Consider the following 57671-nt stretch of genomic DNA (forward strand, 5'->3'; position numbering starts at 1 on the left):
TCGGTCAGCCCCGCCACCGCGTCGGCCAGGGCCCGGGGGACGGGAGCCACCGGAAGGCCCGTCACCAGCTCGGGGTCCGGCAGGGACGCCGTGCGGACGACGCGGGCGCAGCCGGTCGAGCGCAGCCGGCGCAGCCGGGGGACCAGGATGTCGATCTGCTCCAGGGAGGGGAGCGGGGGAGCCGAGGTGAAGCCGTGCAGGGTGAGGGCGGCCAGCCCGGTGATCATCGCCTCCTGGTACGTCGGGCGGTGCGGTCCGTCGGCGTCCGGCTGGGCCGGCACCCCGTTCGACGGCGTCACCTCGCGGGCCGCGTACAGCAGCACCGCGTGCAGCCGCTCCTCGCTGGTGGGCGGTCCCGGGTGGAGCACGTACACGCCCGGCAGGAGCTGCTGCCAGGGGCCGCCGGGGCGGCACTGGTCGGCGGTCTCGGCCGGGGAGACGCCGTGCGAGCGGAGCTGGGCCGCGGTCAGGACACGGTGGCGGCTGTCGTGGGAGAGGTGGCGCAGCGGGCGGGGGGAGGCCGGGGGGAGCGGCGTGTTGTGGTTCATGCAACGGGGATTCCGCGCCCGATCCACCCTTTAACCGCTGTTACACGCCTGTCGACAAACCAGGACAAGCTCGTCCTAAAGGACGGGTGTTCGGATGCCGAGTAGGCGTCGAAACCCCTGGTCCCGTCGGGCGGGGCCAGGGGTTACGGGTCTGATTGCCTGAATTCCGTAACGGTCACCTCCGGCAGAATCCATGGCCATGGCTACCCGGTGGCATCCCCGCGGACGGTGATCTCCGTCTTCATCCCCAGTTCCTTGTGGTTGCCCACGGGGCAGTACAGCTCGTAGCCGCCGTCCTTCAGCGTGACGTGGAGCCGCGCCGACTGCCCCGGCCGGAGGTCACGGGGCAGCCGGACCTCGGAGCCCTTGCCCTCGATCTCCAGCGAGTGGACGGTGTGCCCCTCGTTCCTGGCCACGATCGTGTGGTCACCGGCCGTGAACGTCCTGGTCGACAGGGCCAGCCTGTAGTCGGTCATCGTCACGATCACTGTTGTCCCTGCCGCCTTGCGGCCGTTCTCGGGGGTGGACAGGGACGCCGTGCCCCCGCCGCCCGATCCTCCGCACGCCGCGAGAACCCCGGCGGCCAGCGCCATCGCACAGGCCGCCGCCGCTCCACTCCGACTCGGCTTTCCCGTCATGGCCCGACCCTCCTCGCCGTTTTCGCTCTGCACCGGATACGGCGGGGCGCGCGCGAGGGATTGCGGTTCCCGCCGGGTCCTGCCCGCGAAGCGGTGACGATCAAGAACCATTTGCCGGCCCGTGACGTACACCTCACAGGTCTGGATAGATCCGGCCGCCGAAGTCACTCACCAGGAGGCCCGAATGTCTTCCGATGTCACTGAGTCGTCTGTCACCGAGTCGTCACTTCGATGGGCGGGCGCCGCGGCCGCTCTCCTCAGTGCCGTGGTTCATCTCCTGCTCGTCCCCGAGCACCTCGATGAAGTGCCTTACATGGGAACCCTGTTCCTCGTCGGCGGTGTCGCGCTGGTCCTCGCCGCCTGGGGCCTGGCGCTGCCGAATCCCGTATTCGCGTGGTGGGGCGGCGCGCTGGTCAGCGCCGGCATGATCCTCGGCTTCGCACTGTCCCGCACCGTCGGACTGCCGGACTACCACGAAGAGGGCTGGGATCCCCCTTACGGGACCCTGTCCATGATCGCCGAGGTGGCGTTCCTCGCCGCCTTCGCCGCCTGGTACGCCGTTCGCAGGGCCCCGGCGCCCACCGCTCCCGAACGCGCCCGCGTGCCTGCGGGCAGGTAGCGGAACGGGGAGACAATGGGAGCGTGGGCTTCCGTGGCCGCCAGGCAATCTCCTGGCCGGGACGGACCGTATATACGGGTATGCGAAGGTTCCGCTTCCCGGCAGGCCGTCTCCCGGACGAGGCGCTGCTGTCCGGGCTGGCCACGGGCGACCCCGAGCTCGCCGTCACGTTCGTACGCCGGTTCCAGCACACGGTCTTCGGCGTCGCCATCGCCGTCCTGGGTGATCCGCAACTCGCCGAGGACGTGGCGCAGCAGACCTTCGAGCGAGCGTGGCGGCACGCCCAGATCTACGACTCCCGTCGCGGATCGGTGACGACATGGCTGACCACCATCGCGCACAACCTCGCCATCGACGCCGTCCGCGCGCGCCGGTCGGAGCCGGTGGCCCCCGCGGACATCGAGGCACTCCTCGATGTCGTCACCGACACCCCCGAGGACCACGCCCTGGCCGACGAGGCGTCGGCGGGCTTGCGGGCCGCCGTGGCGCGGCTGCCGCGTGCACAGGCCCGCGCCCTGGTGATGGCGGGTGTCTACGGGATGACGGCACAGCAGATCGCCGACCTGGAGCAGATCCCGCTGGGCACGGCGAAGACACGGATCCGGACGGCCATGGGAAGGCTGCGCGACACGCTCAGACACCCCGCGTCTCCCCCGCCTTCGAAGCGAGGCGACCATGCGTAACGACATGACCTGCGGGCAGCTGCAGGAGATCGGCGCCGAACTGGCTCTCGGCATTCTGTCAGGCCGGGAGCGGGCCGACGCGATCGCGCATCTGGACCACTGCGCGGACTGCCGGGAGCATGTCGCGGACCTTTCCCTCCTCGGCGACGGGCTGCTCGGTCTGCTGCCCGGCAGTGAGCCTCCCGTCGGATTCGAAACCCGGGCGTCGCAGCGGCTGAGCCAAGCCGCGGCAGCGGCGGCGGCACATGACGAACGCGCGCACAGGACCGGTCTCAAGCTGTCGCGCAAGGGACTGCGCGGACGGGTCCGGCTCAGGGCGGCCGCCGCCGCGGCCCTCCTCGCGCTCGGCTTCGGGTTCGGGGGCTGGGCCCTCGGCACGTCCTTCGAGAGCGCGACGACCGCCCCCTCGCAGCCTGCCGAAGCGGAGATGCTGCTCGCCGATCTCACCACAGCCGGGCACGAACCGGTCGGCGAGATCTACGCCCACGCCGGTGCCCCCGGCTGGATCTACATGACCGTCGACCTCGCCCACGCCGGAACCGCCTACCACGGCCGGGCCACCTGCCTGCTGGAACGCAAGGACGGCAGCACGGTCCGTATCGGCACGTTCGCGCTGCGCGACGGCAAGGGCTCCTGGGGAGCCCCGGCTCCGGTGGACCCCGCCACCCTCACCGGCGCCCGTCTCACCTCCACCGACGGCACCGTCCTCGCCACCGCGCGCTTCACGGCGTGAGCGACAGGACGCCTCCTAGTGGTGCTCCTCGGCCCTCGCGTCGCACGCCTGTCCGCGCAGGCCCCGTGCCAGGTCGTCCCAGGCCTCCAGAACCAGCCGGCGCAGGGCCGGGGGCGCCGAGTCGTGCGCGGCCAGCCAGACGTCCGTCTCCACCAGCGTCTGGGGGGAGTCCTGGAGGGAGGGGAACAGGCCCTTGACGACGGTCATCGCGATCTGGATGGACCGCTCGGACCACACACGCTCGATCGACGCGAAGTACTTCTGCGCGTACGGCGCCAGCAGCTCCCGCTGCGAGGGCTGGTTGAAGCCGGCGATCGTCGCCTCCACCAGGGCGTTGGAGAGGGCCTCCGACTCCACCACCTGGGCCCAGGCCTGCGCCTTGACCGCCGCCGAGGGGCGGGCGGCGAGGCAGCGGACCTGGTGGCGCTTGCCGGACGCGGTGTCGTCACGGGCGAGCTCCGCCTCCAGCGCCTTCTCGTCGGCGTACCCGTGTGCGACCAGCGGCTCCAGGAACGTCCACCGCAGCTCCTGGTCGACCTCCAGCCCCTCGATGGCCGAGGTGCCGTCCAGCAAGCCCTGCAGCAGCTCGAAGCCCGCCGGGTCCTCGGCCGTCTGCGCGAAGAACCGCGCCCACGCCAGCTGGTGCTCACTGCCCGGCGCGGCCGCGTACAGCTCGCGCTCGGCGCCCTCCGCCAGCAGCCGCGCACCCGTGCCGCGCAGCGGCGGCGCCACGTAGTGCACCAGCGCCGACTCCGCCCACGCGTGCAGCATCTGCAGCACCCCGATGTCCGACTCGCGCCCCGCGAACCGCAGCACCAGGGCGATGAAGTCCCGCGCGGGCAGCAGCGCGTCCCGGGTCATGTTCCACAGCGCCGACCAGCACAGGGCGCGGGCCAGCGGATCGGTGATGTCGCCCAGGTGCGACCGCAGGGTGTCCAGCGAGGTCTCGTCGAAGCGGATCTTGCAGTACGTCAGGTCCTCGTCGTTGACCAGGACCAGCTCCGGGGCCGCCTCGCCCACCAGGTCCGCCACGACCGTACGCGGGCCGTCGACGTCCGCCTCGGTGCGCGCGTACCGCACCAGACGGCCCTCCTCCCGGCGGTACAGGCCGATCGCCACCCGGTGCGGCCGCAGCTCGGGGTGCGACTCCGGGGCCTCCTGCACCACGGCGAGCTCGGCGATCCGGCCCTCCGGATCCAGCAGCACCTGCGGAGTCAGCGAGTTCACGCCGGCCGTCTGCAGCCAGGACCGCGCCCACGTCCCCATGTCCCGGCCGCTGGTCTCCGCGAGCACCGACAGCAGATCGCCCAGGCGCGTGTTGCCGTACGCGTGCCGCTTGAAGTAGCGGCGGGCGCCCTCCAGGAACGCGTCCTGGCCCACGTACGCCACCAGCTGCTTGAGCACGCTGGCGCCCTTGGCGTAGGTGATGCCGTCGAAGTTGAGCTTGGCGTCCTGCAGGTCGCGGATGTCGGCGGTGATCGGGTGGGTGGAGGGCAGCTGGTCGGCGCGGTACGCCCAGGCCTTGCGGCGGTTGGCGAAGGTGATCCAGCCCTCGGTGAAGCGGGTGGCGTTGACCAGCGAGAAGGAGCCCATGAAGTCCGCGAAGGACTCCTTCAGCCACAGGTCGTCCCACCACTCCATGGTGACCAGGTCGCCGAACCACATGTGGGCCATCTCGTGCAGGATGACGTTCGCCCGGCTCTCGTACGACAGCCGCGTCACCTTCCCCCGGAAGATGTACTCCTCCCGGAAGGTCACCAGACCCGGGTTCTCCATCGCCCCCAGGTTGTACTCGGGGACGAACGCCTGGTCGTACTTCCCGAACGGGTACGGGTAGTCGAAGTGGTCGTGGAAGAAGTCCAGGCCCTGCTTGGTGATCAGGAAGACGTCGTCGGCGTCGAAGTACGGCGCGAGGCCCTTGCGGCACAGGGCGCCGAGGGGGATCTCCAGGGTCGTACCGTCCCCGAGGTCACGGGTGTAGGAGTCCGTGACGTAGTGGTACGGGCCGGCGACGACACAGGTGATGTACGTCGAGATCGGCTTCGTCTCCGCGAACCGCCACACCCCGTCGGCGCGCTCGCCGGCGCCGTTGCTCCACACCGTCCACTCCTCGGGCGCCCGCACCTCGAAGCGGAACGGGGCCTTGAGGTCCGGCTGCTCGAAGTTCGCGAAGACCCGCCGGGAGTCGGCCGGCTCGTACTGCGTATAGAGGTAGACCTCGCCGTCCTCGGGGTCGACGAAGCGGTGCAGGCCCTCACCGGTGCGGGAGTAGGCGCACTGGGCGTCGACGACCAGCTCGTTCTCGGCGGCCAGGTCCTCCAGCAGGATCCGGGAGCCGTCGAAGACCTCGCCGGGGTCCAGATCCCGGCCGTTGAGGGAGACGGAGGTCACACTCGGCGCGATCAGGTCGGCGAAACTGGCGGCACCCGGCTCGTTGCAGCGGAAGCGGATCGTGGTGACCGAGCGGAAGGTGCGCGGCTCGCCGTTCCCTTCGGCGATCGCCGAACGCACGTCGAGGGACACGTCGTACCCGTCGACGGACAGCAGGACGGCCCGCTCCCGGGCCTCGTCGCGGGACAGGTTCTCACCGGGCACGGGCGGTACTCCCTCGTTGATGGCCGGACGGTTTCCAGTCAGCAGCGATCCTGCCATGCACCCCTGACCGCGGGCAGCAGGGAATGCGCGGCACGGACGACGGTGTTGACGCGGGGAAGGCCTTTTCTCTTGAAGATCTCTTGAGGAGACACATGTCCGAGAAGACCCCCGTCGACTTCTGGTTCGACCCGCTGTGCCCCTGGGCCTGGATGACCTCCCGGTGGGTCCTGGAAGTCGAGAAGGTCCGTGACATCGAGGTGCGGTGGCACATCATGAGCCTCGCCGTCCTCAACGAGAACAAGCTGGACGAGCTGCCCGAGGAGTACCGCGAGATGCTCGCGGTGAAGGCCTGGCAGCCGGTGCGCGTGGTCACCGCCGCCTGGCAGCTGCACGGCGCCGACGTCCTCGGCCCGCTCTACACCGCGCTCGGCACCCGCATCCACAACAACGGCGAGGGCCCGACCCTGGAGGCCATCGCGGGCGCCCTGAAGGACGTGGGCCTGCCCGCCTCCCTCCTCGACTACGCCGAGCAGACGGACTTCGAGTTCGACGCCCAGCTGCGCGCCTCCCACAAGGAGGGCATCGACAAGGTCGGCCAGGACGTCGGCACCCCGGTCATAGCCGTCCCCGGCCCCGACGGCGAGCAGATCGCCTTCTTCGGCCCGGTCGTCACCCCCGCCCCCAAGGGCGAGGAGGCCGCCCGCCTCTGGGACGGCACCGTCGCGGTCGCCTCGGTCCCCGGCTTCTACGAGATCAAGCGCACCCGAACCAAGGGCCCCGACTTCAGCAATCTGTAACAACTCCTGCGCACGAACACCCCCGCGAGGCACCCTCGCGGGGGCACCATTGGCTCCATGACGGAGATCGACACCTCGGTACCCCACTCGGCCCGCATCTGGAACTACTGGCTGGGCGGCAAGGACAACTACCCGGTGGACGAGGCGGCGGGTGACGCCTACACCGCCGTCTTCCCCGGCATCGTCACCATCGCCCGCAGCAGCCGCGCCTTCCTCGGCCGCAGCATCCGGTACCTGGTCCAGGAGGCGGGCGTCCGCCAGTTCCTCGACGTCGGCACCGGACTGCCCACGGTCGACAACACCCACGAGGTCGCCCAGCGCCTCGCCCCCGAGTCGAAGATCGTCTACGTCGACAACGACCCCCTGGTCCTCACCCACGCCCGCGCCCTCCTCACCTCCACCCCCGAGGGCGAGACCGCCTACGAGGACCTCAGCCTCTACGAGCCGGAGAACATCCTCGAGGCGGCGGCGAAGACCCTCGACCTCACCCACCCCACCGCCCTTATCCTCAGCGGCATCCTCGGGCACGTCGACGGCTACGACCGCGCCCGCGACCTCGTCCGCGCCCTCCTCGCCGGCCTTCCCTCCGGCAGCTACCTCTCCCTCAACGAGGGCTCACGCGGCACCGACCCCGCCTACGAAGAGGCCCAGGACGCCTACAACGAGACCGGCGCGGTCCCCTACTTCCTGCGCCCCGTCGAGCAGATCGAGGGCTACTTCGAGGGGCTGGACCTGGTCGAGCCGGGCGTCGTCTCCGTCCCCCTCTGGCACCCGGAGCCGGGCACGACCCCGACCCCGATCGGCCAGCACGGCGGCCTGGGCCGCAAGCCCTGACCCGACACCGCACGAGGGCCCTCACGTGTCTCCCACGTGAGGGCCCTCCGCCCGGTACCGGCCGTGCCTACGCCGCCACGGACGTGTAGTGCGCCGCGTCGCCCTCGATCGAGTAGCTCTCCTTGCCCTCGATGCCGACCGGCACGTCACCCGCGACGGTCACCCGGTGCAGCCGGCGCGGCAGGTGGTCGTAGTTGTCGATCGCGTAGTGCTGGGTGATGCGGTTGTCGAACAGCACCAGCTGGTTCTCCGACCAGCGGTGCCGCAGCACGTTCTCCGGGCGGGTCACGTACGACTGGAGCAGATCGAGGATCTTGCGCGACTCGGCCACCGACAGCCCCACGATCCGCTGCGCGAACCCGCCGATGAACAGGCCGCGTTCACCGGTCAGCGGGTGGACTCGGACCACCGGGTGGACCGTGCGGTACGTGATGGAGGTGAACTGGGCGCGGGCGGCGGCCTGCTCCTCGTCGACCGCCTCCTCCGGCACGGCGTAGTCGTAGTCGTTGGTGTGCTCCGCCCACAGCGTGTCGGCCAGCCGGCGCAGCGGCTCGGGCAGGTCGCGGTAGGCGGCCGCGGAGTTGGCGATCAGGGTCTCGCCGCCGTACGGCGGGATCGTCAGGCTGCGCAGGCTGGTGGCCTGCGGCGGGTTGAGGACGAAGGTCACGTCGGTGTGCCAGTGGTTGGCGGCCCGGCCGCGCTCGCTGTCGACGGGCAGCACGTTGGGGGTGCCGTCGACGGAGGGCACGGTGGGGTGGGCGGTGGTGATGTCGCCGAAGTGGCGGACGAAGGCCTGCTGGCCCTCGTCGTCGAGGCCCACCTCGTCGAACACCAGCGCCTTGTGCACGTTGAGCGCCTCGCGCAGGGCGGCGTGGGTCTCCTCGCCGAGGGGCTCGGAGAGGTCGACGCCGGACACACGGGCGCCGATGCGGGCGGTGACCTTGCGGATGTCGAGGGACATGCGAGGGGTCCTTTCAGACGGTGGCGAGTGCGGGGCTGACGTACTGGTTGGCGGGGCGGGGGAGGCCGTAGCGCTCCCGCAGGGTCCGGCGGGGGCCGTACTCCGTTCTCAGCAGGCCGCGGGCGCGCAGGATCGGGACGACGTGGTCGACGAAGGCGTCCAGGCCGGACGGCAGGACGGCCGGCATGATGTTGAAGCCGTCGGCGGCACCCTGCGTGAACCAGGTCTCGATCGTGGCGGCGACCTGCTCGGGCGTGCCCGCGAAGGTGAGGTGCCCGCGCCCGCCGCCGAGCCGCCCGATCAGCTGCCGCACGGTCAGCCGATCGCGCCGGGCCAGCTCCACCACGAGGGTGTAGCGGCTCTTGGCGCCCTCGATGGCGTCCTCGGAGGGCAGGTCCGCCGGCAGTTCGGCGTCCAGCCCCAGCGAACCCTCCGGCAGCTGCAGCAGTCGCTCCAGGTTGGCGACCCCGTGCCGGTGCACGATGTGGTCCTCCAGCACCTGCTCGTTCGCCCGCGCCTCGGCCTCCGTCGAACCGAGCACCGGGACGATGCCGGGCAGCACCTTGATGTGCTCGGGGTCCCGGCCGGCCGCCGCCGTACGGGACTTGAGGTCGGCGTAGAAGGCCTGCGCGTCGGCGAGCGTCTGCTGCGCGGTGAACACCGCCTCCGCGTACCGCGCCGCGAACGCCTTGCCGTCCTGCGACGACCCCGCCTGCACGAGCAGCGGGTACCCCTGCGGGCTGCGCGGGACGTTGAGGGCGCCCTCGACGCTGAAGTACGTCCCCTGGTGCCGGGGCGGGTGGATCTTGTGATCGTCGCCCCAGACGCCGGTCGCCTTGTCGGCGAGGATCGCGTCGTCCTCCCAGCTGTCCCAGAGCTTCAGCGCCACGTCGAGGAACTCGGCGGCCCGGGCGTACCGCTCGGCGTGCGCGGGCTCCGCGTCGAGACCGAAGTTGCGGGCGGCCTCCGCACCGGCCGTCGTGACGATGTTCCAGCCCGCCCGGCCGCCGCTGATGATGTCCAGCGAGGCGAACTTGCGGGCCAGGTTGTAGGGGGAGTTGTAGGAGGTGGACGCGGTGGCGATCAGACCGATGTGCTCGGTCGCCGTCGCCAGCGCGGTGAGCAGCGTCAGCGGCTCCAGCGCGCCGGCCGGCCGCTGGGCGATGTTCCCCCACAGCTGCGGCCCGTCGGCGAGGAAGAGGGAGTCGAACGTGCCACGCTCGGCGATCCGGGCGAGCCCGACGTAGTGGTCCAGCTCGACATGGGCGTGGGGGTCGCTCTCGGGGAGCCGCCACGAGGCCTCGTGGCGGCCGGTGTTCATGAGGAAGGCGTTGAGGTGGAGTTGGCGGGGCATGGGTGGTCCTTTGCAACGGCGGGACTTGCGAACGCCGGCCGTGTATTCCAGCCCGTCCGGCGCTTGAGGACGAGGCCCGTTCAGGGCCGAAGCGGGGGTCTGGGGGCGGCAGCCCCCAGCAGGGTCACCTGATGTCCTCGGTCACACCGAGCGCGGCCAGCAGCCGCAACCGGTACTCGCCGCGCGCATGCGCATCGCGGTCGATGGCCACGTCGACGCTGATGCGGCCGTGGTCGAGGACCAGGACACGGTCGGCAAGGGCGATCGCCTCGTCCACGTCGTGGGTCACGAGCAGCACCGACGGCCGGTGGCGCTCCCACAGCTCGCGCAGCAGGGCGTGCATCCTGATCCGGGTGAGCGCGTCGAGCGCCCCGAACGGCTCGTCGGCGAGGAGCAGTTCCGGCTCACGGACCAGCGAGCGGGCCAGCGCGGCACGCTGTGCCTCACCGCCGGACAGTTCGTTGGGCCAGGCCCGCTCACGGCCCTTCAGCCCCACCTCGGCGAGGGCCTCGCGGCCCTTCTCCTCGGCCTGCCTGCCGTCGAGCCCCAGGAGTACGTTGTCCAGCACCCGGCGCCAGGGCAGCAGCCGGGAGTCCTGGAAGACAACGGACACCCGCTCCGGCGCGGTCAGCTGTCCGCTCCCGGCGACCTCGTGGTCCAGGCCGGCGACCGCCCGCAGCAGGGTGCTCTTGCCGGAGCCGCTGTGCCCGAGCAGGGCGACGAACTGCCCGGCGGGGATGTCCAGATCGAGGCCGTCGAGGACGGTACGCCCGTCGAAGGACCGGGTCAGGCCGCGCAACCGCACGGCGGGACGGGTCAGCTGCTCAGTGTGCGGCGCCACGACAGCACCCTCCGTTCGATGAGACGGACCGCGCTGTCGGAGACCAGGCCGAAGACGCCGTAGATGAGGAGGCCGACCAGGATGACGTCCGACTGGCCGTAGTTCTGGGCCTGGAACATCATGTAGCCGAGGCCGCTGGTGGCGTTGATCTGCTCCAGGACCACCAGGCCGAGCCAGGATCCCGTGACGCCGAGCCGGAGTCCCACGAAGAATCCGGGGAGCGCGCCGGGGATCACGATCTGCCGGATGAACTGGACCCGTGACAGGCCCTGCACCTCGGCGAGTTCGACGAACCGGTTGTCGATGCCGGACAGCGCGGCATGCGTGTTCAGGTAGATCGGGATGTAGACGACGATGGCGATGATCGCGATCTTGAAGGTCTCGCCGATGCCCAGCCACAGGATGAACAGCGGGATCAGACCGAGGACCGGGATCGCCCGGTTGAGCTGCACGGTTCCGTCGATCAGCGCTTCCCCTGCCCGGCTGAGACCGGACGCGAGGGCGAGGGCCACTCCGGCGGTGAGGCCGATCGCGAAGCCGTACGCCGCGCGTTCGAGGGAGGTGAGGACGTCGGTGGGCAGGGTCCCGTCGGTCCACAGGTGGACGCCGGTCCTCAGGACCGTCCAGGGCGCCGGGATCGCGCCGGGGTCGAGTCGTCCGGCGGCGGAGGCGGCGGCCCACAGGGCGAGGAGGACGAGGGGCCCGATCAGACGGGCGGCGGGGAGGCGTTTGCCGGGGGCGAGGCTGCGGCGGCGCCTGCGCGACCGTTCGGCGGTCGCGGCCACGGGAGCGGCCGTGCCCAGCGTGGTGGTGGTCATGGCGGTATCAACTCCGGTACTCGGCGGGCACGGACTTCGCGGCGATGCCTTCGAAGCGGTGGTCGAAGAGGGAGGAGACGTCGAACTTCTTCACGAAGCCGCCCTCCGCGAGCAGGTCCGCGGTCTCCTGCTCCCAGGCGATGGCCTCGTCCCAGCTCGGCGCGAACAGCGGCTTGTTGGCGAGCTCGGAGATCGCCTTCGCCTGGGCGAGGGTCAGGTTCTGCGTCTTGACGTAGAACTCCTCGTTCCAGATGTCGGGGTTCTCGTACTGCCACACCTGGCCCTTGGCCCACTGCGGGATGTACGCGGCGACCGCGGCCGCCTTCGCCTCGTCGTTCAGCACGGACACCGGCGCCCACAGCAGGTTCAGCAGGTCGACGACGTCGGTGGTGATGGTGCGGGCGCCCTTGGACTCGTACTGCTGGAGGTAGGCGGGCGCCTGGCTGTTGCTGAGCGGGGCGATGTCGACCTGGCCGGACTGCAGCGCGGTGAGGAACTGGTTGCTGGTGAGCGGGACCAGCTTCACGTCGTCGTACGCGATGCCCGCCTTCCTGAGCGCCCGCAGCAGGACGACACCCTGCGCCTGGCCCTGTGAGAACGCGAGCTTCTTGCCCTTGAAGTCCTCGACCGAGCGGATGTCGCTGCCGGGCTTGGTGGCGAAGAGGTAATTCGGCTTGCGGGTGATGTTGATCGCGACGATCTTCGCGTCGTAGCCCTGGTAATGCGCCTGGATCGGCGGGATACCGGCGTTGTTCGCGAGGTCCAGGGATTTCGCCCGGAAGGCGTTGATGACATCCGGGCCGGCCCCGATGTTCACCCAACTCGACACCGTGAAAGGCAACTTGGGCAGCTTCGCCAGCTTGAACTGCAACTGCTGGACGTTCTGGAACGAGGCGATCTTCAGGCTGGTGCCGGCGGGCACCTTCTCGGCGAGAGGAGCGGTGGACGCGCCCTTGCTGCTGCTGGCGGCGGCGCTGCTCTCGGCGCAGCCGCTGAGACCGGCGACACCGGCGGCGGCACCGAGCAGGGAGGCGAGAAACACCCGACGGTCATAGGTCGAAGGCATGGGAGAACCCCTCAGGGGAAAGCGGCGAAAAATGGCATGCGGAATTCAGACCTGGGCAAGGGAATTCACGCGTGAAAGACCACGTCTGAAAGACGGGGAGAAGGGTGCGCTCCCGGCGCACCGGGGCGTCAGCAACAGAAAGTGCGACAGCTCATGGAACGATGGTCCTGTTCTGGTGCGGGGCCTGTCAACATTCGGAGTTTCTGAATTAAGTCGCCCGCGACGACAACGCGAGTGGGTCCCGGTACAGCACGTCCAGAGCCACGGATCCGCCCGCCATGGCGAGGACGGAATCCGGGAAGCTCGTCGGCATGACAGCGGTGGCGCGCTCGTCGCCGACCCCCGCACGCAGCGCGTCGAGGCAGTCCTTCCGGTGGATGACGCCGACCTCGGTGACGACCACGGTCTCCGGATTGAGCACGTCCAGCAGAAGCCGCGCCGCCCGGCCGACCGCTCCCGCCCGGTCCGTCAGCAGCTGTACCGCTGCCCGGTCACCGGCGGCCGCTGCCGCGACGACGTGCAGGGGGTTCACGCCGCCGATGACGCCCGCATCCCGCGCCCGCCGGCACAGCGTCCGCTCGCTCAACTCGGCCTGGAGGCATCCGACGCGCCCGCACCCGCACGGCTCGGTGCCGCCCGGCACCGGCAGATGGGCGATGACGCCCGCCTGCGAGCGCGGCCCGTGGTGCACCTCGTCATGGGTGGCGAACGCCGCGTCGACCACGTTCCCCACGAACAGGTGCAGCACGCTGCGGCTGCCGCGCGCCCGTCCGAACAGGCGCTCCGCGTTGACCAGCGCCCGCGCGTGGCCGTCGACATGGACCGGCAGTCCGGTGTGCGCCTCGACGACCTCCCGCACCGGCACCTCGCGCCAGCCGAGCAGCGGATGCTCGACGACGGTCCCGGAGTCCCGGTCCACCCAGCCGCCGGCGGCGAACCCGACACCCAGCGGCCGGCTGTCCGGCGCCTCGGCGAGCAGCGCCGCCAGCCCGTCGGCCGCCCGCGCCAGCACCTCGTACGGCTCGGTGCCGTGGTGCTTCAACTCGCGGCGCGCGACGACCCGTCCGCGCAGATCGAGCAGTGCGACCGTGGTGTACGGCACGGCCACGTGCATCCCGCCGACGACGAACCGCGAGTCGTCCAGGTCGACGGGGACGTGCGGGCGGCCGACCCCGTTGCTGCGCCGGGGCGCGGCCGACTCCCGGATCAGTCCGAGCGCGGTGAGCCGGGTGCAGTGGTCGGTGACGGCGGCCGGGGACAGCCCGGTCAGCCGGGCGATGGTGGAGCGCGCCACCGGACCGTGCTCCAGCACGGACCGCAGGATCACACTGGCGCTGGTGCGCCGCCGGTCGCTGTCGGCGACACGGGGGACAGGGGACTTGCGGACAGGGGGTGGTGCCGCGGTACGGGGCATGGTTGACCGTCCTCGGGAACGGGGCCGACACGTCTCGGAAGCCGAGGCGGTGCCGTGACCCCGCCTCAGACCGGGCGGCGACAGGTGGCCGTGCCCTGGCGTCGCAGATCGACATAGCGACGCGACGTGAAGTTCCGGGCCTGGGCAACCATGTCTGGAAGAGTAGGGCAGGAAAGGTGAATCCGACCAGAGCGCTAGGATTCCTTTGGTGGGAGTTCACAATCCGTTGACGGGGCGCCAGGTGAGCGAAACCTCTCCACCTCAGTGATCGTTGTCACGCCCCTGCCGGTGTAACCGACATCCTTTGTCTGGAGCCCACCAACCTTCCGTCACCCTCTTTGTCGAGCGCTGACGGTGGGTGGCCCCTGGGCGCTGGGATAGCGTCGCGGTGTCCCCAACCGTCCTCCTCCCCGCGGAGTCCCCATGAGCACCGCTGCCGCCAGCGCCGCCCGTCCCGGAGAGGTCCTCGCCGACCTCCTGCCCGCGTCCCGCGTCCGTGACGTCGCGCTCGTCCTCGGCGGTGCCGCGCTCACCGGTCTCGCGGCGCAGATCGCGGTGCCGGTCCCCGGCTCCCCGGTCCCGGTGACCGGCCAGACCTTCGCCGCGCTCCTGGTCGGCACCTCCCTCGGTGCCCGGCGCGGTGTCTCCGCGCTCGTCGTGTACGCGCTGGCCGGCCTCGCCGGTGTGCCGTGGTTCGCCGGCGGCGCCTCCGGGATCTCCGTCTCCTTCGGCTACATCCTCGGCATGATCCTCGCCTCCGCCGCCGTGGGCGCCCTGGCCCGCCGGGGCGCGGACCGCAGCGTGTGGCGCACGGCCGGCGCGATGCTGGTCGGCGAGGCGATCATCTACGCCGTCGGCGTCCCCTACCTGGCCTACGCGGCCGACCTCTCCTTCTCCACCGCGATCGCGGTCGGCCTCACCCCGTTCCTGATCGGCGACGCCGTCAAGGCGGCCCTGGCGATGGGCCTGCTGCCCACCGCCTGGAAGTTCGCGGGCCGCTGATCCCTCAGTCCCTCCGGAAGAGGTTCGCCGGGTCGTACCGCGACTTGATCTCGGCGAGCCTCTTCCGTGTGTCCGGGTCGAACAGCCCGTCGGCCCGGTCGCCGGCCCCAAAGGCGAAGTTGGCGGCCCGCCCGAGGGTGTGCGGGGCGAGCACCGCGAAGGCCGGGTCGAGCAGGGCCCGCGCCGCCTCCCGCTCGCCCATGGTCAACAGCCGCACCAGGAAACGCCCTTCGCGGTACGGCACCGCGTTCGTCGCGGCCTTCGCCAGCGCCCCGCCCAGGTGGTTGACCTGCACGACGCACATGGCCCCGGCGTCCGGCCCGGTGAGCCCGAGCAGTTCGCCGCCCCGCTCCACGTCCAGTTCGCTCAGCACCGCGGCCTCCCCGTAGTAGGCGTGCGGGAAGTCCGGATCGCTGTGGATGGTGTGGCTCTCGGAGTACGGCATCTCCCGCAACGAATCGGCGAGCACCGGCCCGATCCCCCGCAGCGGCGCGACGAGCCCCTCCCCGTCCTCGCCCGTGTACGCCACCCGCACGGCCACGACGTACCGCCCCCGCAGCCGCGGCGGCAGGGCCGGCAGATCCGGATACGGTACGGCGGCGAAGGACGAGGTCAGCGTCTCGGGCACGGTCCGCGTCCACGCCTCGTACGCCCGTAGTACGGCCGCCGCGCCGACCTCCCGCCCGTCGAACGCGAGCGAGCCGCCGTACAGCGTCCTCACCGGTACGAGCCCGATCTCGAGGGCGGTGACGACACCGAGGCCCTCGGTGCCGCCGCCGAGCAGCGCCCCGTACAGGCCGGGCTCGGCCTCGGCGGTGACCGTCCTCGCCCGCCCGTCCCCGGTGACCACGTCGAGGGAGCGGACGTGGTCGGCGGCGTACCCGAACTCCCGGGCCAGGATGCCGAGTCCACCGCCCAGCGTGTACCCGACGGCCCCCACGCTCGGCGCGCTTCCGTTGAGCGGCGCCAGACCGTACGGCTCCGCCGCCGCGACGACATCACCCCAGCGCACGCCCGCCTCGACGCGGACGGTACGGGCCACGGGGTCGACACTCACCCCGTCCATGCGTCGGGTGGTGATGAGCAGTCCGCCCTCCGAGGCGCCGGGCAGCCCGTGCCCGGTGGCCCGGACCCGCAGGGGCAGCCCCCGGGCGGCCGCGTACCGCACGGCACCGGCCACGTCGGCGGCGGTCCGGGCGGCCACGACCACGGCGGGCCGCTGGGTGAACCCGGTCTGGAATCCGGCGAGTTCGTCCTCGTAGCCGGGGTCGGAGGGGTGCAGGACGGGGAGGTCGGCGGTGGCGGTCACGGTGTCCATACGGAGGATGCTGCCCGCATAACCTGACAGCCCCCGTCAGGTTATGCGGGGCCCTCGGTGGGACGTGCGAGGCCTGCGAGGGGCGTCAGCTCTCCGGTCGGCGACGGGCCCACCACAGCCCGGCCGTGCCCGCCGCGAGCAGCGAGACCCCGGCCGCGCCGAGCGGCAGCAGGTCCCGTCCGACGCCAGTCTTCGGCAGTTCGTCACCGCTGGGCGCGGCGGGTGTGTTGTCGGTGCCGAGGAGCAGCGGGGTGGCGGGGGCGTTCGGCGACGGGTTCGTCGTGCCGAACGGCACCGGGCCCTGCTGCCAGAACGTCTTCTTCCCGTCGCTGGTCTGGACGGGCAGACAGATCTTCCCGGTCTTGTTCAGATCGAAAGTCGCTTCGACGTCGTAGGACTTCGACGCCCCGGCCGCGAGATTGTCGATGGGACAGGAGAAACCGCTGTTCGAGCCCTCTGGGAGGTTTTTCTCCGCGATCGTGGTGCACCCCTGGACGTTTTTCACGGTCAGGCCGTCGAATCCGACGACCCACACCCTGATCTTTCCGCTGTCCTTGGTTCCCTCGTTCTTCACCGTGGCGGTGATCGCCGTTTCCTGTGAGGCGTTGTCGACCGAGATCCGTTCGGGCAGCAGCGTGGTCAGCCGCACCCCGGCCGGTGCCTCGTCCACCGCCTTTCCTCCCTTGGCGCTCCCGGGTCCCGTGTCGTCCGCACCGGCCGGGAAGGAAAGGATCAGCACCGCCGAGAACGATGCAGCGACCAGTGATCCGGTGATGGCCGTCGCATGACGAGAACTCATGTTCGCCCCCCTTTGCTGCGCCTGAATTCGCAGTACTTGAAGAGGTACCACAAGATTTCTCCGCACTATGCTGGTACGGCATGAATTGGTGGGGCCGGGCAATGGAGGGGGTGCAGTGAATTGCCGGGGAATTCAGGGAGCGGCGGTGTTCCGGGTCTGCTGGTGACGGGGCGCTACCGATTGGTCGAGAGTATCGGCCAGGGGGGAATGGGGCGGGTGTGGCGGGCCGTCGACGAGATACTCGACCGGCAGGTCGCGGTGAAGGAGATGCGCATCGACGGCCTCGACCCCGAGGACGGCCGCACCCGCCGGGAACGCACCCTGCGCGAGGCCAGGGCCACCGCCCGCATCGACCATCCCAACGTGGTGCGCGTCTACGACGTCGTCGACGAGGGTGAACGCCTGTGGATCGTCATGGAGTTGGTGGCGGGCCGCTCCCTGGAACGGGTCATGGCCGAGGAGGGCCCGCTCACCCCGCGTGAGACGGCCAGGGTCGGTCTGGGGCTGGTGGAGGCACTGCGGCAGGTGCACGCGGGGGGCGTCCTGCACCGGGACATCAAACCGGGGAACGTGCTGGTGGAACGTGGCGGCCGGGTCGTCCTCACCGACTTCGGCATAGCGGCGATCCAGGACGCCAAGGCGTTGACCATGGTCGGCATGCTCGTCGGCTCGCCCGACTACATGGCCCCCGAGCGCATCTCCGGCCGCCCGCAGGGACCGCCGTCGGACGTCTGGTCCCTCGGCGCGACCCTCTGCGCGGCCCTGGCCGGCCACTCCCCGTTCTCCCGCGACACCACCCTGGCCACCCTGCACGCCGTCCTCTACGAGGAGCCCCGACTCCCCGCCGCGGCGGGCCCACTGACCGAGATCCTCCGCACCCTCCTGACCAAGGACCCGGCATCCCGCCCGTCCCTACCCGACCTGGAATCCACCCTCCACCCCCTGGCCTTCCCGGAAGAACCACCGACCCGCCCCCTGTACCCCGGCATCTCCGCCGAGGGGCCGGCCGAGTCCGGTGGCCGGCCGGGTGCGTCGGGGGGCGGACAGGGTGTTTCCGCCGGTGGGGCGGGTGGGTCTGGGGGCGGGCAGGGTGTTTTCGGTGGTGGGGCGGGTGGGTCTGGGGGCGGGCAGGGTGTTTTCGGTGGTGGGGCGGGTGGGTCTGGGGGCGGGGCGGGTGTCGCCGCCTTTGGGCCGGGTGAGTCTGGTGACAGGGCGGGTGTCGCCGCCTTTGGGTCGCGTGAGTCTGGGGACGGGCAGGGTGTCTCCGGTGGTGGGCCGGGTGAGTCTGGTGACGGGGAGGGTGTTTCCGCCGACGGGCCAGGTGTGTCTGGCGGCCGGCCTGGTTTCTACGGCGGCGGGCCTGGTGTTTCTGACGGTGGGGCGGGTGTCGCTGGCGGGGAGCTCGGCGAATCCGCCGACGGGCCCGGTGTCTTCGGTGCTCCGCCGGGTGGCTGTGGTGCCTCGCCGGGTGGCTCTGGTGCCCCGCCCGGTGTCTTCGGTGCTCCGCCGGGTGGCTCTGGTGCCCCGCCCGGTGTCTTCGGTGCTCCGCCGGGTGGCTCTGGTGCCCCGCCCGGTGTCTTCGGTGCTCCGCCGGGTGGCTCTGGTGCCTCGTCCGCTGGCTCCGGCGTCCCGTCCGCTGGCTCCGGTGCCACGTCCGCCGGCTCCGGCGATCCTTCGCAGGTGCCGACCGAAAAGGGGCCGGGGCTCACCTCCCGGCTCCGGTCCGTGGCGGTCCCCGCGGGGCCCGCCCGTCGCCGGTCGAGCCGTAGGGGGCGGATCGTGGTCGGCGTCGGTGGTGTCGCCGTGGGGATCGTCGTCGCGGTGGTGCTGGTCGTGGCGCCCGGCTCGGGGGAGGGCGACGGGCGGGCGGCCGGTGGCTCCTCGGCGGAGGGGGCCCCGACCCCCTCCGCCGGCGGCAGCAACTCGCCCACCGTCGAGGGCACGTCCAGGCCGCCGAGTCTGCCGCCCGGCGCGCACCAGGAGGCCGGGGGGTTCGCCTGGGCGACGCCCAAGGGCTGGCGGCGGGACGTGCAGACGGGCGCGGAGGTGCACTACACCTCCCCCGACGGCACCCAGGAGCTCGTCGCCAAGTCCTCCCTGGCCCGCGGCGACCTGATGGACACCTGGCGGACCTCCGAGCAGAACGCCCACGAGGGCCGCGACTACCGCAAGATCCGCCTGGAGGAGACGACGTTCCGGGGCCGCCCGGCGGTCGTCTGGGAGTACACCTTCACGCTTCAGGGCACCCGCTGGCATGCCCGGTTGCTCGGCTTCGACCAAGAGGGGAAGTCGTACCAGATCAACACCTGGTACCAGCCGGAGGCGGAGGCGGATGCCCTGAAGACGTACGACAAGGTGAAGGAGAGCTTTACGGTGTGGTGAGCGTCTCCGAGCCGTCCTGCGCCCGTGCGGCCCTGTCCTTCGCCATCTTCTCCTTCACGAGGGCGACGGCGACGACCACCGCGGCCACGAGCACCGACAGCAGCACGGTCGTACGCCCGCTGCTCTCGCCCTCGGTGTCGGTCAGCATGTAGCCGAGCACGAACACGATCAGCGCGGCCGTCGCCCAGGTCAGATACGGGTACAGCCACATCCGCACGACCAGCTTCTCGGGCGCCTCCCGCTGGATGATCCGCCGCATGCGCAGCTGCGAGAAGCAGATGACCAGCCACACGAACAGGGCCACCGCCCCGCTGGAGTTGACGAGGAAGAGGAAGACGGTGTCCGGGGACAGATAGTTGAAGAAGACGGCGACGAAGCCGAACACGACGGAGGCGAGGATCGCCGGCATCGGCACGCCCCGGCTGTTGACCCGCGCGAACGCCTTCGGCGCGTCACCGCGCCGGCCGAGCGAGAACGCCATGCGGGAGGCCGTGTAGAGGCCGGAGTTGAGACAGGACAGCACCGAGGTCAGCACGATGAAGTTCATGATCTGACCGGCGTGCGCGATGCCGAGGGAGTCGAGGGCGGCGACGTAGGAGCCCTGTTCGGCGATGGACTTGTCGTCCCACGGCAGCAGCGTGACGACGACGAGGATCGAGCCGAGGTAGAAGACGCCGATCCGCCAGATGATGCTGTTGGTGGACTTGGTGACGGCCCGCTGCGGGTCCTCGGACTCACCGGCCGCGAGGGTCGCGATCTCGCTGCCCATGAAGGAGAACACGACGAGCAGGACGCCGGTGAGGACGGCGCCGGGGCCGTTGGGCAGGAAGCCGCCGTGCGAGGTGAGGTTGCCGAGGCCCGCCTTGTCGCTGTCGACGCCGGGCAGCACGCCGAACACCGCGAGCCCGCCGACGACGATGAACGCGCCGATCGCCACGACCTTGATCCCGGCGAACCAGAACTCGAACTCGCCGTAGGAGCCGACGGAGACCAGGTTGGTGGCGGTCAGCACCACCATCACGATCAGCGCCCACCCCCACTGCGGTACGGCGGGGATCCACCCTTCGAGGATCTTCGCGCCGGCGGTGGCCTCCACGGCCAGCACCACGACCCAGAAGAACCAGTACAGCCAGCCGATGGAGAAGCCGGCCCAGCGGCCGAGCGCCCGGTCGGCGTGCGCGGAGAACGACCCGGAGGTCGGGTTGGCCGCGGACATCTCCCCGAGCATCCGCATCACCAGCACCACGAGCGTGCCGACGAGGGCGTACGAGAGGAGGATGCCGGGCCCGGCGGTGGCGATTCCGGAACTGGATCCGACGAACAGTCCGGCACCGATGACACCGCCGATGGCGATCATCGACAGATGCCGGTTCTTGAGACCTGCCTGGAGGCCGGAACCGGGATCTCCGGGGCCTCCGTGGCCGCGGTCGGCCTTGGTGAGGGTGGGCTGTGAAGTCATGGGACGCCAGTGAAACGGAGGTGGATGGATTCTTGAACCTATGATTCCGGATCGTTACTTGAGGTTTTCCTGAGGTTCCATGGTTCCAGCGGGGTTCTCGGGCCCCGACACCCCGGGCTGCTACCCGGCAACACGCATGACACACTCATCCCATGCGCGTGTATCTCGGCTCGGACCATGCCGGCTTCGAACTCAAGAACCACCTCGTCGAATGGCTCAGGGCGGCGGGCCACGACCCGGTCGACTGCGGCCCGCACATCTACGACGCCCAGGACGACTACCCGCCCTTCTGCCTCCGCGCCGCGGAGCGCACGGCCGCGGACAAGGACGCCCTCGGCATCGTCATCGGCGGCTCCGGCAACGGTGAGCAGATCGCGGCGAACAAGGTGAAGGGCGTCCGTGCGGCCCTGGCCTGGAGCGAGGAGACCGCCTCCCTCGGCCGCCAGCACAACAACGCCAACGTCGTCGCCGTCGGCGCCCGTATGCACTCCACCGAGGAGGCGACGAAGTTCGTCGAGACCTTCCTCGGCACCCCGTTCTCGGGTGACGAGCGCCACATCCGCCGCATCGACATGCTGGCCGACTACGAGACGACCGGCGACCTCCCCGCGATCCCGGCCCACCACCCGCAGCAGGACTGACCGCTCCGCAGGGGGGCTGGAAAGGAACAGGGACCGTGCCAGAGGGGCACACGATCCACCGGCTGGCGTTGGACTACGCCGACCGTTTCTCCGGCACGGCACCACGCGTGACCAGCCCCCAGGGCAAGTTCTCCGACGCCGCCGCACTCCTCGACGGCGCCGGACTCACCCGCACCGAAGCCCACGGAAAGCACCTCTTCCTGGGCTTCCGCGACGACGACTGGATCCACATCCACCTCGGCCTCTTCGGCAAGGTGGCCTTCGGCGACGCCCCCGCGCCCCCGCCCACGGACACCGTCCGCCTCCGCCTGGCCAACAGCACCGCGTACGTCGACCTGCGCGGCCCCACCACCTGCGCCCTCGTCACGGGCGCCGAGAAGCAGGCCATACACGCCCGCCTCGGCCCCGACCCGCTGCGCGCCGACGCCGACCCCCGAGCGGCCTACGCCCGCGTCTCCCGCAGCCGCACGACGATCGCCGCCCTCCTCATGGACCAGAAGGTCATCGCCGGCGTCGGCAACGTCTACCGCGCCGAGGTCCTCTTCCGGCACCACATCGACCCGTACCGCCCCGGCAGGGACATCACGACCGCCGAGTGGGACGCGATCTGGAGCGACCTCGTCGCCCTCATGCGCGAGGGCGTGCGCAACAACCGCATCGACACCGTCCGCCCCGAACACACCCCCGAGGCGATGGGCCGCCCGCCCCGCGTCGACGACCACGGCGGCGAGGTGTACGTCTACCGCCGCACCCAGCAGCCCTGCCACCTCTGCGGCGACGGGATCCGCACCGCGGACCTCGCCGCCCGCAACCTCTTCTGGTGCCCGACCTGCCAGAAGAACTGAGGCAGAGCCAAGGACCCGGGCGGCTCTAGAAGCCGTGCGGCAGCCAGGGCGCCACCGGTGAGCCGAAGCCGACGGCCGCCTCCGCCAGCGCCCCCTGCCGCAGCTCGCGCACCCTCCCGGCCGCACCGAGCGCGGCCAGGCCCACCCCGCCCAGGTACGCCGCCCCCAGCTCCCGCACCGACAGGGCGAGATCGGCCGGGTCCGTCGTACGCGCGCACACCGCGCCCTTCGGGTCGCCGGACAGCCGCCAGCGCCCCGAGTTCCACGGACAGAAGGCGTCCTCCACCTCCAGCACCACGTCCACCGGCGCCTGGTACGTCCGCGCCTGAAGCGCCGCACCCACGTCCACCAGCCGTACGTACAACGCGTCCCGCACCCGCAGCCCGCACCGGCGGATGTCGGACACCTGGTACTGCCACGCCTCGTCCAGCGGCCGCCCGCGTACCTTCAGCGAGGTCGTCAGGTCGATCCCGAACAGGAACCGCCACAGGGCCGCCTCCGACACCGGGTCGACCCCGGCCAGGTCCTGCAGCAGCACCTGCCCGTTGTGCCCCGCGTCCGTGTACTCGGGCCGCACCCGGTAACGGGCGTACCCGGTCACCTCTCCGTCCCGCTCGGCCAGCACACACTGCAACGGCGAGGCCCCGTCCTTCTCGGCCTCCGCCTCCATCACCCACAGCCGCTCCCAGCCCGGCCGCCGGTCCAGCATCCCCGGCCGCCCGGCCACCGTCCGCGCGTACACCGCCTCGCACGCGTCGAGCCCGGCGCGCGGATCGACGTACCGCAGCCGTACGCCGTCCGTGCCGGCCGGGACGGACAGCCGTACCCGACCGGTGTCGATCTCGGCATGCAGACTGAAAGTCGCCGCCGCGTACCCGAACCGGCCGTAGATCACCGGCTCCGAGGCGGTGAGCACCGCGAGCGGCTCGCCCCAGGCCCGTACGTCGTCCAACTGCCGCCGCATCATGGACGTCAGCAGCCCACGCCGCCGGTGCGTGGCGCTCACCCCGACCATCGTCACGCCCGCCGTCGGCACCGAGGCCCCGCCCGGCACGGTCAGCCGGAACTCGAACGCCCCCGCCGTGCCCACCGGCTCCGCCCCGTCCCAGACGCCGACCGACCGCTCGCACGGTGTGAGCTCCGACCACAGCTGCCGTTCCTCGGCCGACTCCGGGACCCCGCCGAAGGCCCGCAGCAGGGTGTCGTACCACTGGTCCCACTCGTCCTGCCGCAGCACCCGCAACTCGGCAGCGGAAGTCACGGAAGAGGTCGCGTGGCCCGTCTGCCCTGTGGGCCCTGTCGGCGTCGCCCGAGTCGTCATGCATCCATGCCTAGCAGTCCAATGCGGGACGAGCCAGGGAATTTCTCCCTCCGCGCCACGTGAGCGCTTTCCATGAAGTTCACTGTGAAGTTGAACCTCGGACGGGGGACAAGTGGGACCTCCCGTGCCAAGCGGTGGGTTGGATGGATAGGGTCCCGAACTAATGGCAGAAGGACGACAGCGGCGCGCGGAAGCCGAGACGTTGACGGCCCGGTTGAAGCATCTGATGCACCGGGTCCGCACCGGCGTGCGCCGAAGCGCCGTCGACTACTTCCGCGGCGACGGATCCGACTGGATCGCGCTGGCCTTCCTGCTGCTCACCGTCCCGGTCATCGCGGCCACCACCCTCGCCAACTCGGTGTGGTGCTCACCCGCCGCCCTGGTCCTGCCGATCGTCGCCGGCGGCCTGCTGCTGCGCCCGTCCAGCCTGCTCGGCCTGTACGCGGCGGCGGCCACCGCCCTGATCGTGGAGTCCGTCCAGCTCGGCCCCTACACCCAAGGGCCCTCCAGGGTCACCCCGGGCGTGGTCCTGGTCGTCGCCGCATGCGGTTTCTTCGGGCTGCTCATCGCCCAGTTCCGCAGCCGGGTCGGCGTGCCCTGGCGGCGCGGCGGCACCATGCTCTTCGACCTGCGCGAGCGCATCCGGGTCCAGAGCAAGCTGCCCAAACTGCCACCCGGCTGGCACCGCGAGATGGCCCTGCGGCCGGCCGGCGGCCAGTCGTTCTCCGGTGACTTCGTCGTCGCGGCCCGCACGAACGGCGGCCGCACCATGGAGGTCGTCCTCACGGACGTCTCCGGCAAGGGCATGGACGCGGGCTCACGAGCCCTCCTGCTGTCCGGCGCCTTCGGCGGCCTCCTCGGCTCCCTGCCCCCGCACGCCTTCCTCCCGGCGGCGAACGGCTACCTCCTCCGCCAGGACTGGGACGAGGGCTTCGCGACCTCCATCCACCTCGTCCTCGACCTCGACTCCGGCGACTACGAGCTCTACTCCGCCGGCCATCCGCCGGGCCTCCAGCTCAGCGCCGGCAGCGGCCGCTGGGAGGAGAAGGCCGCCGAGGGCCCGCTCCTCGGGGTGTACGAGGGCGCCCAGTTCGACCCCGTGAAGGGCTCCCTGCGCCCCGGAGACGTCCTCATGCTCTTCACCGACGGCCTGGTGGAGACCTCCGACCGCGACATCGTCGAGGGCATCGACCGCCTCACCGGTGAGGCCGACCGCTATGTCGCCGGCGGCTTCCAGGGCGCCGCCTGGCACCTGATCGAAGCGGTCGCGAAGGACGTCAACGACGACCGGGCCCTGCTGCTGGTCTGCCGCGAAGGCCCGACGGCGACCTCGGCGACGATCATTCACTGAACTTTGATCCGCAATGTCCGGATATCATCCGCGACTTGCTCATCCGTTTGTGCCACCCCTGTAACTACCGCCGCTTCGCGATTGCATCGGCAATCGAGGACTTGCTACAGATGAGATGCGTACGGACGTGACAGGCAGACCTCACCGGGGGAGGCGAGTTCGACATGAAGTTCGACATGGGTGCGCAGACGTTGTCGTCGTTGCAGCGTGATTCGCGTGGGTCGAGTGATGATCTGGGGTCGTTGATCAAGCAGTTGGTGCAGGCGGCGACGCCGTTGGAGGGAAAGTTCAACGGTTCGGGTCGGGTGATGTTCGATCAGTTCAAGGCGCGTGCCGACCAGATCACGGGCGACCTGAACGCCTCCCTCGCCGCGATCCTGGGTGGTCAGTCGGGGATGGACTCGGCGTTCTCGTCGGGTGATCAGGAGCAGGGTGACAACGCGCGGCAGCAGATGTCGGCGGCGAACTTCGACGCGGCGCGGTTTGGCGCGCGCTGAGTCCGGGTTTCAGTTCGGTCCGGTTTCTTCGGCTTTGACGGGGAGTGGTTTGTGATGGCTGGTGCGGGTTCGGATCGTCGGTCGTACGACACGGGTGCGTCGGCGGATGCGCAGGGGAACATCCAGGCGGTGGTGGCGCGGCTGGAGGAGGTGATCGGTCAGCGTGACCGTCAGGTGAAGGCGGCGATGGCGGACTTCACGGCGGATGGTGTGGCGGAGGAGTACCACGGCAAGGAGCAGCGGTGGAACCGTGCGTCGAATGAGGTGCGGAACATCATCACTTTGCTGAAGACGACGTTGGAGCAGAACGACGGTACGGCGCAGTCGACGATCCAGCGGGCGAAGGCCGCGGTCGACAACATCGGCTGACGGACGAGAACGACGGGGGTTTGACGGATGCCGGGCTGGGATCTGAAGCCGCAGGGTATTTCGGGTGTGCTGAAGACGACGGGTGAGACGGCGTCGAATCTGCAGAAGCACGCGACGGCGTTCGGTGAGCATCTGACGTCGGCGGCGTCGAGCGCGGGGACGATCTCCGCGGATGCGCCTGCCGCGGGTGGTGAGCAGGCGCAGGGTGGTCTGGTCGCGCTGGCGTTGTCGCAGTACGCGGAGCGGGCGTCGAAGGATCTGTCGTTCGTGGCGGCGCGTGCCGGCAAGTCGTTGCAGGGCGTGGTCGACGCGACGACGGCTTACCTCAACGGTGACGAGCAGATGGCGCTGGAGGCGCAGCGCAACACGTTGAAGGCGCCGAAGCTGGACATGCCGGGGACGGGCAAGGCGTGATCAAGCCCGACGAGATCCCCCAGTTCACCGGCGACCTGGCGCAGCTGGAGCTGGACCACGCGGATCTGAAGAAGGACGCCGGCCACGTCCGGGACACGGGCAAGGACGTCAACACCCAGTTCCAGGGCCTGTCGGCGTTCTATCACGCGCCCGAGGCCGAGCAGCTCTTCGCCACCACCAAGCCCGTGCAGGACCGGGCCGACGACTTCGCGACGGACCTGGAGACGGTGTCCTCCGCCCTCTCCTCCTACAGCACCGAGATCCGGCCCCTCGTCTCCAAGCTCAAGGAGCTCAAGACCAAGGCGCAGACCTTCGTCGACTCGGTCAAGGACGACGACGAGTGGGAGTACGACGGCGACAAGGTCGACGAGCACAACCGGATCCGGGACGACATCACCACCACCGTCGCCGCGTTCTGGGCGGCCGAGCGGACCTGCCACAACAAGATCACGGCGATCTGGGGCGGGACGCAGATGGTCGCGGGCGACGGCTCCGACCGCAAGGACCAGTACGGCTTCAACGCCGAGGACCTCAAGAACGCCAAGCTTCCCTGGGGTGACCCGGTGGAGGAGAAGCACCACTGGTACGAGGTCGGCCACTGGGTGAAGTCGTTCGTCTGGGACGGCCTGATCGTCGATGGCATCTGGGGCACGATCAAGGGCCTGGGCACGCTGGTCGGCTTCGGCGGCTGGGACGCGATGGGCCAGGCGTGGAAGGGCCTCGCCCAGCTCGCGACGGGGCTCGCCCTCGCCTCCATCCCCGGCGTCGGTACGGCGTTCTGGCTCCTCCCGGACGACAAGCTGCCCTCCTGGATCCGCGACTCCCGTACGGCGATGAAGGAGACCGGCAAGGCGCTGGTGGCGTGGGACGAGTGGGGCAAGAACCCCGGCCGCGCGGCCGGAGCGGTCACCTTCAACGTCCTGACCACCGTCTTCACGGGTGGTGCGGGAGGCGCGGCGGCCGGGGCCGGCAAGGCGGGCGCGGTCGCGAAGGCCCTCTCCATCGCCGGCAAGGCGGGCAAGGTCATCGACCCGATGACCTACATCGCCAAGGGTGCCGGTGCCGGGCTGTCGAAGATCGGCGACATCGCGAAGGGCCTCAAGGGTCTCGGCAAGATCGACATGCCCACGCTTCCGGACGGTTCGGTCCATCTTCCCGACGGCCGTCTGCTGGAGCCGAACGGCAACCTCGTCTCGCCCGACGGCACCATCGACACCACACCGGTGCCGCACGAGTCCGTCCCGGCGTCGTACCAGACACCCTCCGGGCTCCCGTCCCACTGGACGATCCAGACCCCGGACGCGACACCGTCGTACGCGGGCGCGGCCCATACGGCCGACAGCGGGGCGTACGCCGGGACGCACGCGACGTCCGACGGCGTCCACGGCGGCACCCCGCACTCGACGGGCACGGGCACGGGCACGGGCAGCGGGACGTACACCGGCGGCGCGCACGCCACGTCGGACGGCATCCACGGCGGGCTCCCGCACAGCACGGGCGACGCGGTGTCGGCGGGTACGCACTCCGGTACGACCCCGTCGGCCTGGTACCACGACACTCCGGCGACCGGTGCGACGCACGACGTCCCGACGACCACGCCGCACGACACCCCTGCCGCCACGCCGCACACGGGCGGCCACAGCCCCGACGCGCCGCACGGCACCGGCCACGACACCCCCGACGGGCACCCGCACGACGGCTCCCACGGCGCCGGCCACACCGACGACGCCTCCCACGGTGCCGGGCACACGGATGACGCGGCGCACGCCGGTGACCACGCGGACGCCTGGGACCACGTGGACGTCGGCGACGGGGCCGTGGACGCCGGTGCCCATCACGGTGCTGATGTTCCGGTCACGTCGGGCCACCCGGGCGCGGACGTGCCGGGACACCCCGGGGCCGGGGAGCCGTTCGAGTACCAGCCGGCCATGTCGGACACGGCGTTCGACGCCCTCAGCGACGCCGACAAGCACGCGGTGGCCGAGGCCGAACTGGCGCGCGGCACGAACCCCGGGCCCAGTGTCACCGACGACGCGGGGCTGGCGTACGGCAACTCGTACTGGAACAAGTTCCTGGACGATCTGCCCCCCGAGTCGCGGGAGGCGCTGAGGACGTACAGCGGCAACGAGTACGACCTGATCAACGGCCACCTTCGCTTCGGCGGCGGTCTGGACGACTCGCTCAGGCACACCATCGACGAGATGGACCGGGTCATGGACACCCGCCCGGTGCCCGAGGACATCATGGTCGTACGTGGCACCGGGGTCGACCACGTCAAGGTCGACGGCCTGCCGATCGACTCACCGCTCGACATGCTGGGCGGGACCTTCGACGACAAGGCATTCACGTCCACGGCGCTCGGCAGGACACCGCCACCCCCGTTCGACGGGAAGCCCGTGTGGATGCACCTGCGGGTGCCGAAGGACACGCCCGCCCTGTGGATCGACCATCTCTCCAAGTACCCCGGGGAACGCGAGCTGCTCCTCGCCAGGGGCTCCGAGTACAAGGTGACGCGTGTGTTCTTCGACGAGGCGCACGACAAGTGGCACATCTACGGAGAGGTCCTGCCGAGGCCGAAGCCGTAGTGGCGGCCGCGTTGAGGATCAAGCAGAGTCAAGGGAACCTGGATTTCATGAGCAGTGAACGACCGATCAACCCGCGCTTCGACGAGGACGTGCACTTCGACCTCGTGGCGCCGGGGCCGGCGAGGTACCGGACGCGCACCGACAAGCCGGTGCGGTACCTGACGGTGGTCGACAAGGAGGGCGGCGCGGTCCTCGGGTACGTGTGGGCGAGCGACGAGGACGACGCCGCCGCGTGGGTACCGCGCAGTGCCGCCGGAGGCCGGGCCCTCGCCGAGGGCGGTCACTGGCACGCCCGGCTGCAGGAGGCCAAGGGGCGGGGCATTCCGCCGTCCCAGGCCCTCGCGGAGATCCTGGCCACCCCGGAGGGCAACCGAGGACGGGCCCTGCCCGCCCCCCTCACCGACGCCCCGAACACGGACGCCGTCAAGTCCCTCGCCAAGGGTGAGTAGAGAGCAACCGCTCCCGGTACCCCTCCCCGACCCCCGCCACCCGCTCTGGTACTTCCCCGTCGCCGCGCCCGACGGGGAGGTCGTCGGGTACGTGTGGGCCGATCACGCCGCGGGGGAGGTCGGCTGGGTGCGTCGTGCCGCGCGGAGTTCCCGGGTGCGGGAGCTGGAGGAGAAGTGGTCGCGCGAGGTGTTCGAGGCCGGACAAAGGGGTGTCGCGCCGGTCGTCGTGGTGGCGGGACTCGCCCGGGCGAAGGGCGCCGGCACGGTCGTCGGTGCCTCCTCGACGGACGTCGTCGAGGCAGTCGCCCGTACGGTCACCGAGGCTGACGACCAGCGGCTGCTGGACCAGCTCCACCGCGATGACACCGGAGCCTGGCGCGAGCTGGCGGACGCCTTCGACGCGCTCACCGAGGAGGACCGCCGGGTCGAGTGGGTCGGCGGCGGGCAGCAGCCGAACGGGACGTACCACGTGGCGTATCCGCGCTACGGCCGGGCCCTGCTCCGTGCCGTCGCCGCGCTGCGCACCGTGGGCGCCGTCACGCCTGAGCACCGGTGGGCGGAGTGTCCGCTCCCCAGGCCCTCGCCCGACGGCCGGCTCGCCCCGGCGGACGCCGTGCGCGCCGCCACCTCGGTGGTGGTCGGGGAGCGGGCCTGCGACGGCATGATCGCCGACGCGGCGAAGGACGGCCTCCTGGACGCGATCGCCGTCTCCCTCCGCGCCTGGCACGCACGACAAACCCGTCGACCCCCGCACGACCTACGGAGAACACCCACCCCATGACCACCCCGCCCCAGGGCAACCCCTACGCCACCACCGCCCCGCAGACCGGTCCCAACCCCTATGCCCAGCAGGGTGGTTACCCGCAGACGGCGCCCGTACCACCGCAACAGGCCGCCCCGTACGGGTACCCGGCACAGGCCGCCCCGTACGGGTACCCGGCACAGGCCGGTCAGCCGGGGTACCCGGCGCAGGCGGCCCACCCCGGCTACGCGGCACACCCCGGCCACCCCCAACCCCCCGCCCCCACGTGCATGTTCTGTGGAGGTTCGCCGGCCGTTCACGTCACCTTCCGGGCCCACCGGGGGCTCCTGATCCTCATGACGTTCGGGAAGCGGAGCGGCATGATGTGCGCGACCTGCGGGCTCGCGGTGTACCGGGAGCTGACCACGCGGACGCTCTGGCAGGGCTGGAGCCCGTTCTCGCTGTTCCTGTTCACGCCGTTCACGGTCGTCCACAACCTCTTCGTCGCCCGCAAGGTGAAGAAGCTTCAGGCCCCGGCGCCGGGGCAGCACGGGCCACAGGTGGATCCCGGTGTGCCGGTGCACCGGCGGCCGCTCGCGTACGTCGCGCTCGTCCCGGTGCTGTGGGTGCTGTTCATGATCGTGACGGGGCTGACGCAGGGATCGTGAGAGGGGCGGCGCAGGCACGGTGACGCAGGCGGCGGGGAAGGACGAACCCGCACCCCGGGTGTACGCCCCCGCCTCCCGTGCCTTATGTTGCACGGGCAAAGTAAGGGGGAGTTTGCATGCCGCACCACGGGCACCAGGGAAGGCGCGCGCCGTGAGGATGAGCCTCGCCGAGGTCGAGGCCCTCGCGTGTGCCGCGCACGCCGAGCAGACGGACAAGGCCGGACGGCCGTACACCGAGCATCTGCGGGCCGTCGCCGAGGGCGTGCGCGCGCGGGGCGGGGGCGAGGAACTGATCGCCGCGGCCTGGCTGCACGATGCCGTGGAGGACGGAGTGCTGAGCGAGGAGTGGCTGGAGACGGCCGCCCTCGACCGGCGGACCAAGGACGTCGTACGGGCCGTGACCAAGCGGTCCGGTGAGTCGCCCGAGGCGTACGCGGGGAGGATCCTGGCGACGCCGGGCGCCCGGCTGGTCAAGACGGCCGACCTCGCCCACAACGCGGACCCGGACCGGCTCGCGGTGCTCGACGAGGCGACCGCGCGGCGACTGGAGCGGAAGTACAGCGCCATGAGGCAGTACCTCGGCCTCACCCCGCACGACTGACGGCACATCAAGAGCCAGTACCTACAGGACGACGACGAATGGCACGGGACTACGACAGCCAACTGCTCGAGTCGGTGGCGGTGCGACGGCGCCGGATGCGCGACGCGCTGCTGTTCGGCACCCAGCGCGGCCGGCGGACGCTGGACGAGCGGCTCGGCAAGGTGTTCGCGGGCATCGCGATCGCGGCCGTGCTCTGCGCGGGCTGCGTCGGCTGGTCCTTCCTCCAGGCCACTCTGGCGAAGCAGAAGGCCGAGCAGGAGAAGCAGCAACAGCAGCAGGGGCAGGTGTACGACCCCGCGAGCAGCAGCCCGTCCGCCGGCGCAAAGGGGGAGAAGCAGTGAAGAGGTCGAACATGGGTGACGGGTTCATGGCAAATGCGCCCGGTGGCCGAAATGACGCGATGATAGGTTCCGGTGAGTGGTGAGCACTGCAACGACGTCCCGGACTCAGCTCAGCCGTATCACCCTGATCGGTGAACGGCGGCGCGCCGACCTGGTCCTGCCGTCGGACACGCCGATCGGTCAACTGCTCCCCGACATACTGCGGTTGCTCGACGACCGGGTGGCCACCCGGCCGACCACCCGCCAACTGGTCACCTCCGACGGCTCGGTGCTGCCGAACGACGCCACCCTGTCCTCGGCGGAGGTCGCCGACGGCGCCGTACTGCAGCTGGTGCGGGCGCATGCCGCGCCCCCCGCGCCGGTGGTGCACGACGTGACCGACCAGGTCGCCGACGACCTCGACCTGCGGTCCTGGCGCTGGCGCCCGGCCGCGCGCCGGGTCAGCGCCGGCGTCGCCACCTTCGTCTTCGCCGTGGCCGCCGCCGTACTGGCCCGCCGCGAGTTCGCGCCGGAGTCCGTCGCCACCGTGCTCGCGGTCGTCACCGTGGTGTTCCTGCTGGCCGGTGCGGTCGTCGCGAAGGTCGGCGACGGCAACCTCGGTCTCGCCACCGCGCTGCTGTCCGCATCCGGCGGTCTCGGTCTGCTCACCGCGTGGACCGCGGCCGACGCCTACGACTGGTCGGGCGAGGCACGACTGGCCGGTGTGGTCGCCGCGTCGGTGCTCACCCTGGTGCTGCTCGCCTATTTCTCGCCACTCGGCCGGGGCGGGCTCATCGGGGCCGGCGCGGCCGTCGCCATGGCCGCGGTGTGGGAGGCCGTCGCCGCCGTACAGGACCGGCCGGACCGGCTCGGTGCCGTGATGACCGTGTTCTCCGTGGTGCTGCTCGGGATGCTGCCGCGGCTCGCGCTGATGGCCTCCGGGCTCACCGGTCTCGACGACCGGCGGTCCTCGGGTGTGTCGGTCAGCCGGCACGAGGTCTCCAACGCGCTCGCCGCCACGCACCGCGGGCTCGCCCTGGCCACCGTGGTCACCGCCGCCTCGGCCGCCGCCGGCGGCTGGCTGCTGACCACCGCCGACGAGCCGACCGTGTGGACGGTGACCCTGGCCTCGCTCACCGCCGTGGTGCTGCTGTCCCGGGCCCGGGCCTTCCCGCTGGTCGCGGAGGTCGTGGCGCTGTTCGCCGCGGCCGCCGTCCTCGTCGTACGCCTCGCGGTGCTGTGGCTGGACCACGCCGGGGGTGCCGGTGCGCTCGCCCTGCTGGGAGCCGCGGCGCTGCTGCCGCTGCTGGTCCTCGCGATCGAACCGCCCGAGCACGTACGGGTCCGGCTGCGGCGGCTGGCCGATCTCATCGAGTCCCTCGGGGTGATCGGGCTGTTCCCGCTGGCCGTCGGCGTGTTCGGCATCTACGGGCAACTGCTCGACAAGTTCTGAGGAGAAGGGCGACATGCCGAGCGGTGAGAACTGGCAGAACGACGTGCTGCGCGACCTGAGGGGCGGCGCGGCACCTCAGCGGCCCCCGGCGGAGCAGGACGACTCCGCACCCCCACAGGCACCGCAGCCGGGCGTGCCCGCACAGCAGCCTCCGGCGCCGGGCGCCCAGAGCGCGCAGAACATCCAGAACGCCTCGGCGGAGACGCCCGGGTACGGCCACCCGCACCAGCAGCAGCCGGCACCCGCCTACGGCTACCCCCAGCAGCAGCCCGCCCAGCCCTACGCCGCCCCCTCGGCCCAGCAACCTCAGCAGCCTTACCCCCAACAGCCTTACTCCCAGCAGCCGTACGCCGAGCAGCCGTACGCCGAGCAGCCGTACGCCGAGCAGCCGTACGCCGAGCAGCCGTACGCCGAGCAGGCCGCGCCGCAGGCGGCCGTCGCGGGCACCGCCGCGCGCCGGGCCGCCCCCGACACCCGTCCCGTCGTGGACAAACGGCTCGCCGCCGTCGGGCTCAAGCCCCGCCGCGGGGAACCGTTCGCCGCCCGCGCCCTGCGCGCCGTACGCCGTACCGTCTCCTCCTCCGCCGCGCGCGAGGTCGCCGAGACCACCGCGACCGCCGAGGTGCTCCAGCGGCCGGTCACCACCGGCCGGCAGATCGCCGTGACCTCCATCCGCGGCGGCTCCGGCAAGACCACGATCGCCGCCCTGCTCGGCGCCACCTACGCCCACTACCGCCAGGACCCGGTCCTCCTCGTCGAGGCCGACCCGGCGCTCGGCTCGCTGCCGCTCAGGCTCGGCGCGGAGAGCCTGCGCTGGACCACCGGCGACCTCGCCGCCCTCGTCGAACCGCAGATGTCACTGCTGGACATCACCGGATACCTGGTCCAGCTCCCGGAGAACGCCTGGCTGCTGCCCGGCAGCCAGGGGCAGGTCGGCGCCATGCTCGACACCAAGGGTTACGAGCGGGTCATGGTGTCGCTGCGCCGCTACTTCGGGGTGACCGTCGTCGACTGCGAGACCCTGCCCGCCGAGGTGGCCCGCACCGCGCTGTCCGCCGCGCAGGCCCGGGTGCTCACCGCGCCGGCGACCCTGGAGGGCATCGCCAGCACCCGCTCGGTGCTGGAGTGGATGCGCGCTCTGCCCCGGGACATCACCACGTCGACCGTCGTCGTCCTCACCGAGACGGCCCCGCACCCCCGTCTCGACCTGGACAAGGCGGTCGAGCAGCTGAAGGCGACCGGGGCGAGCGTCCGCGTCCTGCCGTACGACCGGCATCTCGCGGCCGGCGGCGCCATCCGCACCGACCTGCTCGCCCGTGCGACCCGGCAGGCCGCCACCCGGCTGGCCGCCGAGGTCTTCGAACTGTCCCACAAGCGCCGTTGATCCGCCTCGAAGGGACCCCACGAAGGACAAGGCGATGAGTACCCGACTGATCCACCGCCCGGCGCGCACCACCCGTCCGCCGGCCGCCTCCGAGCCGCGCACCATAGAGGCCCCGCCCAACCTGCCCGAGGGCAAGGCGGGTTCCGTCGCCACGTCGCTGCTGCCCGTGGCCGGGGTGATGTCGTCCGTCGTGATGATGACGGTCGTGCGCAACAGCCAGTTCGCCGGGCTCGGCGCGATCATCCTCGTCGTCACCCTCGTCGGCTCCCTCACCCTGGTCTTCTCCCAGCGCGGCAAGGCCCAGCGCACCCGCCGCACCCAGCGCGAGGCCTACCTCGCCTATCTGGAGGACCTGCGCGAGGAACTGTCCGGGGAGGAACGCGAGCGCGCCGAGACCGCCCAGGTGCTCAACCCGCCGCCGGACGCGCTGTACGACATCGTCCGCGACCCGGCGCGGCTGTGGGAGCGGCGCCGACTGGACGGCGACTTCCTGCGGGTGCGGGTCGGCACCGGCGAGATGCCGGTCCGGGATCTGAAGGTCGGCCAGCAGGGCTCGTCCGTGCTGACCCCGCCGGACCAGTTCATGCTGAACGAGGCGTCCGCGCTGATGGCCCGCTTCCGCACCGGCACCGACCTCCCGCTCACCGTGCCGCTGGACCGCGTCGGCAACATCAGTGTCATCGGCGACCGCGAGGACACCCTCCGCGTCGCCCGCGCGCTGCTCGTCCAGGCCGCCGCGACGCACGCCCCCGACGACGTGGCGTTCGCGCTCGCCGCGCCCGGCGACCGGATCGGCGACTGGGAATGGGCCAAGTGGCTGCCCCATCTGCTCGACTCCGAGCAGTACGACGGCCCCGTCGCCGCCCGCCGCATCGCGCCCTCCGTGCCCCAACTGGCCCGGCAGATCGGCCCCGAGCTGCGCCGCCGCGCCTCCTTCGCGGCCGAGGTGCGCCGCGGTCTGTCCGGCAAGGACGCCCTCGGCATGACCTCCCGGCTGCTCGTCGTCGCCGACGCGCACGGCGAGGACGCTGTCGACCTGCCCCGCCCCGACGACGCCGTCGGCCTGCGGGAGATGGGCATCACCATCCTGCACCTGCTCGACGAACGGGTGCAGGAGCCCGGCAGCGTCGGGGTGCGCATCACCGTCGACGGCGAGCGGATCGCCATCGAGGACCTGCGCGAGGAGGAGCCGATCGGCGCCCACGGCACCGTCGACGAGATCGGCGTCCCCTTCGCCGAGGGCTTCGCCCGGATGCTCGCGCCGCTCAGGCTCTCCGCCGACTCGATGGCCGCCGACGCCCCGCTCTCCGGCCCGGTCGACTTCGCCGAACTCCTCGGCATCGAGGACGTCGCCGACCTCGACCTGACCCGGCTGTGGGCGCCGCGCGCCGAGCGGGCCTTCCTGCGCGTGCCCATCGGCGTCAGCGACTCCCACGAACCCGTGCTCCTCGACCTGAAGGAGTCCTCCGAACTGGGCATGGGCCCGCACGGCCTGTGCGTCGGCGCCACCGGCTCCGGCAAGTCCGAGCTGCTGCGCACCCTCGTCCTCGCCCTGGTCGCCACCCACCCGCCGGAGGACCTCGCCATGGTCCTCGTCGACTACAAGGGCGGCGCCACCTTCGCCCCCTTCGCCGCCCTCCCGCACGTGGCCGGCGTCATCACCAACCTGGAGAACCAGGCCGGCCTCGTCGAGCGCGTCCACGCCTCGCTGGCCGGCGAGGTCAAGCGCCGCCAGCAGGTCCTCAAGGACGCCGGGAACGTCGCCGACATCGGCCACTACGCCGCCCTGCGCGCCGAGAAGCGCCCCGACCTCGACCCGCTGCCGCACCTCTTCGTCGTCATCGACGAGTTCGGCGAACTCCTCACCGCCAAGCCGGACTTCATCGACCTGTTCCTGTCCATCGGCCGCATCGGCCGCTCCATCGGCGTGCACCTGCTGCTGTCCAGCCAGCGCATCGAGGGCGGCAAGCTCAAGGGCCTGGACACCTATCTGTCGTACCGGCTCGGCCTGCGCACCTTCTCCGCCGACGAGTCCCGTACGGTCCTGGACACCACCGACGCCTTCCACCTCCCGCCGCTGCCCGGCTTCGGCTACCTCAAGGTCGACACCAGCCACTACGAGCGGTTCAAGGCCGGCTATGTCTCCGGCGCCTACAGCGGCCCGGTGCGCCGCGAGGAGGAGGACACCGGACCGCTCGCCCTGGAGTACGAGGCCTACAACACCCTCGGCCAGGACGAGAACGCCTCGGCCGCGCAGGAGCCGCAGATGCGGCGCCGGGAGACCGGGCCGACCGAGATGGGCGTCATGGTCGGGCAGATCGAGAACGCCGGTGCCCGCCCCGTACGCCAGATCTGGCTGCCCCCGCTGCCCGAGGCGATCGCCCTCGACAAGGTGGCCGGTCCGGTCGAGGTCGGCGCGCGCGGCATGCAGCTCGCCAAGCGGCGGGGCCCGCTCCAGGTGCCGCTGGGCGTCCTCGACGACCCCACCAAGCAGTGGCAGGGCCAGTGGTACCTGGACCTCACCATGGCGGGCGGCCACGCTGCGGTCATCGGCGGCCCGCAGTCCGGCAAGACCACCCTGCTGCGCACCCTCGCCCTCTCCCTGGCGCTGACGCACACCCCGCAGGAGGTCGGTGTCTACGGCCTCGACCTGGTCGGCGGCGGCCTCCAGGCCCTCTCCGGTCTGCCGCACGTCGGCGGGGTCGCGGGCCGTGCCGACCGCGAGCGGGCCGCCCGCACCATCGACTCGGTGCGCGGCATGCTCGACCAGCGCGAGGAGCTCTTCCGCGTCCACAACATCGACTCGCTGGAGCAGCTGCGCACCCTGCGCGCCGCGGGCCGCCTGCCCGAGCTGGCCTCCACCGAGATCGTGCTGCTGATCGACGGCTTCGGCGCCCTGCGCGACGACTTCGAGGAACTGGACGACGCGGTCGTCGACATCCTCAAGCGCGGCGGCGGCTACGGCATCCACGTCGTCGCGGGCATGCTGCGCTGGAACGACGTGCGCATCGCCACCCAGTCCCAGTTCGGCACGCGCGTCGAGCTGCGCCTGAACGACCCGAGCGAGTCCAGTATCGAACGCAAGCTCGCCCAGACCCTCGCGCCCGAGGAGAAGGGCCGCGTCCTGACCGACGGCAAGCTCTTCGCGCAGGTCGCCCTGCCCCGCACGGACGGCCTGGCCGACACCGCCGACCTCGGCGCGGTCCTGGAGCGCACCGCCCGCACGATCCGCGCGACCTGGACCGGCGAGGTCGCCCAGCCCGTCCGCGTCCTGCCGCACGTCCTCGAACCGCACATGCTGCCCGGCCCGTCCGCCGAACCGCGCCGCGTCGCGATCGCCCTGGACCAGACGCACCTGGCGCCGGTCATGCTCGACCTGTTCCACCACGACCAGCACCTGCTGATCATGGGCGACAGCGAGTGCGGCAAGACCAACCTGCTCAAGGTGATCGCCCAGGGCCTGATAGAGCGCTACGGCGACGACGAACTGGTCTTCGGCATCATGGACCCCCGGCGCGGCCTGCGCGGCGCCATCCCGGAGGAGTACCGGGGCGGCTACGCCTACAACGCCAAGCTCGCCGCCGGTCTCGCCGCGGGCATCGCCACCGAACTCGACAAGCGGCTGCCCGACGAGAGCACGGACGCCTCCGACCTCGAGCCCGGCAGCTTCTCGGGCCCGCGGATCGTGATCCTGGTCGACGACTACGACGTCCTGACCACCGCCGGCCAGCAGCCACTCGCCCCCTTCCTCCCGTACATCCCCTCGGCCCAGGACATCGGCCTGCACTTCGTCCTCACCCGACGGGTCGCGGGCGCCTCCCGGGGCCTGTACGAGCCGCTGATGATGGGCCTGCGCGAGTCCGGCGCCGCGGCCCTGGTGATGTCCGGCGACCGCAGCGAGGGCCAGCTCTTCACCGGTGTCTACGCCTCCCAGCAGCCGCCCGGCCGTGGCGTGCTGATCCGCAGGGGCGAGCCGAACCGGCTGATCCAGACCGTCTACGGGGGGACGAGGTAGAGAAGCCATGACGAAGGACGTCGTCGCACTCACGAAGAAGATGCCTGACCCGCTGAGCGTGATCGCGGGCCTGCTCTCCGGCGGACCCGACAAGCTGGTCGGCGCGGAGGCCGACGGCGCGCTGGTCCGGCTGCACGACGAGCAGGGCCGCCCCCTGCTCTCCGTCGAGGCCCCGCTGCTCGTCCAGGTCAGGGGAGAGGCACAGCGGCTGCTCGGCGCGGACGAGCCGGAGGTCCCCTACTGGTGGACCGAGGTCCGCGCCACCACCGGGGTGAAGGAGGCCGAGGCGCTCGCCGGGACCTTCGCGGCCCGGATCGCCACGCTGGTCGGCGGCACGGCCTGGCCGCGCGGGGCCGCGACCTCGCTCGCCGTCGTCGACACCGAGGGCATGACCGCCGTACCGGTCCCGGCCGCCGCGCAGCCCGCCGTCGACGTGCTCACCGACAAGGTCGCGGTGGTGATCCAGGACCGCCCGGTGGTCGCGATGACCGCCTGGCTCGCGAACACCTTCAAGGCGGCCGCGGACGCCCGGCTGGGCCTGCAGATCGTCACCCCCGCGGGCACCCGCCTCTCGCCGACCGTGCGCAACGCGCTGCCGGGCTGGCCCTCGCGCTGGGTGGTCCAGGACGAGAAGTGCGGCTACTACGACGGCCTGTCCGGCGCTGTCCTGACCTGGGCGAACGGCCTGTTCGTCACGGTCGAGTCCCCGGAGGCGACCCCCGAGGACCCGCGCACCCCGGTCGCCGAGACCTTCACCCGGCAGATCGCCGACTCCGGCGAACGCCAACTGGCGATCTCCTTCCGCTGCGTCCACCCCGCCGACGACCGGCTGGTCCTCGGCGGCGCCCTGGAAACGGTCTGGCGAGAGATCACCGGCGAGCCGCCGGCCGGCTGGGGCACCGAGGAGCCCGCCAACCTGCCCTGGTCCCTGCGACAGGTCACGGACGTGGCCTTCGAACGCTCACCGGAGCCGACCTGGCTGGTGGTCGTCGGCGCACCGGAGCGCCCGGCCCTGGCGACGGTCCGGATCAGCCGTACGAAGGGAGGCGTCGAGGAGGACGTCACCCTCGCCTTCGGCTACGGCCCCGGCGAGGAGGTCCCCTCCGACGCGGCGATCATGGCGGCGGCGGAGGCCCTGGCCACCCGCCACGACCTCCAGTCCATGCTCATCCAGGTCCGCAGGGCCCGCCGCGACCTCGCGGTCCCGCCCCGCTTCGAGGGCCCGGGCGTGCCGTACGCCTTCGTCCTGGGCGCCGAGGAGGTCCGCACCATGCCGGGCGACCGAGCAAGGCGCACCCCCCTCCGTGAAAAGCCCCGAGAACTGGGCCCGAAAACCCGCCCGGCCCTCTACTACCCCTTGCCGGGCAACCCGTCGGACCTGTCGGGCTGGAAGGACTTCGAGGAGCTGATGACGCACTTGAAGGGCTAAGACGCCTCAGGGCAGCCAACCCAAAGGGGCGCGGGGCTGTGTCGATATGCGGCTCCGCCGCGTGGGCGCGAGCAACCACGAACAACCCGCACTCGCCAAATGCGCAGTCCCCACCCCCCGCTCAGGCGGACACTTTCTCCCGCTCACGCTCCTGAGCAACGCGCACCGGATCTCCCCTGAACGCCCACTCCATCTTGGGCTCGATCACGAACCGGAACACCCGCCGCACCGGCGAAGTGCACAACAGCGTGACGGCCACGGCAATCCCCGCACTCACGGCGATCTCCCCGACAGGCGCATGCAACCAGGCACGGTCGAACGACCCGCGGTACTCCGCGGCCTTGAGCAGGAACCCGTGCAGCAGATAGCCGTACAGCGTGCCCGCCCCCAGCGCCGTGAACCACATCGTGCGCCCCGGCACCCAGGAGAAGAAGCAGGCGGTCAGCAGCAGCGAGCAGCCGAACAGGGCGAGCTGCATGACGGGCCCGACCCACCAGGGCGCGCCCAGCTCCTGGGCGGAGTCACGGTGGTAGAACCACGCGCCGTTCATCCGCGGCACCGCCCACCAGGCGAAGGCCAGGGCGAACGCGAACACCGGCACGGCCGCGATCCGCACCGAACGGCGGCGCACCAGCCGGAAGTGCTCCGGCCTCAGGCACAGGCCCAGGACAAAGAACGGCAGGAACTGCAGGACCCGCTGGAGGTCCAGGTCGTCCCCGATGTCCGGGCTGACGGAGGCCAGCACGGCGATGCCCAGCGCGACCGGCAGCGGGTGCCGCAGCGCCTTCCAGAGCGGGGTGGTGAGCCGCCAGATGAACAGCGCGATCAGGAACCACGTCAGGTAGTACGGGTCGAGGAGGCTGATCTCCTGACCGGGGGTGTGGTCGCCGTAGCGCTTGAAGAGCGAGTAGGCGGTCTCGAACACGACGTACGGGACGACGACCCCGCTGACCAGCCTCTTCAGCCGACCGGGGCTGCCGTCGAAACTGCGGGAGAAGAACCCGGAGACGATGATGAACGCCGGCATGTGGAACGCGTACACGATCATGTACGCGGCCTGCAGCACCCGGCTGTCCCCCTTGAGGGGCTCCCAGGAGTGGGCCACGGCCACCAGCACGATCGCCAGGTACTTGGCGTTGTCGAAGAACGCGTCGCGCCGCGGGGCGGATCTGTCCCGGGACGGGTGGTGCTGGTCGTTCAGGTTCTTCGGCGAGCGTGGGCTTGGAACGAGAGACGAGGCGGCGTGGAACATTTGAGGCACCCTAGCGTTGCTTGTGGGTATTCGTAAAACGCCCCAGGTCATTCTCCTAATTGCTTCCCGGTGCATGCGGCCGCATCTCTTCTCCACTCCCAACTGCCCGTGATGTCGGTATTCATCCCGACTAAAAGGTGCATAACGCCGGTTTTGCGCCCGTTGTTGACGTACCTGCGGCCACAATTCCAATTACCTGCACGCACGTTGTGTGGAGATGGAAACGATCTCCGTCAATTCGTCGTGGGGTGCGCCCTCGAATTGTCGTGCGGCGCATCGGTGCTCGGGCGGCTGCCGCGATGATGCGTCACGGGCCGCATGAGGCGGCCCTGTTGGTGGCACGATGGTCTCGGGAGTGCGGACCTAACCGAGGGTGTGTGATCAGTCGTGGCGATTTCACTGTCAGTGGTGCTGCTGTTGGCGATCATCCTGGTGGTGCTGATCCGGGGAGGGAGCATCAAGGCGGGCCCCGCCATAGTCGCCATCCTCTTCGGCTTCTTCCTCGCCTCCACCGGTATGGCGCCGTCGATCAATCGTTTCCTCAACTCTCTTGCGGACACGATCAATTCGATCAGTTTCTGACGCGGATCCGGCCATCTCCCGCCAACCCGACTGCCGTTGACGGGCTGCGGCGAGGGGCGCGGCGGTGTTGTGCGGCGCCGCCACATGGGTGATGTGTGTGGGTGATGAGGGCCCCGGCCGACGCCGGTGGTCCTGCTTCCGACCGGGGCGGAACACGCCGAAGGCCCGGGGAGGAGGATCACACCCCTCGTCCGGGCCTTCGGTGTACAGAGCGGGCGACGGGAATCGAACCCGCGTAGCTAGTTTGGAAGACTAGGGCTCTACCATTGAGCTACGCCCGCACGCGTCGCGCCGCAGGTCAGCCGACCGCGGCACTGCACGCATCGTAGCGGGTCGGTGCCCCTGCCCGCACACCCCTTCCCCGAGCGTTCCCCCCACGCGCCCCCATCAGCTCCCTGTGCTCCGCAAATGCGGCGGTCAGGCGGCCTGCGGGCATGTACCCTACGTGTCGCACCAGACGGGGTGTGGCGCAGCTTGGTAGCGCGTCCGCTTTGGGAGCGGAAGGCCGTGGGTTCAAATCCCGCCACCCCGACCACCTGCGCGATCATCTGCGCTCCCCAGGTGCGATCACTTCGCGCACCTGGCCGGTGATCGTCTTTTGGGCGGCTCCGTCGCTGCGGTTACTATGCAAGCTGCGCGCCCGTGTGTCCCGGCCCACTCGGCCTGAGAACTCTCCCGGGCGGCGATCGCCGGACCTGTCGGGTCCCGGCGAACCCCAAGAAGTCAGCCACAAGGAGACCGAACCGTGAAGAGCGCCGTGGAGACCCTGAACCCGACCCGGGTTCGGCTCACTGTCGAGGTGCCCTTCGAGGAGCTCAAGGACAGCCTCGACGCGGCGTACAAGAAGATCAACCAGCAGGTCACGGTGAAGGGCTTCCGCAAGGGCAAGATCCCTGCCCGCGTCATCGACCAGCGGTTCGGCCGCGGTGCGGTCCTGGAGGAGGCGGTCAACGACGCGCTTCCGAAGTTCTACACCGAGGCGGTCAACGAGGCCGAGATCGACGTCCTCGGCCAGCCCGAGGTCGACATCACGGAGCTGAAGGACGGCGAGACGCTGAACTTCACCGCCGAGGTCGACGTCCGCCCCGCCCTGGAGCTCCCCGAGGACTTCTCCTCCATCGAGGTCGAGGTCGACGCCGTCGAGGTGACCGACGAGGACATCGAGAAGTCCGTCGAGCAGCTCCGTGAGCGCTTCGCCTCCACCTCCCCGGTCGAGCGCGCCGCCGAGGACGGCGACGTCGTGACCGTGGACCTGCAGGCCAAGGTCGACGGCGAGGTCCTGGAGGACGGCGTCGCCGAGGGCGTCTCCTACACCATCGGCTCCGGCGAGCTCCTCGAGGGCATCGACGACGCCGTGACGGGCCTGGAGGCCGGTGGCGAGGCCACCTTCACCTCCGAGCTCAAGGGCGGCTCGGCGGCCGGCAAGGAGGCCGAGGTCACCGTCAAGGTCACCCAGGTCGCCGCCCGTGAGCTGCCCGAGCTGGACGACGAGTTCGCGCAGCTCGCCTCCGAGTTCGACACCCTGGAGGAGCTGAAGGCGGACAGCCGCAAGCGCCTCGAGAACATGAAGCAGTACGACCAGGCCACGCAGGCCCAGGAGCGCGTCCTGGAGAAGCTGCTGGAGCTCGTCGAGGTGCCCGTCCCCGAGAAGCTGCTCGAGGACGAGATCAACACCCGCAAGCACAACCTGGAGCACCACCAGCTCGGCCAGATGGGTCTGACCCTCGACAAGTACCTGGAGATCCAGGGCAAGACCGCCGAGGAGTTCGACACCGAGACCCGTGAGGCCGCGGTCAAGGGCATCAAGACCCAGTTCGTCCTGGACGAGCTCGTCAAGCGCGAGAAGCTGAACGTGAACCAGGAGGAGCTCACCGAGCACCTCATGCGCCGCGCCGCCTCCTCCGGCATGTCCCCCGACCAGTTCGCCCAGGCGGTCGTCGAGGGCGGCCAGGTTCCGCTCCTGGTCGGCGAGGTCGCCCGCGGCAAGGCCCTGGCCACGGTCGTCGAGTCCGCCACGGTCAAGGACACCAACGGCGAGATCGTCGACCTGGACGACGAGGACGAGGTCGAGGCCGCCACCGAGACGGTCGAGGCCGCCGAGGGCACCGCGTCCGAGGGCGAGGGCGACGAGAAGGCCGACGCCTGATCCCCGCACCGCTCCCGTAGCGTCCGACGAGCCCCGGAACCTTGTGTTCCGGGGCTCGTTCCGTTGTCCGCGCGGCTTCGCGCCGCTACGCCCCCGGCGAACACTCACCTCTCCGGGATTCCCCGGCGGGACCCGCGCGTTAGGGTCCATGAATACGAGGGCAGGGGAGTCTCCGTTGCCCCCGGCAGTACACGTGAGACGGCCCGGCGCCGTCGTAAGACGAGCAGGTGGAGACGTGACGAATCTGATGCCCTACGCCGCCGGCGAGCCTTCCATCGGTGGTGGCCTCGGCGACCAGGTCTACAACCGGCTGCTCGGCGAGCGGATCATCTTCCTCGGCCAGCCGGTCGACGACGACATCGCGAACAAGATCACCGCACAGCTGCTGCTCCTTGCCGCCGACCCGGACAAGGACATCTACCTGTACATCAACAGCCCCGGCGGTTCGATCACCGCGGGCATGGCGATCTACGACACCATGCAGTTCATCAAGAACGACGTGGTGACCATCGCCATGGGCCTCGCGGCCTCGATGGGCCAGTTCCTGCTCAGCGCGGGCACCCCCGGCAAGCGCTTCGCGCTGCCGAACGCCGAGATCCTGATCCACCAGCCCTCCGCCGGCCTGGCCGGCTCGGCCTCGGACATCAAGATCCACGCCGAGCGGCTGCTGCACACCAAGAAGCGCATGGCGGAGCTCACCTCGCAGCACACGGGTCAGTCGGTCGAGCAGATCACCCGCGACTCGGACCGCGACCGCTGGTTCGACGCCTTCGAGGCCAAGGAGTACGGCCTCATCGACGACGTCATCCCGACGGCCGCGGGCATGCCGGGCGGCGGCGGGACCGGGGCGGCGTAGAACCACGCCCGACGGCACCGGCACCCCGCCCGACGGCTTCCGGCACCACCGGAATCCACGGACGGCCCGGCCCCACGGCCACGATCGCCCCTCCGGGACTGCGGAACCATGGGACCTCGGCCCTCCGGGACTGCGGAACCATGGGACCTCGGCCCTCGGGGACCGCGGAACCACCGGGACCTCGGCCCTCCGGGACTGCGGAACCCCTGGGACCTCGGACCTCCGGGACTGCGGAACCACCGGGACCTCGGCCCTCGGGGACCGCGGAACCACCGGGACCTCGGACCTCCGGGACTGCGGAACCCCTGGGACCTCGGCCCTCCGGGACTGCGGAACCACCGGGACCTCGGCCCTCGGGGACCGCGGAACCACCGGGACCTCGGCCCTCCGGGACTGCGGGCCCATAGGGGAACCGTTGGGACTTCGGCCCCAAGGGAGTCGGCCCCAGGGGAGCTCGGGCCTTCCGGGCCCGTGGACCCACGGACTTCGGCCCACTGGGACCAGCGGCCCCAGCGGTCCCACGGCCCACCGAGGCCTCTCGGATCCCACCAGGATCTCCGAGAACCCGACCGGGACCTTGGCCCCGACGGGGTTCGCGTGATCCCGCCCGGGTCTTGGAGACTTGTGGTGAGACGCGAGGCCTCACCGGGTTCCGGGAATCCATCGGGTTCCGGGAGTCCCCGGGCTTCGGAAGCCCCCAGGGCTTCAAAAGTCCAGCGGGCTTCGGGAGTCCACCGGGTTCCGGGAGTCCACCGGGCTCTGGGCCCCCAGGGTTCCGGGAGTTCCCGGGGGCCCGGGAGTCCAGCGGGGTCGCGAGGCCTCGCCGGTCCCCGGAGGCCAGGAGGGCCGTCCGGGGCCCGAGGTCCGGCAGGGTCCTGTGGCCCCGCAGGGGCTCGTGGGTCCTGGGGAGCCCGCCGGGTCCCGCAAGGGCTCCGGAAGCCCCGTGAAGGCCGTCACAGGCCCTTACGGAGGCTTACGGAGGCCGCGAGGGCGCCGCGGAGCCCCGAGGCCCCCGAGGCCCCGTGGAGCCCACCAGGGCCGCCACGGAGCCTCCGGAGCCCCGAGGGTTCCGTGGAGCTCGTGGACTCCATGGAGTCCGTGGAGCCCAGGAGGCCCCAGGCGGGTTCCCGGCCCCCTTCCGGGGCCGAGGCCCGCAGGTGCCGTCGGAGCCTCGCGGACGCCGGCGGCACGGCCCCGCGGGGACGTCGCCGCCGAGGCCCGGTAAGGACGCCGCCGCCGAAGACCAGCAGGGACCCTGCCGTCAGAGTCCCGACCGCCCCTCACAGACCACCGCCCCACCCTCTCTCCAGGAGACACCGTGAACGACTTCCCCGGCAGCGGCCTCTACGCCCGCACGGAGGCCGAGTACACCGGCCCCCGCGCCGAGTCCCGCTACGTCATCCCCCGCTTCGTCGAGCGCACCTCTCAGGGCATCCGCGAGTACGACCCGTACGCGAAGCTCTTCGAGGAGCGCGTGATCTTCCTCGGCGTGCAGATCGACGACGCCTCCGCCAACGACGTCATGGCCCAGCTGCTGTGCCTGGAGTCGATGGACCCCGACCGGGACATCTCGGTCTACATCAACAGCCCCGGCGGCTCCTTCACCGCGCTGACGGCGATCTACGACACGATGCAGTTCGTCAAGCCCGACATCCAGACGGTCTGCATGGGCCAGGCGGCCTCCGCCGCCGCGATCCTGCTGGCCGCCGGCACCCCGGGCAAGCGCATGGCCCTGCCGAACGCGCGCGTGCTGATCCACCAGCCGTACAGTGAGACCGGTCGCGGTCAGGTCTCCGACCTGGAGATCGCCGCCAACGAGATCCTCCGGATGCGTGCGCAGCTGGAGGAGATGCTGGCCAAGCACTCGACCACGCCGATCGAGAAGATCCGCGAGGACATCGAGCGCGACAAGATCCTCACGGCCGAGGACGCCCTGTCGTACGGTCTGATCGACCAGATCATCTCCACCCGGAAGATGAACAACAGCACTCTGCGTTGACGCACAGGGCCCTCTCGTCCGTACCCCTTGGCACGGTGTGACACGGTCCACGCGGAAGTGAACCGTGCCAAGGGGGGCCCGAACGGGGGTCCCGGCAAGGTACCGTCGGAATAAGGCAGCACCAGGAGCCGCTGGATTCGAAAGTGTCCAGGCGTCTCCCAGGCGAAGGGGAAGCACACCGTGGCACGCATCGGTGACGGCGGCGATCTGCTCAAGTGCTCGTTCTGCGGCAAGAGCCAGAAGCAGGTCAAGAAGCTCATCGCAGGGCCCGGTGTGTACATCTGCGACGAGTGCATCGATCTCTGCAACGAGATCATCGAGGAAGAGCTCGCGGAGACGAGCGAGGTCCGCTGGGAGGAACTCCCGAAGCCGCGCGAGATCTACGAGTTCCTCGAGGGCTACGTGGTCGGCCAGGAGGCCGCCAAGAAGGCCCTGTCGGTCGCGGTGTACAACCACTACAAGCGGGTCCAGGCCGGTGAGAACGGCGGCGCCCAAGGCCGCGACGACGCCATCGAGTTGGCGAAGTCCAACATCCTCCTGCTCGGACCCACGGGCTCGGGCAAGACGCTCCTCGCACAGACCCTCGCGCGCATGCTGAACGTCCCGTTCGCCATCGCCGACGCCACGGCCCTCACCGAGGCGGGGTACGTGGGTGAGGACGTCGAGAACATCCTGCTGAAGCTGATCCAGGCCGCCGACTACGACGTCAAGAAGGCCGAGACCGGGATCATCTACATCGACGAGATCGACAAGGTCGCCCGGAAGAGCGAAAACCCCTCCATCACGCGCGATGTGAGCGGTGAGGGCGTCCAGCAGGCCCTGCTGAAGATCCTGGAGGGCACCACGGCCTCGGTCCCGCCGCAGGGCGGCCGCAAGCACCCGCACCAGGAGTTCATCCAGATCGACACGACGAACGTGCTGTTCATCGTGGGCGGTGCCTTCGCGGGCCTGGAGAAGATCATCGAGTCCCGGGCCGGCGCCAAGGGCATCGGCTTCGGCGCGACGATCCGCTCCAAGCGCGAGCTGGAGGCCAAGGACCAGTTCGAGGACGTCATGCCCGAGGACCTGGTCAAGTTCGGCATGATCCCCGAGTTCATCGGCCGCCTCCCCGTCATCACGAGCGTCCACAACCTGGACCGCGAGGCCCTGCTCCAGATCCTGGTCGAGCCCCGCAACGCCCTGGTCAAGCAGTACCAGCGCCTCTTCGAACTCGACGGCGTGGAGCTGGACTTCGAGCGCGAGGCCCTGGAGGCCATCGCCGACCAGGCCATCCTCCGCCAGACCGGCGCCCGTGGCCTGCGGGCCATCATGGAGGAGGTCCTGATGTCGGTGATGTACGAGGTCCCGTCCCGCAAGGACGTGGCCCGTGTCGTCATCACGGCGGACGTCGTCCACTCCAACGTCAATCCGACCCTCATCCCGCGCGAGGCCCGCGGCGGCCGCGGGCCGGGTGAGCAGAAGACGGCGTGACGCCGACGCAGTACAGCCGAAGGGGCCCCGGTCGACCGACCGGGGCCCCTTCGCGGTCGCGGCGTCAGGCCTTGACGCGCGCTTCCTTGCGCACGTCGGCCGCGATCTTCGCCGACTCGTCCAGCGTGTAGGTCTTGGCGCCCGCGGTGGGCTCGACCACGCCCATCGTGCTGTAGTCCGCCCAGATGCACATGTAGGTCTTCTGCGTCTTCTGGGTGACCGCGTTCTCGGTCTCCGCCTGCTGGCACTTCATCACCGCGCCGTCGAGGCCGTCCGGCTCGACGCTCTCCGCGTCGCCGATCAGCTTGACGTCGTCGTCGGACTCCGCCTTCATCTGGGCGATGGTGGTGTCGAGCGCCTTCTGCGGGTCCGCCACCTTGCCGTAGATGCCGAAGAACGTGACGTTCTCCGCGGTCTGCGTCTTCGCCAGCGCGTCCGGGTCACTGGTGTCCAGGGACGTCAGGTCCACGGTCGAGTACAGGGCGCCGACCGAGGTCGCGTCGGTGACGCCGGCCTTCGCCAGGTCCTTCTCGTCACTGGAGCTCGCCTTCTCCTCCGCCGAGTCGCCCATCCGCTTGTACTTGTCGGAGAGCAGGGAGGCCGGAGTGGTCAGCTTGTGCGGCCCGTCGTCCTCGAGGCCGCCGGCGCCGCCGCTGCTGCCGAGGACGAAGAACGCGCCCACGCCGATGGCCGCGACGACCGCGACCGCGCCGATGATGATGCCGGTCTTCTTCTTGCCGCCGCCCGGCACCGGAGGCTGCGGGGCGCCGTAGGGGGCCTGGCCGTAGGGGGGCTGCTGGCCGTAGGCCGCGGTCGGCGGCTGCTGGCCGTAGGGACCGGCCTGCGGCTGCTGGCCGTAGGGACCGGCCTGCGGAGCCTGGGCCGGGTAGCCGTAGCCGGGCTGCGGGGCGGGGGGCTGCTGGGGGTAGCCGTAGCCGGGCTGGGGTGCCTGCGGCGGCTGGCCGTACGGGCCTGGCTGGGCGCCGTACGGTCCGGGCTGCTGGGGCTGCCCGCCGTACGGGCCCGGCTGGTTGTGACTCATTCTGGGTTCCCCTCCAGATGCTTATGTGATTTTCACATCCTGGCTCAAACCCAGTACCTGCTCGGCGGCGGGGCCCCGACCGTTACACAGCAAACACGTTTCGGGACGGCGCCGTGACACCCCTAAACTGGCCCCGTGACCGAGAACGCTCAGCAGCAGCCACCAGCGCCCAACACCGAACTGCCGACCCAGTACGCGCCGGCCGACGTAGAGGGGCCGCTGTACGAGCGCTGGGTAGAGCGGGGTTACTTCGAGGCCGACGCCAAGAGCGAGAAGCCCGCGTACACCATCGTCATCCCGCCGCCGAACGTCACGGGCAGCCTGCACCTCGGCCACGCCTTCCAGCACACGCTCATGGACGCCCTCACGCGCCGCAAGCGCATGCAGGGCTACGAGTCCCTCTGGCTGCCCGGCATGGACCACGCCGGCATCGCCACCCAGAACAAGGTCGAGCAGCAGCTCGCCGAGGAGGGCAAGTCCCGCCACGACCTGGGCCGCGAGGAGTTCGTCGAGCGCGTCTGGCGGTGGAAGGAGGAGTACGGCGGCAAGATCCTCGGCCAGATGCGCCGCCTCGGCGACGGCGTCGACTGGAGCCGCGAGCGGTTCACCATGGACGAGGGTCTCTCCCAGGCCGTCCAGACCATCTTCAAGCGCCTCTACGACGACGAGCTGATCTACCGCGCCGAGCGCATCATCAACTGGTGCCCGCGCTGCCTCACCGCCATCTCCGACATCGAGGTGGAGTACCAGGAGGACGACGGCGAGCTCGTCTCCATCAAGTACGGCGAGGGGGACGAGACGCTGGTCGTCGCCACCACCCGCGCCGAGACGATGCTCGGTGACACGGCCGTCGCCGTCCACCCCGACGACGAGCGCTACAAGCACCTGGTGGGCAAGCGCATCAAGCTGCCGCTCACCGACCGCTCCATCCCCGTCGTCGCGGACACCCACGTCGACCCGGAGTTCGGCACGGGCGCCGTCAAGGTCACCCCGGCCCACGACCCGAACGACTTCGCGATCGGCCAGCGCCACGGCCTGGAGTCCATCACGGTCATGGACGAGCGCGCGGTCATCACCGCCCACGGCCCCTTCCAGGGACTCGACCGGTTCGAGGCACGCGCCTCGATCGTCGCGGCGCTGCGCTCGCAGGGCCGGATCGTCTCCGAGAAGCGGCCGTACGTCCACAGCGTCGGCCACTGCTCGCGCTGCAAGACCACCATCGAGCCGCGCCTGTCCATGCAGTGGTGGGTCAAGGTCGCCCCGCTGGCGAAGGCGGCCGGCGACGCCGTCCGCGACGGCCGGGTCAAGATCCACCCCGAGGACATGTCGAAGCGGTACTTCGACTGGGTCGACAACATGCACGACTGGTGCATCTCGCGGCAGTTGTGGTGGGGCCACCGCATCCCCGTCTGGTACGGCCCCGACGGCGAGGTCGTCTGCGTCGGCCCCGACGAGGAGCCGCCCACCGGCGAGGGCTGGCGTCAGGACACCGACGTCCTCGACACCTGGTTCTCCTCCGGCCTGTGGCCCTTCTCCACGCTCGGCTGGCCCGAACAGACCGAGGACCTGCGGAAGTTCTACTCGACCGACGTCCTGCTCACCGGCCACGACATCATCTTCTTCTGGGTCGCCCGGATGATGATGTTCGGCCTGTACGCCATGGACGGCGAGGTCCCCTTCCGCACCATCGCGCTGACCGGCCTGGTCCGCGACGAGCGCGGCAAGAAGATGTCGAAGTCCTTCGGCAACGTCGTGGACCCGCTCGACTGGATGGACAAGTACGGCTCCGACGCCGTCCGCTTCACCCTCGCCAAGGGCGCCAACCCCGGTACGGACGTCCCGATCGGCGAGGACTGGGTCCAGGCCTCCCGCAACTTCGCCAACAAGATCTGGAACGCCACCCGCTTCGCGCTGATGAACGGCGCGACGGTCGAGGGCCCGCTGCCGGACCCGTCCGAGATGACGGCGACGGACCGCTGGATCCTCTCCCGCCTGAACAAGACGGTCGCCGAAGTCGACGCGTTCTACGACGACTTCCAGTTCGCCAAGCTCGCCGACGCCCTCTACCACTTCGCGTGGGACGAGGTCTTCGACTGGTACGTCGAGCTGTCCAAGACGACGTTCCAGGCGGGCGGCGAGCCCGCGAAGGTCTCCGGCCGCGTCCTGGGCGAGGTCCTCGACGTCACCCTGAAGCTGCTGCACCCGGTGGTCCCGTTCGTCACCGAGACCCTCTGGACCACGCTGACCGGCGGCGAGTCGATCGTCATCGCCGAGTGGCCCACGGCTGTGTTCGTTCCTGGTGCTGACGCACCGGGGGGCTTCCGGGACACGGCCGCCGAGAAGGAGATCGAGACCCTCCAGTCGGTGATCACCGAGGTCCGCCGCTTCCGCGCCGACCAGGGCCTGCAGCCGGGCCAGCGCGTCCCGGCCCGCCTGACCCTGGACGGCACGGCGCTCGCGCCCCACGAGGCCGCCATCCGTCAGCTCCTGCGTCTCCAGCCGGAGGGCGAGGGCTTCTCGGCGACGGCCACCCTCCCGGTCGCCGGCGCCACGGTCGCCCTCGACCTCTCCGGCACGATCGACGTGGCGGCCGAGCGCAAGCGCCTCGCGAAGGACCTCGCGGCAGCCGAGAAGGAGAAGGCCCAGGCGAGCGCCAAGCTCGGCAACGAGGCCTTCCTGGCGAAGGCCCCGGACAACGTGGTGGAGAAGATCCGCGGCCGCCTGGCGAAGGCGGACGAGGACATCGCCAGGATCCGGACCCAGCTGGACAGGCTGCCCCAGCAGTAGCCGACCCAGGGGCGCGGGGCCGTATCAAGATGCGGCTCCGCGCCCCTGGGCGCGATCAACCGCAGACTCCCCGCGCCCGCCGGACCGGACCAGCCACCCTCCTCCGTAGGCACCGTCCTAGACTGACCCCGTGAGCGACAGCGACCCCTTCGACGAGATCATCGAAGCCGAGACCGAGCGCGACCCCGACCTGGCGGTCATCGAAGCAGGCAGCCGTACCCTGCGGACCCAGGGCGGGCAGCCCATCGCAGACGTACCGGCCCGCCCCGAGGACCCCGAGGTCGACAAGGCTCTGCGCGAAGTCGAGGCCGACCTCGCCACCCGCTGGGGCGAGACCAAGCTGGAGCCGTCCGTCAGCCGGATCTCCGCGCTGATGGACGTCCTGGGCGACCCGCAGCGCTCGTACCCCTCGATCCACATCACGGGGACGAACGGCAAGACCTCCACCGCCCGCATGATCGAGGCCCTGCTCGGCGCCTTCGAACTGCGCACCGGCCGCTACACCTCGCCGCACGTGCAGTCCATCACCGAGCGGATCAGCCTCGACGGGGCGCCGATCTCGGCCGAACGGTTCATCGAGACGTACCAGGACATCAAGCCGTACGTCGAGATGGTCGACGGGCAGCAGGAGTACCGGCTGTCCTTCTTCGAGGTGCTGACCGGCATGGCGTACGCCGCCTTCGCGGACGCGCCGGTCGACGTCGCCGTCGTCGAGGTCGGCATGGGCGGCTCCTGGGACGCCACCAACGTCATCGACGGTGACGTAGCCGTCGTCACGCCCATCGACCTCGACCACACCGACCGGCTGGGCGAGACGCCGGCCGAGATCGCGGGGGAGAAGGGCGGGATCATCAAGCAGGACGCGACGGTCATCCTGGCCCAGCAGCCGGTCGACGCGGCCCAGGTGCTGCTGAAGAAGGCCGTGGAGGTCGACGCGACCGTGGCCCGTGAGGGCCTGGAGTTCGGGGTCGTCGCACGTCAGGTCGCCGTCGGCGGACAGTTGGTCACCCTGCGCGGACTGGGCGGCGAGTACCCCGAGGTGTACCTCCCGCTGCACGGCGCGCACCAGGCGCACAACGCGGCCGTCGCGCTCGCCGCCGTCGAGGCGTTCTTCGGCGTCGGCTCCCAGCGGCCCGAGCCGCTCGACATCGACACGGTCCGCAAGGCGTTCGCGGCCGTGTCCTCGCCGGGCCGCCTCGAAGTCGTCCGGCGCTCCCCGACCGTCGTCCTGGACGCCGCCCACAACCCGGCCGGCGCGCGGGTGACCGCCGAGGCCGTCGGGGAGGCCTTCGACTTCAGCCGGCTGATCGGCGTGGTCGGGGCCAGCGGCGACAAGAACGTGCGGGGTCTGCTCGAGGCCTTCGAGCCGATCTTCGCGGAGGTCGTCGTCACGCAGAACTCCAGCCACCGCGCCATGGACGCCGACGAGCTGGCCGCGATCGCCGTCGAGGTGTTCGGCGACGAACGCGTGCAGGTCGAGCCGCGGCTGCCGGACGCCCTGGAGGCGGCGATCACGCTCGCCGAGGAGGAGGGCGAGTTCGCCGGCGGCGGTGTCCTGGTCACCGGATCCGTCATCACGGTCGGCGAGGCCCGACTGCTCCTGGGGAAGGGCTGAGTACCCAGCCATGCGTACGCTCTGTTCCTCGACCTTGATCGGCGAGTTCTTCGTCATCGGCTTCGCCGGTCTGGTCGCCATGAAGGATCCCGACCTGGCCACGTCCACGGTGTGGACGGTCTGCGGGATCGCGATGTTCCTCAGTGTGCTGCTGTGCGGTGTGGTCACCCGGCCCGGGGGCGTCGCCCTCGGCTGGGCGCTGCAGATCGCGCTGGTCGCGTCCGGTTTCTTTGTCCCGATGATGTTCGTCGTCGGGGTGCTCTTCGCGGGTCTGTGGTGGGCGTCGGTGCACTACGGACGCAAGGTCGACGAGGCGAAGGCCCGCTTCGCGGCCCAGGCCGGGACCTGATGATCGGATCCTGCTGACGCTGTGTGACAGGTTCACGGACACGCCCTGTAATCTCGTCCCACCGCACCCCGGCAGTAGTGCATCTCAGCAGTCCTAAGGAGTCCCCCGTGAGCCAGCGCACCCTCGTCCTCCTCAAGCCCGACGCCGTCCGTCGTGGCCTGACCGGCGAGATCATCAGCCGTATCGAGCGCAAGGCCGGGTGGCAGATCACCGCGCTGGAGCTGCGCACGCTGGACCAGGACACGCTGGAGCAGCACTACGGCGAGCACAAGGGCAAGCCCTTCTACGAGCCGCTGGTGGAGTTCATGGCGTCCGGTCCGGTCGTCGCGCTGATCGTCGAGGGCGAGCGGGTCATCGAGGGCCTGCGCGCCCTGGCCGGCCCGACCGACCCGATCGCCGCCGCACCCGGTTCGATCCGCGGCGACTACGGCGTGATCGTCCGCGAGAACCTGATCCACGCCTCCGACTCCGAGGAGTCCGCGGAGCGCGAGGTCAAGATCTTCTTCCCGGGTCGCGCGTAACGCCCTCCGAGGACGACTGAGACGGGCGATCGAGGGAACGAGATTCCCCGAACGCCCGTCTCCAGAAGCGAACCCACACAGCATCTGCTGACAATGGCCAGGACCCTTCCGCAGTGTCCGTGAAGGCGCGTCTACGATGGAAGCCTTCACGTCACCGCACCCACTTCGCCAACCTGAAAAGCCCTCAAAAGCTCATGGGAAGGCCAGTCGAATCCTGATGGGGAACTCAATGTCGTTCATCGGCCGTGACATGGCTGTCGACCTCGGGACCGCCAACACGCTGGTGTACGTCAGGGGTCGCGGGATCGTACTCAACGAGCCGTCCGTCGTCGCGATCAACACCAACACCGGTGGCATCCTCGCGGTCGGCGCCGAAGCGAAGAAGATGATCGGCCGGACGCCGGGCAACATCGTCGCCGTGCGGCCGCTGAAGGACGGCGTGATCGCCGACTTCGAGATCACCGAGCGGATGCTCCGCTACTTCATCCTGAAGATCCACAAGCGGCGGTATCTGGCTCGTCCGCGGGTCGTCGTCTGTGTGCCCTCGGGCATCACGGGCGTCGAGCGCCGTGCCGTCATCGAGGCGTCGACCCAGGCCGGCGCCCGTCAGGTGCACATCATCGAGGAGCCCATGGCCGCGGCCATCGGTTCCGGCCTGCCGGTCCACGAGGCCACGGGCAACATGGTGGTGGACATCGGCGGCGGCACGACGGAGGTCGCGGTCATCTCGCTCGGCGGCATCGTCACCGCCCAGTCCATCCGCGTCGCGGGCGACGAGCTGGACAACGCGATCATCCAGCACATCAAGAAGGAGTACAGCCTCCTTCTGGGTGAGCGGACGGCCGAGCAGATCAAGATCACCATCGGCTCGGCGTACGACCTCGACTCCGACGAGCACACCGAAATCCGCGGCCGGGACCTCGTGTCCGGCCTGCCCAAGACCGTCGTCATCTCGGCCGGTGAGGTCCGCAAGGCGATCGAGGAGCCGGTCAACGCGATCGTCGACGCCGTGAAGACCACCCTCGACAAGTGTCCGCCGGAGCTGTCCGGCGACATCATGGACCGCGGAATCGTTCTGACCGGCGGCGGTGCGCTGCTGCGGGGTCTGGACGAGCGGCTGCGGCGCGAGACCGGCATGCCGATCCACATCGCCGAGGACCCGCTGGACAGCGTGGCGCTCGGCTCCGGCAAGTGCGTCGAGGAGTTCGAGGCGCTCCAGCAGGTCCTGGACGCCGCGCCCCGCAGATGACGTAACGCTTCGGTTCCGCCGTACGAGATGACCTCCTCTCGTGCGGCGGATCGTTGATATTCAGGCATAAGCTCCCACAAAGCGCCCTTGGTCATCTTGGCCCGGGGCTACCCGAATTCCTGTGTAGTGATTTCTCTATCGAGGAAGGGCACGGCCGCCGCACGTGAGGGACACACGAGAGAGCCGGCTGCTCCTGGTGCTGCTGATCGCCGTCGCGTTCGCGCTGATCACGGTGGACATCCGCGGCGGCGAGGACTCCCCGGTCGACGGTGCCCGGCAGGCCGCGGCCGCGGTCTTCGGTCCGATCGAGGACGGGGTGTCGTCGGCGGTGAACCCCGTCGGCAACGCCGTCTCGGCGGTACGCGATTCCGGTGAGCGCCATGACCGGCTCGCGGAGCTGGAGAAGGAGAACGCGGCTCTCAAGGCGAAGCTCGGCAGCGACGACCGCAACCGCAGCCGGCTGAACCAGCTCGACAAGATGCTGAGGATCGCGGGCGAGGGCCAGTACGGCATCAAGGGCGCGGAGGTCATCGCGATCGGCGCCGCCCAGGGCTTCTCCTGGACGATCACCATCGACGTGGGCGCGAGCGACGGCATCAAGCGCGACATGACCGTCCTGAACGGCGACGGGCTCGTCGGGCGCGTCACCACCGTCGGCCCGAACACGGCGACCGTACTCCTCGCCAACGACCCCGACTTCACCGTCGGCACCCGCATGGAGGGCAACGACGAACTGGGCTTCGCCTCCGGGCAGGGCGACCGCCCGCTGCGCGTGGAACTCCTCAACGGCAAGGCGGACGTGAAGAAGGGCGACCGGCTGGTCACCTTCGGCTCGCAGGCCGACAAGCCCTTCGTGCCCGGTGTCCCGGTCGGCGTGGTCTCCCGGGTCGACCCCTCCGGCGGCGACCTCACCCGCACCCTCTACGTCACGCCGTACGTCAGCTTCACCAAGCTCGACGTCGTCGGTGTGGTCGTCGAGGCCCCGAAGAAGGACCCGCGCGACACCGTGCTCCCGGCCAAGCCCAAGCCGGTGCCCACCCCGACGGTCACCGTCACGGTGACCCCGAACGCCGACGGCCAGCAGCAAGAGCAGCAGTAGGAGCTGACACCCCCCATGCGCGTCAACCGGATCCTGCTCTCCGTCCCGCTGGTCGTCGTCGCCCTGGTGATCCAGGTGAGCGTCCTCGCCCGCCTCCACCTCCCGGGCGCCGTCCCCGACCTCCTGCTGCTCACCGTCCTGGGCCTCGCCATGGTGTACGGCCATGTCGGCGGCGCCCTCATCGGCTTCGGCGCCGGACTCCTCGCCGACCTCGCGCCGCCCGCCGACCACGCGGCCGGGCGCTACGCCCTCGTGCTGTGCGTGATCGGCTATCTCGCCGGGCTGGTCAAGCCGGAGAACGGGCAGATCAAGTCGGCCACCGGCCCGATGGCCGTGGTGGTCGCCTCGGCCGTCGGCTCCACCCTGCTGTACGCGGGTGTGGGCGCCCTCGTCGGCGACACCGCCGCCCGGCACGTCGGCCTGACGGGGCTGCTCTTCTCCGCCGCCCTGTACGACCTGCTGCTCGCCCCGTTCGTCGTCCCCGGCGTCATGTTCCTGGCCCGGCGCGCCGAGAACGACCCGCTCGCGGAGACCAGTTCCGCGTCCAAGGCGTCGGACATCTCCTCGGGCTGGCTGTCCTCCGGGACGGGCCTCAGGATCGGCGGGCAGCGCGGCGGCCTGAAGTTGAAGGCGGCGAAGTCGCGCGCGACCCGGGCCGGCCGCATCAAGGGGGTCAAGCGGCTGTGAGAGCGGGAGAGTTCACCCGAACGGGGCAGTTCCGGCGGAACGCGGCCTCACAGGCTGATCGTTCATCATTCG

50 protein-coding genes and 2 tRNA genes (1 of these 52 cut by a window edge) are annotated in these 57671 nt (G+C 70.7%); 36 read left to right on the forward strand and 16 right to left on the reverse strand.

Translation table 11 applies throughout. The annotated features are described in order from the left end of the window. Both ACIRF9_RS02030 and ACIRF9_RS02035 read right to left on the reverse strand, forming a co-directional pair. Window positions 1–548 carry the 5' portion of a hypothetical protein gene (locus ACIRF9_RS02030; RefSeq protein WP_403814852.1) on the reverse strand. It extends 520 nt beyond the left edge of the window, so only the first 548 of its 1068 coding nucleotides appear in the window; it begins with the start codon at window positions 546–548; its stop codon lies beyond the left edge, outside the window. A 203-nt stretch (window positions 549–751) separates the two neighbouring features. Next, window positions 752–1186 carry a cupredoxin domain-containing protein gene (locus ACIRF9_RS02035; protein ID WP_403814854.1) on the reverse strand — a complete coding sequence of 145 codons (435 nt, stop codon included), beginning with the start codon at window positions 1184–1186 and terminating at the stop codon, window positions 752–754. A 265-nt stretch (window positions 1187–1451) separates the two neighbouring features. Here ACIRF9_RS02035 and ACIRF9_RS02040 point away from each other — a divergent pair, with 265 nt between their 5' ends. From ACIRF9_RS02040 to ACIRF9_RS02050, 3 genes are all read left to right on the forward strand, one after another. Continuing rightward, complete coding sequence (locus ACIRF9_RS02040; protein ID WP_403814857.1) at window positions 1452–1805, forward strand: hypothetical protein; 354 nt, start codon at window positions 1452–1454, stop codon at window positions 1803–1805. 80 nt (window positions 1806–1885) lie between these two features. Continuing rightward, window positions 1886–2488, forward strand: a complete 603-nt coding sequence (locus tag ACIRF9_RS02045; protein WP_403814859.1) for an RNA polymerase sigma factor — start codon at window positions 1886–1888, stop codon at window positions 2486–2488. Further along, complete coding sequence (locus ACIRF9_RS02050) at window positions 2481–3221, forward strand: zf-HC2 domain-containing protein (protein ID WP_403814862.1); 741 nt, start codon at window positions 2481–2483, stop codon at window positions 3219–3221. The genes ACIRF9_RS02045 and ACIRF9_RS02050 overlap by 8 nt, the downstream gene beginning before the upstream one ends. Before the next feature lie 15 nt (window positions 3222–3236). Here the strand turns inward: ACIRF9_RS02050 and pepN are convergent, their stop codons facing one another. Beyond that, window positions 3237–5816, reverse strand: coding sequence for an aminopeptidase N (gene pepN / locus ACIRF9_RS02055; protein ID WP_403814865.1), 2580 nt, complete (start codon window positions 5814–5816; stop codon window positions 3237–3239). A gap of 152 nt (window positions 5817–5968) precedes the next feature. Between pepN and ACIRF9_RS02060 the strand changes: the two genes are divergently transcribed. Continuing rightward, a complete protein-coding gene (locus ACIRF9_RS02060) occupies window positions 5969–6613 on the forward strand; it encodes a DsbA family protein (RefSeq protein WP_403814867.1) in 645 nt (214 codons plus the stop codon). A 57-nt stretch (window positions 6614–6670) separates the two neighbouring features. Continuing rightward, window positions 6671–7447: an SAM-dependent methyltransferase gene (locus ACIRF9_RS02065; protein ID WP_403814869.1), complete on the forward strand. Its 777-nt coding sequence runs from the start codon at window positions 6671–6673 to the stop codon at window positions 7445–7447. A gap of 67 nt (window positions 7448–7514) precedes the next feature. Here the strand turns inward: ACIRF9_RS02065 and ACIRF9_RS02070 are convergent, their stop codons facing one another. The 6 genes from ACIRF9_RS02070 to ACIRF9_RS02095 all read right to left on the reverse strand — a co-directional run bounded on the left by ACIRF9_RS02070 (window position 7515) and on the right by ACIRF9_RS02095 (window position 13901). After that, on the reverse strand, window positions 7515–8408 hold the full coding sequence (locus tag ACIRF9_RS02070; protein WP_403814872.1) for a TauD/TfdA dioxygenase family protein: 894 nt from the start codon (window positions 8406–8408) through the stop codon (window positions 7515–7517). A gap of 13 nt (window positions 8409–8421) precedes the next feature. Next, window positions 8422–9762 (reverse strand): LLM class flavin-dependent oxidoreductase, encoded by a 1341-nt coding sequence (locus tag ACIRF9_RS02075; RefSeq protein WP_403814875.1) that lies wholly within the window; start codon window positions 9760–9762, stop codon window positions 8422–8424. A 124-nt stretch (window positions 9763–9886) separates the two neighbouring features. Next, the gene (locus ACIRF9_RS02080) at window positions 9887–10603 is read right to left on the reverse strand and encodes an ABC transporter ATP-binding protein (protein ID WP_403814877.1); all 717 of its coding nucleotides are present in this window, start codon (window positions 10601–10603) and stop codon (window positions 9887–9889) included. After that, window positions 10579–11421 (reverse strand): ABC transporter permease, encoded by an 843-nt coding sequence (locus tag ACIRF9_RS02085; protein ID WP_403814880.1) that lies wholly within the window; start codon window positions 11419–11421, stop codon window positions 10579–10581. Before ACIRF9_RS02085 ends, ACIRF9_RS02080 begins: the two co-directional genes overlap by 25 nt. Before the next feature lie 7 nt (window positions 11422–11428). Continuing rightward, window positions 11429–12487 (reverse strand): ABC transporter substrate-binding protein, encoded by a 1059-nt coding sequence (locus ACIRF9_RS02090; protein ID WP_403814882.1) that lies wholly within the window; start codon window positions 12485–12487, stop codon window positions 11429–11431. A 208-nt stretch (window positions 12488–12695) separates the two neighbouring features. Then, window positions 12696–13901 (reverse strand): ROK family protein, encoded by a 1206-nt coding sequence (locus tag ACIRF9_RS02095; protein WP_403814885.1) that lies wholly within the window; start codon window positions 13899–13901, stop codon window positions 12696–12698. Between the two features lie 423 nt (window positions 13902–14324). Between ACIRF9_RS02095 and ACIRF9_RS02100 the strand changes: the two genes are divergently transcribed. Next, window positions 14325–14903, forward strand: a complete 579-nt coding sequence (locus ACIRF9_RS02100; protein ID WP_403814888.1) for a biotin transporter BioY — start codon at window positions 14325–14327, stop codon at window positions 14901–14903. Window positions 14904–14907: 4 nt separating this feature from the next. Here the strand turns inward: ACIRF9_RS02100 and ACIRF9_RS02105 are convergent, their stop codons facing one another. Beyond that, window positions 14908–16221, reverse strand: coding sequence for an FAD-binding oxidoreductase (locus tag ACIRF9_RS02105; RefSeq protein WP_403814890.1), 1314 nt, complete (start codon window positions 16219–16221; stop codon window positions 14908–14910). Between the two features lie 85 nt (window positions 16222–16306). Then, on the reverse strand, window positions 16307–17020 hold the full coding sequence (locus tag ACIRF9_RS02110; protein WP_403814893.1) for an LPXTG cell wall anchor domain-containing protein: 714 nt from the start codon (window positions 17018–17020) through the stop codon (window positions 16307–16309). A gap of 207 nt (window positions 17021–17227) precedes the next feature. Between ACIRF9_RS02110 and ACIRF9_RS02115 the strand changes: the two genes are divergently transcribed. Beyond that, window positions 17228–19402: a serine/threonine-protein kinase gene (locus ACIRF9_RS02115; protein ID WP_403816078.1), complete on the forward strand. Its 2175-nt coding sequence runs from the start codon at window positions 17228–17230 to the stop codon at window positions 19400–19402. Here the strand turns inward: ACIRF9_RS02115 and ACIRF9_RS02120 are convergent. Then, window positions 19389–20861: an amino acid permease gene (locus ACIRF9_RS02120; RefSeq protein ID WP_403814895.1), complete on the reverse strand. Its 1473-nt coding sequence runs from the start codon at window positions 20859–20861 to the stop codon at window positions 19389–19391. The genes ACIRF9_RS02115 and ACIRF9_RS02120 overlap by 14 nt on opposite strands. 152 nt (window positions 20862–21013) lie before the next feature. On the opposite strand from ACIRF9_RS02120, the gene ACIRF9_RS02125 reads away from it, so the two are divergent. Together ACIRF9_RS02125 and ACIRF9_RS02130 are read left to right on the forward strand one after the other, a co-directional pair. Next, entirely contained in the window at window positions 21014–21502 is a 489-nt protein-coding gene (locus ACIRF9_RS02125) for a ribose-5-phosphate isomerase (RefSeq protein WP_403814897.1), read from the forward strand. Between the two features lie 35 nt (window positions 21503–21537). Next, window positions 21538–22347, forward strand: a complete 810-nt coding sequence (locus ACIRF9_RS02130; protein ID WP_403814900.1) for an Fpg/Nei family DNA glycosylase — start codon at window positions 21538–21540, stop codon at window positions 22345–22347. A gap of 25 nt (window positions 22348–22372) precedes the next feature. Here the strand turns inward: ACIRF9_RS02130 and ACIRF9_RS02135 are convergent, their stop codons facing one another. Then, window positions 22373–23608 (reverse strand): GNAT family N-acetyltransferase, encoded by a 1236-nt coding sequence (locus ACIRF9_RS02135; RefSeq protein WP_403814902.1) that lies wholly within the window; start codon window positions 23606–23608, stop codon window positions 22373–22375. Between the two features lie 223 nt (window positions 23609–23831). Between ACIRF9_RS02135 and ACIRF9_RS02140 the strand changes: the two genes are divergently transcribed. The 14 genes from ACIRF9_RS02140 to ACIRF9_RS02205 all read left to right on the forward strand — a co-directional run bounded on the left by ACIRF9_RS02140 (window position 23832) and on the right by ACIRF9_RS02205 (window position 39945). Next, window positions 23832–25019: a PP2C family protein-serine/threonine phosphatase gene (locus ACIRF9_RS02140; RefSeq protein ID WP_403814905.1), complete on the forward strand. Its 1188-nt coding sequence runs from the start codon at window positions 23832–23834 to the stop codon at window positions 25017–25019. A 164-nt stretch (window positions 25020–25183) separates the two neighbouring features. Beyond that, window positions 25184–25516, forward strand: coding sequence for a hypothetical protein (locus ACIRF9_RS02145; protein ID WP_403814908.1), 333 nt, complete (start codon window positions 25184–25186; stop codon window positions 25514–25516). 54 nt (window positions 25517–25570) lie between these two features. Then, entirely contained in the window at window positions 25571–25885 is a 315-nt protein-coding gene (locus ACIRF9_RS02150) for a pore-forming ESAT-6 family protein (RefSeq protein ID WP_403814909.1), read from the forward strand. 27 nt (window positions 25886–25912) lie between these two features. Continuing rightward, on the forward strand, window positions 25913–26299 hold the full coding sequence (locus tag ACIRF9_RS02155; protein WP_403814912.1) for a DUF6507 family protein: 387 nt from the start codon (window positions 25913–25915) through the stop codon (window positions 26297–26299). Beyond that, on the forward strand, window positions 26296–28884 hold the full coding sequence (locus ACIRF9_RS02160) for an ADP-ribosyltransferase (RefSeq protein WP_403814915.1): 2589 nt from the start codon (window positions 26296–26298) through the stop codon (window positions 28882–28884). The genes ACIRF9_RS02155 and ACIRF9_RS02160 overlap by 4 nt, the downstream gene beginning before the upstream one ends. A 47-nt stretch (window positions 28885–28931) precedes the next feature. Then, window positions 28932–29333, forward strand: coding sequence for a hypothetical protein (locus ACIRF9_RS02165; protein WP_403814918.1), 402 nt, complete (start codon window positions 28932–28934; stop codon window positions 29331–29333). Further along, entirely contained in the window at window positions 29326–30114 is a 789-nt protein-coding gene (locus ACIRF9_RS02170; protein WP_403814920.1) for a DUF6508 domain-containing protein, read from the forward strand. The genes ACIRF9_RS02165 and ACIRF9_RS02170 overlap by 8 nt, the downstream gene beginning before the upstream one ends. Next, window positions 30111–30743 carry a hypothetical protein gene (locus tag ACIRF9_RS02175; protein ID WP_403814922.1) on the forward strand — a complete coding sequence of 211 codons (633 nt, stop codon included), beginning with the start codon at window positions 30111–30113 and terminating at the stop codon, window positions 30741–30743. The genes ACIRF9_RS02170 and ACIRF9_RS02175 overlap by 4 nt, the downstream gene beginning before the upstream one ends. 157 nt (window positions 30744–30900) lie before the next feature. Beyond that, window positions 30901–31344 carry an HD domain-containing protein gene (locus ACIRF9_RS02180; protein ID WP_403816081.1) on the forward strand — a complete coding sequence of 148 codons (444 nt, stop codon included), beginning with the start codon at window positions 30901–30903 and terminating at the stop codon, window positions 31342–31344. Window positions 31345–31382: 38 nt separating this feature from the next. Next, on the forward strand, window positions 31383–31685 hold the full coding sequence (locus ACIRF9_RS02185) for a hypothetical protein (RefSeq protein ID WP_403814924.1): 303 nt from the start codon (window positions 31383–31385) through the stop codon (window positions 31683–31685). Window positions 31686–31761: 76 nt separating this feature from the next. Continuing rightward, window positions 31762–33117, forward strand: a complete 1356-nt coding sequence (eccD, locus tag ACIRF9_RS02190; RefSeq protein ID WP_403814925.1) for a type VII secretion integral membrane protein EccD — start codon at window positions 31762–31764, stop codon at window positions 33115–33117. 13 nt (window positions 33118–33130) lie between these two features. Beyond that, on the forward strand, window positions 33131–34501 hold the full coding sequence (locus tag ACIRF9_RS02195; protein ID WP_403814928.1) for a hypothetical protein: 1371 nt from the start codon (window positions 33131–33133) through the stop codon (window positions 34499–34501). A gap of 34 nt (window positions 34502–34535) precedes the next feature. Continuing rightward, the gene (eccCa, locus tag ACIRF9_RS02200) at window positions 34536–38516 is read left to right on the forward strand and encodes a type VII secretion protein EccCa (protein WP_403814931.1); all 3981 of its coding nucleotides are present in this window, start codon (window positions 34536–34538) and stop codon (window positions 38514–38516) included. 7 nt (window positions 38517–38523) lie between these two features. Beyond that, complete coding sequence (locus ACIRF9_RS02205) at window positions 38524–39945, forward strand: DUF6177 family protein (protein ID WP_403814933.1); 1422 nt, start codon at window positions 38524–38526, stop codon at window positions 39943–39945. 121 nt (window positions 39946–40066) lie between these two features. Here ACIRF9_RS02205 and ACIRF9_RS02210 read toward each other — a convergent pair whose 3' ends face one another. Next, window positions 40067–41197: an acyltransferase family protein gene (locus ACIRF9_RS02210; RefSeq protein WP_403814936.1), complete on the reverse strand. Its 1131-nt coding sequence runs from the start codon at window positions 41195–41197 to the stop codon at window positions 40067–40069. A 387-nt stretch (window positions 41198–41584) separates the two neighbouring features. On the opposite strand from ACIRF9_RS02210, the gene ACIRF9_RS02215 reads away from it, so the two are divergent. Beyond that, window positions 41585–41779, forward strand: coding sequence for a hypothetical protein (locus tag ACIRF9_RS02215; protein ID WP_108999428.1), 195 nt, complete (start codon window positions 41585–41587; stop codon window positions 41777–41779). A gap of 210 nt (window positions 41780–41989) precedes the next feature. Here the strand turns inward: ACIRF9_RS02215 and ACIRF9_RS02220 are convergent. Continuing rightward, a tRNA-Gly gene (locus tag ACIRF9_RS02220) sits at window positions 41990–42060 on the reverse strand. A 177-nt stretch (window positions 42061–42237) separates the two neighbouring features. On the opposite strand from ACIRF9_RS02220, the gene ACIRF9_RS02225 reads away from it, so the two are divergent. The 5 genes from ACIRF9_RS02225 (at window position 42238) to clpX (ending at window position 48250) form a co-directional block, all read left to right on the forward strand. After that, a tRNA-Pro gene (locus ACIRF9_RS02225) sits at window positions 42238–42314 on the forward strand. 210 nt (window positions 42315–42524) lie between these two features. Continuing rightward, a complete protein-coding gene (gene tig, locus ACIRF9_RS02230) occupies window positions 42525–43925 on the forward strand; it encodes a trigger factor (protein ID WP_403814939.1) in 1401 nt (466 codons plus the stop codon). Between the two features lie 247 nt (window positions 43926–44172). Next, entirely contained in the window at window positions 44173–44781 is a 609-nt protein-coding gene (locus ACIRF9_RS02235) for an ATP-dependent Clp protease proteolytic subunit (protein WP_030967072.1), read from the forward strand. 1318 nt (window positions 44782–46099) lie between these two features. Continuing rightward, entirely contained in the window at window positions 46100–46780 is a 681-nt protein-coding gene (locus ACIRF9_RS02240; protein WP_403814942.1) for an ATP-dependent Clp protease proteolytic subunit, read from the forward strand. A gap of 180 nt (window positions 46781–46960) precedes the next feature. Continuing rightward, window positions 46961–48250, forward strand: coding sequence for an ATP-dependent Clp protease ATP-binding subunit ClpX (gene clpX, locus ACIRF9_RS02245; protein WP_390655279.1), 1290 nt, complete (start codon window positions 46961–46963; stop codon window positions 48248–48250). A 64-nt stretch (window positions 48251–48314) separates the two neighbouring features. Here the strand turns inward: clpX and ACIRF9_RS02250 are convergent, their stop codons facing one another. Continuing rightward, window positions 48315–49292, reverse strand: coding sequence for a hypothetical protein (locus ACIRF9_RS02250; protein ID WP_403814945.1), 978 nt, complete (start codon window positions 49290–49292; stop codon window positions 48315–48317). A 135-nt stretch (window positions 49293–49427) separates the two neighbouring features. Here ACIRF9_RS02250 and ACIRF9_RS02255 point away from each other — a divergent pair, with 135 nt between their 5' ends. The 7 genes from ACIRF9_RS02255 (at window position 49428) to mreD (ending at window position 57599) form a co-directional block, all read left to right on the forward strand. Then, window positions 49428–52079, forward strand: a complete 2652-nt coding sequence (locus tag ACIRF9_RS02255) for a valine--tRNA ligase (RefSeq protein WP_403814948.1) — start codon at window positions 49428–49430, stop codon at window positions 52077–52079. 130 nt (window positions 52080–52209) lie between these two features. Then, complete coding sequence (locus ACIRF9_RS02260; RefSeq protein ID WP_403814952.1) at window positions 52210–53694, forward strand: bifunctional folylpolyglutamate synthase/dihydrofolate synthase; 1485 nt, start codon at window positions 52210–52212, stop codon at window positions 53692–53694. A 10-nt stretch (window positions 53695–53704) separates the two neighbouring features. After that, on the forward strand, window positions 53705–54043 hold the full coding sequence (locus tag ACIRF9_RS02265; protein ID WP_403814955.1) for a DUF4233 domain-containing protein: 339 nt from the start codon (window positions 53705–53707) through the stop codon (window positions 54041–54043). Between the two features lie 107 nt (window positions 54044–54150). After that, complete coding sequence (gene ndk / locus ACIRF9_RS02270; protein ID WP_104780585.1) at window positions 54151–54564, forward strand: nucleoside-diphosphate kinase; 414 nt, start codon at window positions 54151–54153, stop codon at window positions 54562–54564. Between the two features lie 229 nt (window positions 54565–54793). Continuing rightward, window positions 54794–55813, forward strand: coding sequence for a rod shape-determining protein (locus tag ACIRF9_RS02275; protein WP_403814958.1), 1020 nt, complete (start codon window positions 54794–54796; stop codon window positions 55811–55813). A gap of 163 nt (window positions 55814–55976) precedes the next feature. Then, on the forward strand, window positions 55977–56912 hold the full coding sequence (gene mreC / locus ACIRF9_RS02280; protein ID WP_403814961.1) for a rod shape-determining protein MreC: 936 nt from the start codon (window positions 55977–55979) through the stop codon (window positions 56910–56912). A 15-nt stretch (window positions 56913–56927) separates the two neighbouring features. Then, complete coding sequence (gene mreD, locus ACIRF9_RS02285; protein ID WP_403814964.1) at window positions 56928–57599, forward strand: rod shape-determining protein MreD; 672 nt, start codon at window positions 56928–56930, stop codon at window positions 57597–57599. The last annotated feature ends 72 nt before the right edge of the window (window positions 57600–57671 follow it).

It is taken from the genome of Streptomyces sp. NPDC096132 (assembly GCF_044763345.1).
GTDB lineage: Bacteria > Actinomycetota > Actinomycetes > Streptomycetales > Streptomycetaceae > Streptomyces.

What these genes read in the sequence shown, in the direction of transcription:
- ACIRF9_RS02035 (WP_403814854.1), bottom strand. Translation starts at nt 1,186, where the DNA reads ATGACGGGAAAGCCGAGTCGGAGTGGAGCGGCGGCGGCCTGTGCGATG.
- ACIRF9_RS02045 (WP_403814859.1), top strand. Translation starts at nt 1,886, where the DNA reads ATGCGAAGGTTCCGCTTCCCGGCAGGCCGTCTCCCGGACGAGGCGCTG.
- ACIRF9_RS02050 (WP_403814862.1), top strand. Translation starts at nt 2,481, where the DNA reads ATGCGTAACGACATGACCTGCGGGCAGCTGCAGGAGATCGGCGCCGAA.
- ACIRF9_RS02060 (WP_403814867.1), top strand. Translation starts at nt 5,969, where the DNA reads ATGTCCGAGAAGACCCCCGTCGACTTCTGGTTCGACCCGCTGTGCCCC.
- ACIRF9_RS02065 (WP_403814869.1), top strand. Translation starts at nt 6,671, where the DNA reads ATGACGGAGATCGACACCTCGGTACCCCACTCGGCCCGCATCTGGAAC.
- ACIRF9_RS02070 (WP_403814872.1), bottom strand. Translation starts at nt 8,408, where the DNA reads ATGTCCCTCGACATCCGCAAGGTCACCGCCCGCATCGGCGCCCGTGTG.
- ACIRF9_RS02075 (WP_403814875.1), bottom strand. Translation starts at nt 9,762, where the DNA reads ATGCCCCGCCAACTCCACCTCAACGCCTTCCTCATGAACACCGGCCGC.
- ACIRF9_RS02085 (WP_403814880.1), bottom strand. Translation starts at nt 11,421, where the DNA reads ATGACCACCACCACGCTGGGCACGGCCGCTCCCGTGGCCGCGACCGCC.
- ACIRF9_RS02090 (WP_403814882.1), bottom strand. Translation starts at nt 12,487, where the DNA reads ATGCCTTCGACCTATGACCGTCGGGTGTTTCTCGCCTCCCTGCTCGGT.
- ACIRF9_RS02095 (WP_403814885.1), bottom strand. Translation starts at nt 13,901, where the DNA reads ATGCCCCGTACCGCGGCACCACCCCCTGTCCGCAAGTCCCCTGTCCCC.
- ACIRF9_RS02100 (WP_403814888.1), top strand. Translation starts at nt 14,325, where the DNA reads ATGAGCACCGCTGCCGCCAGCGCCGCCCGTCCCGGAGAGGTCCTCGCC.
- ACIRF9_RS02105 (WP_403814890.1), bottom strand. Translation starts at nt 16,221, where the DNA reads ATGGACACCGTGACCGCCACCGCCGACCTCCCCGTCCTGCACCCCTCC.
- ACIRF9_RS02110 (WP_403814893.1), bottom strand. Translation starts at nt 17,020, where the DNA reads ATGAGTTCTCGTCATGCGACGGCCATCACCGGATCACTGGTCGCTGCA.
- ACIRF9_RS02115 (WP_403816078.1), top strand. Translation starts at nt 17,228, where the DNA reads ATGGGGCGGGTGTGGCGGGCCGTCGACGAGATACTCGACCGGCAGGTC.
- ACIRF9_RS02120 (WP_403814895.1), bottom strand. Translation starts at nt 20,861, where the DNA reads ATGACTTCACAGCCCACCCTCACCAAGGCCGACCGCGGCCACGGAGGC.
- ACIRF9_RS02125 (WP_403814897.1), top strand. Translation starts at nt 21,014, where the DNA reads ATGCGCGTGTATCTCGGCTCGGACCATGCCGGCTTCGAACTCAAGAAC.
- ACIRF9_RS02140 (WP_403814905.1), top strand. Translation starts at nt 23,832, where the DNA reads ATGGCAGAAGGACGACAGCGGCGCGCGGAAGCCGAGACGTTGACGGCC.
- ACIRF9_RS02145 (WP_403814908.1), top strand. Translation starts at nt 25,184, where the DNA reads ATGAAGTTCGACATGGGTGCGCAGACGTTGTCGTCGTTGCAGCGTGAT.
- ACIRF9_RS02150 (WP_403814909.1), top strand. Translation starts at nt 25,571, where the DNA reads ATGGCTGGTGCGGGTTCGGATCGTCGGTCGTACGACACGGGTGCGTCG.
- ACIRF9_RS02155 (WP_403814912.1), top strand. Translation starts at nt 25,913, where the DNA reads ATGCCGGGCTGGGATCTGAAGCCGCAGGGTATTTCGGGTGTGCTGAAG.
- ACIRF9_RS02165 (WP_403814918.1), top strand. Translation starts at nt 28,932, where the DNA reads ATGAGCAGTGAACGACCGATCAACCCGCGCTTCGACGAGGACGTGCAC.
- ACIRF9_RS02175 (WP_403814922.1), top strand. Translation starts at nt 30,111, where the DNA reads ATGACCACCCCGCCCCAGGGCAACCCCTACGCCACCACCGCCCCGCAG.
- ACIRF9_RS02180 (WP_403816081.1), top strand. Translation starts at nt 30,901, where the DNA reads ATGAGCCTCGCCGAGGTCGAGGCCCTCGCGTGTGCCGCGCACGCCGAG.
- ACIRF9_RS02185 (WP_403814924.1), top strand. Translation starts at nt 31,383, where the DNA reads ATGGCACGGGACTACGACAGCCAACTGCTCGAGTCGGTGGCGGTGCGA.
- ACIRF9_RS02195 (WP_403814928.1), top strand. Translation starts at nt 33,131, where the DNA reads ATGCCGAGCGGTGAGAACTGGCAGAACGACGTGCTGCGCGACCTGAGG.
- eccCa (WP_403814931.1), top strand. Translation starts at nt 34,536, where the DNA reads ATGAGTACCCGACTGATCCACCGCCCGGCGCGCACCACCCGTCCGCCG.
- ACIRF9_RS02205 (WP_403814933.1), top strand. Translation starts at nt 38,524, where the DNA reads ATGACGAAGGACGTCGTCGCACTCACGAAGAAGATGCCTGACCCGCTG.
- ACIRF9_RS02210 (WP_403814936.1), bottom strand. Translation starts at nt 41,197, where the DNA reads ATGTTCCACGCCGCCTCGTCTCTCGTTCCAAGCCCACGCTCGCCGAAG.
- ACIRF9_RS02235 (WP_030967072.1), top strand. Translation starts at nt 44,173, where the DNA reads ATGCCCTACGCCGCCGGCGAGCCTTCCATCGGTGGTGGCCTCGGCGAC.
- ACIRF9_RS02250 (WP_403814945.1), bottom strand. Translation starts at nt 49,292, where the DNA reads ATGAGTCACAACCAGCCGGGCCCGTACGGCGGGCAGCCCCAGCAGCCC.
- ACIRF9_RS02265 (WP_403814955.1), top strand. Translation starts at nt 53,705, where the DNA reads ATGCGTACGCTCTGTTCCTCGACCTTGATCGGCGAGTTCTTCGTCATC.
- ACIRF9_RS02275 (WP_403814958.1), top strand. Translation starts at nt 54,794, where the DNA reads ATGTCGTTCATCGGCCGTGACATGGCTGTCGACCTCGGGACCGCCAAC.
- mreD (WP_403814964.1), top strand. Translation starts at nt 56,928, where the DNA reads ATGCGCGTCAACCGGATCCTGCTCTCCGTCCCGCTGGTCGTCGTCGCC.